General features: G+C 71.6%; 44 protein-coding genes, 2 tRNA genes and 1 riboswitch (2 of these 47 only partly in view). Of the genes, 19 read left to right on the forward strand and 27 right to left on the reverse strand.

The genetic code is table 11. The annotated features are described in order from the left end of the window. The 3 genes from ACFYXC_RS11490 to ACFYXC_RS11500 form a co-directional block, all read left to right on the forward strand. Window positions 1–1,005, forward strand: partial view of an SGNH/GDSL hydrolase family protein gene (locus ACFYXC_RS11490; RefSeq protein WP_388918742.1) — the 3' portion only. The gene continues 12 nt to the left of window position 1, outside the view; 1,005 of the gene's 1,017 nt are visible here — the last part of the coding sequence; the start codon falls outside the window, past its left edge; the stop codon is at window positions 1,003–1,005. A 312-nt stretch (window positions 1,006–1,317) separates the two neighbouring features. Then, window positions 1,318–2,538: an acetyl-CoA C-acetyltransferase gene (locus tag ACFYXC_RS11495; protein ID WP_389549618.1), complete on the forward strand. Its 1,221-nt coding sequence runs from the start codon at window positions 1,318–1,320 to the stop codon at window positions 2,536–2,538. A 311-nt stretch (window positions 2,539–2,849) separates the two neighbouring features. Continuing rightward, on the forward strand, window positions 2,850–3,641 hold the full coding sequence (locus ACFYXC_RS11500) for a hypothetical protein (protein ID WP_388918749.1): 792 nt from the start codon (window positions 2,850–2,852) through the stop codon (window positions 3,639–3,641). Window positions 3,642–3,669: 28 nt separating this feature from the next. On the opposite strand, the gene ACFYXC_RS11505 is transcribed toward ACFYXC_RS11500, so the two are convergent. Continuing rightward, window positions 3,670–3,981, reverse strand: coding sequence for a hypothetical protein (locus ACFYXC_RS11505; RefSeq protein WP_388918752.1), 312 nt, complete (start codon window positions 3,979–3,981; stop codon window positions 3,670–3,672). 104 nt (window positions 3,982–4,085) lie between these two features. Between ACFYXC_RS11505 and ACFYXC_RS11510 the strand changes: the two genes are divergently transcribed. Next, window positions 4,086–4,316 (forward strand): DUF4287 domain-containing protein, encoded by a 231-nt coding sequence (locus ACFYXC_RS11510; protein ID WP_107015651.1) that lies wholly within the window; start codon window positions 4,086–4,088, stop codon window positions 4,314–4,316. Between the two features lie 108 nt (window positions 4,317–4,424). On the opposite strand, the gene ACFYXC_RS11515 is transcribed toward ACFYXC_RS11510, so the two are convergent. The 3 genes from ACFYXC_RS11515 to ACFYXC_RS11525 form a co-directional block, all read right to left on the reverse strand. Beyond that, window positions 4,425–5,339, reverse strand: coding sequence for a Bax inhibitor-1/YccA family protein (locus ACFYXC_RS11515; RefSeq protein ID WP_388918756.1), 915 nt, complete (start codon window positions 5,337–5,339; stop codon window positions 4,425–4,427). Window positions 5,340–5,524: 185 nt separating this feature from the next. Further along, window positions 5,525–6,700 carry a 4-hydroxybenzoate 3-monooxygenase gene (locus ACFYXC_RS11520; protein ID WP_389549623.1) on the reverse strand — a complete coding sequence of 392 codons (1,176 nt, stop codon included), beginning with the start codon at window positions 6,698–6,700 and terminating at the stop codon, window positions 5,525–5,527. A 158-nt stretch (window positions 6,701–6,858) separates the two neighbouring features. Next, window positions 6,859–6,942: transfer RNA gene (locus ACFYXC_RS11525), tRNA-Leu, on the reverse strand. A 408-nt stretch (window positions 6,943–7,350) separates the two neighbouring features. Between ACFYXC_RS11525 and ACFYXC_RS11530 the strand changes: the two genes are divergently transcribed. Next, window positions 7,351–8,121, forward strand: a complete 771-nt coding sequence (locus ACFYXC_RS11530; protein ID WP_388918762.1) for an ABC transporter ATP-binding protein — start codon at window positions 7,351–7,353, stop codon at window positions 8,119–8,121. A gap of 327 nt (window positions 8,122–8,448) precedes the next feature. Beyond that, entirely contained in the window at window positions 8,449–10,977 is a 2,529-nt protein-coding gene (locus tag ACFYXC_RS11535; RefSeq protein WP_388918765.1) for an ABC transporter permease, read from the forward strand. Between the two features lie 79 nt (window positions 10,978–11,056). On the opposite strand, the gene ACFYXC_RS11540 is transcribed toward ACFYXC_RS11535, so the two are convergent. The 9 genes from ACFYXC_RS11540 to ACFYXC_RS11580 form a co-directional block, all read right to left on the reverse strand. After that, window positions 11,057–12,355 carry a class I SAM-dependent methyltransferase gene (locus tag ACFYXC_RS11540; RefSeq protein ID WP_389549626.1) on the reverse strand — a complete coding sequence of 433 codons (1,299 nt, stop codon included), beginning with the start codon at window positions 12,353–12,355 and terminating at the stop codon, window positions 11,057–11,059. 419 nt (window positions 12,356–12,774) lie between these two features. Next, on the reverse strand, window positions 12,775–14,160 hold the full coding sequence (locus ACFYXC_RS11545; RefSeq protein WP_388918770.1) for an NAD(P)/FAD-dependent oxidoreductase: 1,386 nt from the start codon (window positions 14,158–14,160) through the stop codon (window positions 12,775–12,777). Between the two features lie 460 nt (window positions 14,161–14,620). Beyond that, window positions 14,621–15,565 (reverse strand): exopolyphosphatase, encoded by a 945-nt coding sequence (locus tag ACFYXC_RS11550; protein ID WP_389550028.1) that lies wholly within the window; start codon window positions 15,563–15,565, stop codon window positions 14,621–14,623. A gap of 228 nt (window positions 15,566–15,793) precedes the next feature. Beyond that, entirely contained in the window at window positions 15,794–16,315 is a 522-nt protein-coding gene (locus tag ACFYXC_RS11555; RefSeq protein WP_388918773.1) for a DUF501 domain-containing protein, read from the reverse strand. A 116-nt stretch (window positions 16,316–16,431) separates the two neighbouring features. Beyond that, on the reverse strand, window positions 16,432–16,908 hold the full coding sequence (locus ACFYXC_RS11560) for a septum formation initiator family protein (RefSeq protein ID WP_388918776.1): 477 nt from the start codon (window positions 16,906–16,908) through the stop codon (window positions 16,432–16,434). 90 nt (window positions 16,909–16,998) lie between these two features. Further along, window positions 16,999–18,279, reverse strand: a complete 1,281-nt coding sequence (eno, locus tag ACFYXC_RS11565; RefSeq protein ID WP_388918779.1) for a phosphopyruvate hydratase — start codon at window positions 18,277–18,279, stop codon at window positions 16,999–17,001. Window positions 18,280–18,686: 407 nt separating this feature from the next. Then, complete coding sequence (locus tag ACFYXC_RS11570; protein ID WP_388918782.1) at window positions 18,687–19,400, reverse strand: transglycosylase family protein; 714 nt, start codon at window positions 19,398–19,400, stop codon at window positions 18,687–18,689. Between the two features lie 4 nt (window positions 19,401–19,404). Then, window positions 19,405–19,579: riboswitch (cyclic di-AMP (ydaO/yuaA leader) on the reverse strand. A 200-nt stretch (window positions 19,580–19,779) separates the two neighbouring features. After that, complete coding sequence (locus tag ACFYXC_RS11575; RefSeq protein WP_389549632.1) at window positions 19,780–20,700, reverse strand: transglycosylase family protein; 921 nt, start codon at window positions 20,698–20,700, stop codon at window positions 19,780–19,782. A 199-nt stretch (window positions 20,701–20,899) separates the two neighbouring features. Continuing rightward, on the reverse strand, window positions 20,900–22,195 hold the full coding sequence (locus ACFYXC_RS11580; RefSeq protein WP_388918788.1) for a cytochrome P450: 1,296 nt from the start codon (window positions 22,193–22,195) through the stop codon (window positions 20,900–20,902). A 182-nt stretch (window positions 22,196–22,377) separates the two neighbouring features. On the opposite strand from ACFYXC_RS11580, the gene ACFYXC_RS11585 reads away from it, so the two are divergent. Beyond that, the gene (locus ACFYXC_RS11585; protein ID WP_389549635.1) at window positions 22,378–23,592 is read left to right on the forward strand and encodes a globin domain-containing protein; all 1,215 of its coding nucleotides are present in this window, start codon (window positions 22,378–22,380) and stop codon (window positions 23,590–23,592) included. 244 nt (window positions 23,593–23,836) lie between these two features. Here the strand turns inward: ACFYXC_RS11585 and ACFYXC_RS11590 are convergent, their stop codons facing one another. The 5 genes from ACFYXC_RS11590 to ACFYXC_RS11610 form a co-directional block, all read right to left on the reverse strand. After that, a complete protein-coding gene (locus tag ACFYXC_RS11590) occupies window positions 23,837–24,823 on the reverse strand; it encodes a nucleoside triphosphate pyrophosphohydrolase (protein WP_389549638.1) in 987 nt (328 codons plus the stop codon). A gap of 49 nt (window positions 24,824–24,872) precedes the next feature. Further along, window positions 24,873–25,517: a SurA N-terminal domain-containing protein gene (locus ACFYXC_RS11595; protein ID WP_389549641.1), complete on the reverse strand. Its 645-nt coding sequence runs from the start codon at window positions 25,515–25,517 to the stop codon at window positions 24,873–24,875. A 139-nt stretch (window positions 25,518–25,656) separates the two neighbouring features. After that, window positions 25,657–27,138: a protein kinase gene (locus ACFYXC_RS11600; RefSeq protein WP_388919061.1), complete on the reverse strand. Its 1,482-nt coding sequence runs from the start codon at window positions 27,136–27,138 to the stop codon at window positions 25,657–25,659. A 38-nt stretch (window positions 27,139–27,176) separates the two neighbouring features. Then, entirely contained in the window at window positions 27,177–27,773 is a 597-nt protein-coding gene (locus ACFYXC_RS11605; protein WP_388918800.1) for a hypothetical protein, read from the reverse strand. A 153-nt stretch (window positions 27,774–27,926) separates the two neighbouring features. Continuing rightward, the gene (locus ACFYXC_RS11610) at window positions 27,927–30,080 is read right to left on the reverse strand and encodes an N-6 DNA methylase (protein ID WP_389550031.1); all 2,154 of its coding nucleotides are present in this window, start codon (window positions 30,078–30,080) and stop codon (window positions 27,927–27,929) included. 233 nt (window positions 30,081–30,313) lie between these two features. Here ACFYXC_RS11610 and ACFYXC_RS11615 point away from each other — a divergent pair, with 233 nt between their 5' ends. Continuing rightward, a complete protein-coding gene (locus ACFYXC_RS11615; protein ID WP_389549644.1) occupies window positions 30,314–31,060 on the forward strand; it encodes a hypothetical protein in 747 nt (248 codons plus the stop codon). 117 nt (window positions 31,061–31,177) lie between these two features. Here the strand turns inward: ACFYXC_RS11615 and ACFYXC_RS11620 are convergent, their stop codons facing one another. From ACFYXC_RS11620 to ACFYXC_RS11635, 4 genes are all read right to left on the reverse strand, one after another. Continuing rightward, window positions 31,178–31,894 (reverse strand): HNH endonuclease family protein, encoded by a 717-nt coding sequence (locus ACFYXC_RS11620; protein ID WP_389549647.1) that lies wholly within the window; start codon window positions 31,892–31,894, stop codon window positions 31,178–31,180. A gap of 256 nt (window positions 31,895–32,150) precedes the next feature. Beyond that, window positions 32,151–35,705 carry a transcription-repair coupling factor gene (gene mfd, locus ACFYXC_RS11625; RefSeq protein ID WP_389549649.1) on the reverse strand — a complete coding sequence of 1,185 codons (3,555 nt, stop codon included), beginning with the start codon at window positions 35,703–35,705 and terminating at the stop codon, window positions 32,151–32,153. Window positions 35,706–36,030: 325 nt separating this feature from the next. Then, complete coding sequence (locus ACFYXC_RS11630; protein ID WP_389549653.1) at window positions 36,031–38,604, reverse strand: ABC transporter permease; 2,574 nt, start codon at window positions 38,602–38,604, stop codon at window positions 36,031–36,033. After that, window positions 38,601–39,389 carry an ABC transporter ATP-binding protein gene (locus tag ACFYXC_RS11635; protein ID WP_388918813.1) on the reverse strand — a complete coding sequence of 263 codons (789 nt, stop codon included), beginning with the start codon at window positions 39,387–39,389 and terminating at the stop codon, window positions 38,601–38,603. Before ACFYXC_RS11635 ends, ACFYXC_RS11630 begins: the two co-directional genes overlap by 4 nt. 436 nt (window positions 39,390–39,825) lie before the next feature. Between ACFYXC_RS11635 and ACFYXC_RS11640 the strand changes: the two genes are divergently transcribed. The 3 genes from ACFYXC_RS11640 (at window position 39,826) to ACFYXC_RS11650 (ending at window position 43,661) form a co-directional block, all read left to right on the forward strand. Next, window positions 39,826–41,349, forward strand: a complete 1,524-nt coding sequence (locus ACFYXC_RS11640) for an MFS transporter (RefSeq protein WP_389549656.1) — start codon at window positions 39,826–39,828, stop codon at window positions 41,347–41,349. 255 nt (window positions 41,350–41,604) lie between these two features. Then, window positions 41,605–42,057 (forward strand): DUF485 domain-containing protein, encoded by a 453-nt coding sequence (locus ACFYXC_RS11645; RefSeq protein WP_388918819.1) that lies wholly within the window; start codon window positions 41,605–41,607, stop codon window positions 42,055–42,057. Between the two features lie 26 nt (window positions 42,058–42,083). Further along, window positions 42,084–43,661, forward strand: coding sequence for a cation acetate symporter (locus ACFYXC_RS11650; RefSeq protein ID WP_389550034.1), 1,578 nt, complete (start codon window positions 42,084–42,086; stop codon window positions 43,659–43,661). A gap of 84 nt (window positions 43,662–43,745) precedes the next feature. On the opposite strand, the gene ACFYXC_RS11655 is transcribed toward ACFYXC_RS11650, so the two are convergent. The 3 genes from ACFYXC_RS11655 to ACFYXC_RS11665 form a co-directional block, all read right to left on the reverse strand. Next, on the reverse strand, window positions 43,746–44,633 hold the full coding sequence (locus tag ACFYXC_RS11655; RefSeq protein WP_388918821.1) for a cellulose-binding protein: 888 nt from the start codon (window positions 44,631–44,633) through the stop codon (window positions 43,746–43,748). 220 nt (window positions 44,634–44,853) lie between these two features. Next, window positions 44,854–47,799, reverse strand: coding sequence for an SUKH-4 family immunity protein (locus ACFYXC_RS11660; RefSeq protein ID WP_389549659.1), 2,946 nt, complete (start codon window positions 47,797–47,799; stop codon window positions 44,854–44,856). A gap of 7 nt (window positions 47,800–47,806) precedes the next feature. Beyond that, window positions 47,807–48,829, reverse strand: coding sequence for an SMI1/KNR4 family protein (locus ACFYXC_RS11665; protein ID WP_388918827.1), 1,023 nt, complete (start codon window positions 48,827–48,829; stop codon window positions 47,807–47,809). A gap of 248 nt (window positions 48,830–49,077) precedes the next feature. Here ACFYXC_RS11665 and ACFYXC_RS11670 point away from each other — a divergent pair, with 248 nt between their 5' ends. Further along, window positions 49,078–49,581, forward strand: coding sequence for a YwqJ-related putative deaminase (locus ACFYXC_RS11670; RefSeq protein ID WP_388918829.1), 504 nt, complete (start codon window positions 49,078–49,080; stop codon window positions 49,579–49,581). A 90-nt stretch (window positions 49,582–49,671) separates the two neighbouring features. Then, window positions 49,672–50,175, forward strand: coding sequence for an SUKH-3 domain-containing protein (locus ACFYXC_RS11675; protein WP_389549664.1), 504 nt, complete (start codon window positions 49,672–49,674; stop codon window positions 50,173–50,175). A 54-nt stretch (window positions 50,176–50,229) separates the two neighbouring features. Here the strand turns inward: ACFYXC_RS11675 and ACFYXC_RS11680 are convergent, their stop codons facing one another. After that, a complete protein-coding gene (locus ACFYXC_RS11680; protein ID WP_389549666.1) occupies window positions 50,230–51,573 on the reverse strand; it encodes a sensor histidine kinase in 1,344 nt (447 codons plus the stop codon). Window positions 51,574–51,763: 190 nt separating this feature from the next. Between ACFYXC_RS11680 and ACFYXC_RS11685 the strand changes: the two genes are divergently transcribed. The 6 genes from ACFYXC_RS11685 to ACFYXC_RS11710 all read left to right on the forward strand — a co-directional run bounded on the left by ACFYXC_RS11685 (window position 51,764) and on the right by ACFYXC_RS11710 (window position 56,610). Then, window positions 51,764–51,836 (forward strand) — tRNA-Gln (locus ACFYXC_RS11685). 111 nt (window positions 51,837–51,947) lie between these two features. Further along, window positions 51,948–53,441 (forward strand): bifunctional UDP-N-acetylglucosamine diphosphorylase/glucosamine-1-phosphate N-acetyltransferase GlmU, encoded by a 1,494-nt coding sequence (glmU, locus tag ACFYXC_RS11690; RefSeq protein ID WP_388918838.1) that lies wholly within the window; start codon window positions 51,948–51,950, stop codon window positions 53,439–53,441. Window positions 53,442–53,561: 120 nt separating this feature from the next. Then, window positions 53,562–54,533, forward strand: a complete 972-nt coding sequence (locus ACFYXC_RS11695; RefSeq protein ID WP_388918841.1) for a ribose-phosphate diphosphokinase — start codon at window positions 53,562–53,564, stop codon at window positions 54,531–54,533. Between the two features lie 194 nt (window positions 54,534–54,727). After that, complete coding sequence (locus ACFYXC_RS11700; protein WP_388918844.1) at window positions 54,728–55,315, forward strand: 50S ribosomal protein L25/general stress protein Ctc; 588 nt, start codon at window positions 54,728–54,730, stop codon at window positions 55,313–55,315. 139 nt (window positions 55,316–55,454) lie between these two features. Beyond that, a complete protein-coding gene (gene pth, locus ACFYXC_RS11705) occupies window positions 55,455–56,051 on the forward strand; it encodes an aminoacyl-tRNA hydrolase (RefSeq protein WP_388918847.1) in 597 nt (198 codons plus the stop codon). Between the two features lie 55 nt (window positions 56,052–56,106). Continuing rightward, on the forward strand, window positions 56,107–56,610 hold the full coding sequence (locus ACFYXC_RS11710) for a hypothetical protein (RefSeq protein WP_389549670.1): 504 nt from the start codon (window positions 56,107–56,109) through the stop codon (window positions 56,608–56,610). A 130-nt stretch (window positions 56,611–56,740) separates the two neighbouring features. Here ACFYXC_RS11710 and ppc read toward each other — a convergent pair whose 3' ends face one another. Next, window positions 56,741–57,671, reverse strand: the end of a protein-coding gene (gene ppc, locus ACFYXC_RS11715) for a phosphoenolpyruvate carboxylase (protein ID WP_388918852.1). The gene runs 1,799 nt beyond the window's last position; 931 of the gene's 2,730 nt are visible here — the last part of the coding sequence; its start codon lies beyond the right edge, outside the window; the stop codon is at window positions 56,741–56,743.

The following is a 57,671-nucleotide window of genomic DNA, read 5'->3' on the forward strand; positions in this document are numbered from 1 at the left end:
TCGAAGGTGAGGGTGGCCCGGCGGATCGCCGCGGGCGCGGCATACGGCGGCGGCGGGATCGGGCTGCTGGGCGCGGCGACGGCCGGGGTGGTGCTGGCCGAGCTGCACCTGGCGAAACGGCAGGTGGGCAACGGGCGCAGTCCCCATCCGCCGAGCGCGGACGGACTGTACGGGTACACGTACGCCGACGGTGAGGAACCGTTGCGCCTGACGATGCTCGGCGACTCGACGGCGGCGGGGCAGGGCGTGCACCGGGCCCGCCAGACACCGGGCGCGCTGCTCGCGTCGGGCCTCGCGGCGGTGGCGGAGCGGCCGGTGCGGTTGCGGAACGTGGCGCTGACGGGCGCCCAGTCGGACGATCTGGACCGCCAGGTCGTGCTGGCGCTCTCGGATCCCGACGGGGCGCCCGAGGTGTGCGTGATCATGATCGGCGCGAACGACGTGACGCACCGGATGCCGGCGACACGATCGGTCCGGCACCTCTCGGCCGCGGTACGCCGGCTGCGTACGGCCGGTGCCGAGGTGGTCGTCGGCACCTGTCCCGACCTCGGCACCATCGAACCGGTCCAGCAGCCGCTGCGGTGGATCGCGAAGCGGACCTCCCGTCAGCTGGCGGCCGCGCAGACGATCGGCGTGGTCGAGCAGGGCGGGCGGACGGTGTCGCTGGGCGACCTGCTGGGACCCGAGTTCGCGGCGAACCCGCGGGAGCTGTTCGGGCCGGACAGCTACCACCCCTCGGCGGAGGGGTACGCGACCGCGGCGATGGCCGTGCTGCCCACGGTGTGCGCCGCGCTCGGGTTGTGGCCGGCGGAGGAGGAGCGGCCGGACGTGTCGCGCCGCGAGGGGTTCCTGCCGGTGGCGCAGGCGGCCGTGGAGGCGGCCGCGGAGCCGGGTACGGAGGTCGCCGCCGCGATGCCCACGGGGCCGCGGGGGCCGTGGGCCCTCCTCAAGCGGCGTCGGCGTCGGCGGGTCCCGGCGTCGGACCCGGCCCCGACGTCCGCCTGACCGTCGCCGCGCCTCGGCAGTTCCCCGCGCCCCCGGACACCCGGGGGCGCGGGGGCGCGGGGGCGCGGGGGCGCGGGGGCGCGGGGGCGCGGGGGCGCGGGGAACTGCGCGAGCAAGCCCCACCGGACCCGCAGCCGCTCCACGACCTGCGAAACACAGAGCAAGGCGCATCACAAACCAGGGCGGAGCACAAAGCAAGCGCTTGGAAAGTGCGGTCCGTGTCACACGCCCATACCCGTGACCCGCCCCGTACGGGCGGGTAGCTTCCCCCACAGGTCCGCCCACACCCCCGCAACGCCCATGGAGCCGCAGATGCCCGAAGCCGTGATCGTCTCGACCGCTCGCTCGCCCATCGGCCGCGCAGGCAAGGGCTCCCTCAAGGACCTGCGCCCCGACGACCTCACCGCCACCATCATCCAGGCGGCCCTCGCCAAGGTCCCGGAGCTCGATCCGAAGGACATCGAGGACCTGATGCTCGGCTGCGGCCTCCCCGGCGGCGAGCAGGGCAACAACCTCGGCCGCATCGTCGCCGTGCAGATGGGGATGGACCACCTCCCCGGCTGCACGATCACCCGCTACTGCTCCTCCTCGCTCCAGACGACCCGCATGGCCCTGCACGCCATCAAGGCGGGCGAGGGCGACGTCTTCATCTCGGCGGGCGTCGAGCTGGTGTCGCGGTTCACGAAGGGCAACTCCGACAGCCTCCCGGACACCCGCAACCCGTTCTTCGCGGAGGCGGAGGCCCGCACCGCGGAGGTCGCCGCGAGCGAGGGCGCGTCCTGGCACGACCCGCGCGAGGACGGCCTGGTCCCGGACGCGTACATCTCGATGGGCCAGACCGCGGAGAACCTCGCCCGCGTCAAGGGCGTCACCCGCCAGGACATGGACGAGTTCGGCGTCCGCTCGCAGAACCTCGCCGAGGAAGCCATCAAGAACGGCTTCTGGGAGCGCGAGATCACCCCGGTGACCACCCCGGACGGCACGGTCGTCAGCAAGGACGACGGCCCCCGCGCCGGCGTCACGCTCGACGGCGTGCAGGGCCTCAAGCCCGTCTTCCGCCCCGACGGCATGGTCACGGCCGGCAACTGCTGCCCGCTGAACGACGGCGCCGCCGCCCTGGTGATCATGTCCGACACCAAGGCCCGCGAGCTCGGCCTGACCCCGCTGGCCCGGATCGTCTCGACCGGTGTCACCGGCCTCTCCCCCGAGATCATGGGCCTCGGCCCGGTGGAGGCGTCGAAGCAGGCCCTCTCCCGCGCCGGTCTGACCGTCGGCGACATCGACCTGTTCGAGATCAACGAGGCGTTCGCGGCCCAGGTGATCCCCTCCTACCGCGACCTGGAGATCCCGCTGGAGAAGCTGAACGTGAACGGCGGCGCCATCGCGGTCGGCCACCCCTTCGGCATGACCGGCGCCCGCATCACCGGCACGCTCATCAACTCCCTCCAGTTCCACGACAAGCAGTTCGGCCTGGAGACCATGTGCGTGGGCGGCGGCCAGGGCATGGCGATGGTCATCGAGCGCCTGAGCTAGGCCGTGCAGGCACCCAGCAGGGCGCCGACGCCGAAGCACGGCCGCCGTAACCGCAGTTGAACGCAGCATGAACGAAGCGACCCGGATCCCCGTACCCCCTGGGGCTCTGGGTCGTTTTGTGATCGAATCTCCCCCAGGATGTGACCTAACTCCCTTCGGAAAGGGATTCACGCAGGTCAGCGCTACCGAGCAGATGAACGCCAGGGCTAAAGTCCTGTCCCTTTCGTGACGTTACGCACTGACAGCTGGTTAGTCCGCCCTTCAAGCTGATGTAGGAAGTCGGGGGTCGACTTTGAACCGGGAGTACGTCAGTGAGCACCACGTTTCTCGCTCTGCTGCTCGCCACAGCCACCACCACGGCCGTGGGCGTCGCCGTTCTGCGCACCCTGCTGGCGCTGCGCCGCCAGGTGGCGGCCCTGCACGCCGAACTCACCGGGAGCCGCGCCGCAGCCGCCCGCGGGCGCGTGCCGGCCGCCCGCCGGTCCACGGACGCCGACGAGATACGCGCCGCCGTGGCCGAGGCACTCGCCGAGGAGCGGGAGCGGGAGCTCGCCGAGGCCCGCGCGTTCTGGGCCGCCCAGGAGGCGCGCGACGCCGGTGACGCGCCGACCCTGCTCGGTCTGCCCGACAGCGAGCTGTTCCTGCCCCGGCAGTCGGACTTCGCCGGTCTCGAACACCTGGAGCCGGTGACCGAGCCGCCCGTCGACGCCGACGAGTTCGCCGGGGACTCCCCCGAGCTGGCCGCGGCCCGCCGGCGCCACCCCTCGCACCCGGACTTCGTACCGGTCCAGTCGCCGATGGTGAACGACCACGAACGCACGGTCGCCTGTCTCGAGGAACTGGCCGACGCGCGCACGGAGCTGGCGGACGTCCGCCCCGGGCCGCTGGGCACCCTCGACGTCTACGTCTTCGCCGACGGCACCACCCTCTGCATGACCCCGGGGCACCGCGAGACCGCCGAGCGCCTCGCCGAGTCCCTGCGCGCCGGTCATCCGCCGTTCCTGCTCGGCGGCTCGGGAGTCTCGGGCGCCTACGCCCTCACCTTCGCGTGCGGCCAGGAGAACGTCTACGTCCTGGCGGACAGGGTCATCGCCTCGCTGTAGGCGCCGGTTCGCGGCTGTCCGTGCACGGTCAGACGCCTGCCCGCCGCTGCGCCTCCTCCACAAGCACCAGCGCCTCCGCCAGTTCCGCCTCGGTCCTCAGTACGAGTGCCAGGTCGTGGACGGCCACCGTGATCTGGTCCGCCGACGCGAACATGCCCGCGTCCGGCATCTCCCGCGGAGTACCCTCGGGGTCCTCCAGCCGCTGGGCACGCAGTGCCAACTCCCTGGCCAGACCCAGTGCCTCGGCGGCGGCCCCGCGTTGCAGCCGGCTCTGCGGAGCGGCCCGCAGCCGGTCGGCGAAATGGTCCACGGCACGCGTCAACGGCGTCGTATCAAGCACGTCGCGAGACTACGCGTCGTACCTGGACTGTTGCCAACGACCGAACGCTCAGGCACGGTGGCGTGAAGGACCGGCTTACATCCCCTTTGCGTCCGGAGGCGCCGATGTCCCAAGTCTTCTCCGCGGAGACCCATCGCAACCTGCTCGCCCGCATCCCCCACTGCACCGGTCGTGAGATCTCCGACTGGCTGCGCACCGTCGACGAAGGCCCCGCTCTCCACCGCTTCGAGGAAAAGGTCAGCTGGCTCCGCGCCGAGCACGACCTCGCGTACGGCCACGCCAAGGCGATCATCCACGAGTACGACCTGAGGAGGGCGGCGCGCAACCTGCGCTGAGCGCGCCCTCACCGCCCCGGCGCCGAAAAAGAATGAAGGGCCCCGCGAACCGAGGTTCGCGGGGCCCTTCGTCGTGCGCCTTGCCGTGCCCCCTCAGGGGCGCGGGAGCTAGTCGTTGCCGCTGAAGATGGCGACCAGCCGGAGCATCTCCAGGTAGATCCAGACGAGGCTCATGGTCAGGCCGAACGCGGCCAGCCAGGCTTCGTCACGCGGCGCGCCGTAGGCGATACCGTCCTCGATCTGCTTGAAGTCGAGCGTCAGGAAGAAGGCGCCCAGGACGATCGCCAGGATGCCGACGATCGCGCCCAGCGGGCCCATGCTGCGCAGTCCGCCGTCGTCGGCGACGCCGAAGACGACCAGCAGCAGGTTGACCGCCATGACCAGCACGAAGGCGATCGCGATGGCCATACCGATGCGCGCGTACCTGGCGGTGACGCGGATCCAGCCCGCCTTGTAGACCAGCAGCGTGGCGCCGGAGACGGCCATGGTGCCGAGCACGGCCTGGAAGGGCGCGCCGGACCACCTGCTGTTGAACATCTCGCTGATCACGCCGAGGAAGACGCCCTCGAAGGCGGCGTACGCCAGGATCAGCGCGGGCGACGCCTTGCGCTTGAACGCCTGGACCAGCGCGAAGACCATCGCGATGAGAGCCGAGCCGATGGCCAGGCCGAAGCTGCTCGACGTGACCGGCAGCAGGACCCAGGCGAGGACGGCACCGACGGTGACGGTGCCGAGGGTCATGGCCGTACGCGTGACGACATCGTCCATCGTCATGCGGCCGGCGGCGGGCGGGGCCTGCGGCGGTGCGCCGTGCTGCAGGTCCTGCGGGGCGTACGGGTTCTGAGCGTAAGGATTCTGCGCGTACGGGTTACCGCCCTGCGGGGCGCCCGGGGCACCCTGTGCGTACGGGTTCCCCTGCGTTCCGACAGCGGGGCCCCCGGCCTGAGGCGCCGCGTTGAAGCCCGCGTAGCCGTTGTCGCGGCTGAACCCCCGTCGCGAGAAGACCGGGTTGCTGCTCCTCATTTCACTCCTCCATGGCCACCCTGCGTGGCCTTGGCTCAAGAGTAATGGGTAGGCAAAAGAATGCCTCTAGTGCCTGGGGAGGATCTTTCCCCTCTTGTGACCGGGAACACCAGGTCTCACCCGGGCATTCCCCGCACCGTAAGAACGCCGGTACGTACCCCTCCGGTTCCCCCACCCGTGGCCCGTTACTCCAGGGCGAAGCCCGTGTACCCCTCGGCGAGGTCCTGCTCGGCGGCGCGCGCGGAGGCCAGCCGTTCGAGCCTGGCCAGCTGGATCCGGTCCTCGAAGGGCGTCGCGCCGGGCGAGCGGTGCAGCATCGTCGTCATCTCGTACGAGAACCGCTCGGCCTGCCACACCCGCCGCAGGCAGGTCTCGGAGTAGGCGTCGAGCAGGTCGTCCGATCCGGTCTCCCGGCGGTGGACCAGCGCCCGCGCGAAGGTCACCACGTCCCCCACCGCCAGGTTCAGCCCCTTGGCGCCGGTCGGCGGCACGATGTGGGCGGCGTCCCCGGCCAGGAAGAGCCGCCCGTGCCGCATCGGCTCGCGCACGTGGCTGCGCATCGGGGTGACGGACTTGGCGGTGACGGGCCCCCGCCGGAGCCGCCAGTCGTCGGCCGTCTCGAACCTGCGCTCCAGCTCGTCCCAGATCTCCTCGTCGCTCCACGTCCCGGCGTCCGTGCCCGCGGGCACCTGGAGGTAGAGCCGCGAGACGACCGGCGACCGCATGGACAGCAGGGCGAAACCGCGGTCGTGCCGGGCGTAGACGAGCTCGTCGTGCGACGGGGGCACGTCGGCGAGGATCCCCAGCCACCCGAAGGGGTACGTCCGCTCGAAGACCCGGGTGAGTTCCTCGGGGATCGCCCGGCCGGCCACCCCGTGGGAGCCGTCGCACCCGACGACGTACGCGCACTCCAGGACGTCCTCACGGCCCTCGCGGCGAAAGCGCACCCGGGGGCTGTCGGTGGCGGCCCCCTCGACGGCCAGCGCCTCGGCACCGAAGAGCAGCGGACCGCCCTCCTTGAGCTGCAGCGCGATGAGGTCCTTGCACACCTCGGTCTGGGCGTAGACCATCACGGACCGCCCGCCGGTGAGGGCCGGGAAGTCGACGCGGTGGCGCCGGCGCGCGAACCGCAGTTCGATGCCGTCGTGACGCAGCCCCTCGCGGTCCATGCGCTCCCCGGCGCCGGCGGCCCGCAGCACGTCCACGGTCCCCTGCTCCAGGATCCCGGCGCGCTGCCGCTGCTCGACGTACGCCCTGTCCCGGCTCTCCAGCACGACGGAGTCGATCCCCGCGTTGTGCAGCAGCCTCGCCAGCAGCAGGCCGGCCGGTCCTGCCCCGATGATCCCGACGGTGGTACGCATCGACACACCCTTTGTTCTCCTGGTGAAATTTTATTCACCATCTCGCCCACGTGAGTCTCGGACCCACGGAACCCGCTGTCAACGGTCACGTGGTCAAGTATTCAATGAAGGGTGCACCCTTCACGGGGATACGCCGGGAAGAGCTGAAGTGTCGGAGGTGCCCGGAACCGGACTTGAACCGGTACGCCCCGTGAGGGGCAGCGAGGTTTAAGCTCGCCGTGTCTGCATTCCACCATCCGGGCAGGCCATGGGCTCCGCTTCGAGTGCTCCGAGCCTATCGGGACAGATCCCCCGAACAGCGGTGGGGCGACCCGATGTTGTCTTATTTTATTGGCGTCTGAGGGAGCATCAGCCCACGGTATGCGCCATCCGCACATGCCACATGCCCTCGGAAGGACGCTGGACGGCGCACGGGGAATGACGTGATTTCACCGCCCGAACGAGCGGAACCCGAACGAGCGGAACCTGACGGACCGTCGCCGATTCCCGCTCCCGGGGGCCGGAGTCATCCCCAGGTATGACGTGGGGCCGCGTGGTCCGCCCCGAGTCTGCCTCCGATACCGGAACAGCGGGTGACTACACGGCGGGGATCGGCGTCGACGATGGAACTGTCGTCCACTCGTCGTCGTACCGACAAGGAGCACCCTTCCGTGACCACCACGCCCCTCGCCGAACGGACCACCACGGTGGCCGCCCGCGCCACGGAACTGTCGAAGGTCTACGGACAGGGGGAGACCCAGGTGGTCGCTCTGGACCGGGTCTCCGTCGACTTCCGGCAGGCGGAGTTCACCGCGATCATGGGACCCTCCGGCTCCGGCAAGTCCACGCTGATGCACTGCGTCGCGGGTCTCGACAGCTTCTCGTCCGGTTCGGTCCGCATCGGGGAGACCGAACTCGGCTCGCTCAAGGACAAGCAGCTCACCAAGTTGCGCCGGGACAAGATCGGTTTCATCTTCCAGGCGTTCAATCTCCTGCCCACCCTCACCGGGCTGGAGAACATCACCCTCCCGATGGACATCGCGGGCCGCAAGCCCGACAAGGAGTGGCTGAACACGGTGATCGAGATGGTGGGGCTCGCCGACCGGCTCTCGCACCGGCCCTCGCAGCTCTCCGGCGGACAGCAGCAGCGCGTCGCCGTGGCGCGGGCGCTGGCGTCCCGCCCGGACATCATCTTCGGCGACGAGCCCACCGGGAACCTGGACTCGCGGTCGGGGTCGGAGGTGCTGGGCTTTCTGCGCAACTCCGTACGGGAGTTGGGGCAGACCGTCGTCATGGTGACCCATGACCCGGTCGCGGCGGCGTACGCGGACCGGGTGATCTTCCTGGCGGACGGGCGGGTGGTGGACGAGGTGCTGGATCCGACGGCTGACGCGGTCCTGGACCGCATGAAGCGCTTCGACGCAAAGGGTCGCACCAGTTAGTGGGGCGGGCCCCTCTTCCGGCCCCGACCGCGCCTCGGCCCCTTACCTGCGGGCCGGCGGTGGCTGGTCGCGCAGTTCCCCGCGCCCCCAAAGGGGCGCAGCCCCGCTTTCAAGGGGCGCGGGGAACGGCGCGATCAACCCCCACCGACCCGCACACCACCCGCAACCCGCCACCCCCAGCCCTTCAGGGGCGCGGGGAACGGCGCGACCAGCCACCGCGGGCCGGCACGGGACCCCCAACCCCAGCCGGCAGCTCCCCAGGGGCGCGGGGAACTGCGCGTTCAACCCCCACCGGCCCGCACACAACCCACCTGGACTGAGAAGACAATGCTCCGTACCGCTCTGCGCAACGTGCTCGCGCACAAGGCCAGGCTCTTGATGACCGTGCTCGCCGTGATGCTGGGCGTCGCGTTCGTCTCCGGCACCCTGGTCTTCACCAACACCATCTCCGACGCCTACCAGAAGAGTTCGGCGAAGGGCTTCGACCAGGTCGACGTGGCCGTCCAGCCGGAGTACACCGAGGACAAGGGCGACAAGCTCGGCAAGGACCCGGAGCTGACCCAGGCACTCCTGGAGAAGGCCGAGAAGGCCCCCGGCGCCGAGAACGCCATCGGCGTCGTCAGCGGCTTCACCGCGATCGCCGGCAAGGACGGCAAACTGATCGGCGGCGGCTTCCAGTCGCAGGGCGGCAACTACTGGAGCGACAAGGACCCCCGCTACCCGCTCAGCAGCGGCAGGGCCCCGTCCGGCAAGGACCAGGTAGCCATCGACGCCGAGACGGCGAAGCGCGCCGGCTACCAGGTCGGCGACAAGGTACGGCTCTCGATCGACGGCCCGGTCCTCACCCCCACCATCAGCGCGATCTTCACCACGGACGACGGCAACGTCGCCGCCGGCGGCAGCCTCGCCCTCTTCGACACGGCCACCGCGCAGCAGCTCTTCCACAAGACCGGCACGTACGACGAGATCGACGTGAAGGCCGCCCCGGGCACCAGCCAGACCGCACTGCAGGCCAGCCTCGACAAGGTCCTCCCGAAGGACATCGCGTCCACGATCACGGGCCAGGAACTCGCCGACGACCAGGCCGTCCAGATCGAGGCGTCGATGAGCGGCCTCAAGACCGGCCTGCTGGTCTTCGCCGGCATCGCCCTGTTCGTCGGCACGTTCATCATCGCCAACACCTTCACGATGCTGGTCGCCCAGCGCACCAAGGAACTGGCGCTGCTGCGCGCGGTCGGCGCCTCCCGCAGGCAGGTCACCCGCTCGGTGCTCCTGGAAGCCTTCCTGGTCGGCACGGTCGCCGCCGTCACGGGCCTGCTCGCCGGCATCGGCATCGGCGCGGGCCTGCGCGCCCTCATGGGCACGCTGGACGCCGCCGTCCCGGCCGGACCGCTGGTCGTCACCCCGGGCACGGTCGGCACGTCGTTCGCCGTCGGCATCCTGATCACCATGCTGGCCGCCTGGCTCCCGGGCCGCCGCGCCGCGAAGATCCCCCCGGTCGCGGCCATGAGCAGCGTGCACGCCGCGGCGACCACCAAGTCGCTGGTGCTGCGCAACACCCTCGGCGCCCTGTTCGCCGCGGCGGGCGTCACCGTCGTCCTCTACGCCACGACGATGGACGGCTCGGACGGCCAGGCCCCGATGGGCTTCGGCGCGGTCCTGCTGATCATCGGCGTGTTCATCCTCACCCCTCTCCTCTCCCGCCCGCTGATCGCGAGCGCCGCCCCGGTCCTGCGCGTCTTCGGCGTCTCGGGCAAGCTCGCCCGCCAGAACTCCGTACGCAACCCGCGCCGCACCGCCGCGACCGCCTCCGCCCTGATGATCGGTCTGACCCTCATCACCGGCATGACGGTGATGGCGGGCAGCCTGCAGAAGTCGATCGACAAGATGGCCACGTCCGCGCTGAAGGCCGACTACGTGGTCTCCATGGCGAACTACAACTCCCTCTCGCCGGACGTCGAGAAGAAGCTCGCCGGGACCGACGGCGTCACCTCCATCACCTCGCTGCGCAACGCGCCCGCCCGCATCGACGGCGAGACCGAGTACCTCACCGGGGTCAAGGGGTCCGCGATCGGCGACCTGACCGACCTCCCGGTCGACGACGGTGCCTTCGAGGTCGGCGGCACCCGGGTGGTCGTGGACGACGGGACCGCCGAGGACCACGGCTGGAAGGCCGGCTCGACGTTCTCGGTCTCGTACGAGGACGACAAGAAGCAGCAGCTGACGGTCGCCGGTGTCTACCAGGGCAACGAGATGATCAGCGGCATCATGCTCGACACCGCGACCCTGGCCCCGCACCAGACGGACCCGGGCGACATGCAGGTCATGCTGAAGACCTCCGGCGGCCCGTCCGACGCGACGAAGGACCGGCTAGAGAAGGCGCTCGGCGACAACCCGGCCGTCAAGGTCCAGGACAAGCAGGACGTCTCCAACGACATCGCGCAGATGTTCACGCTGATGCTGAACATGCTGTACGGCCTGCTGGCGATGGCCGTCATCGTCGCCGTCCTCGGCGTCATCAACACCCTCGCCATGTCCGTCTTCGAGCGGTCGCAGGAGATCGGGATGCTCCGCGCGATCGGCCTCGACCGCAAGGGGATCAAGCGGATGGTCCGCCTGGAGTCCCTGGTCATCTCCCTCTTCGGCGGTGTGCTCGGCGTGGGTCTCGGCGTGTTCTTCGGCTGGGCCGCGGGTGAGCTCCTGGCCGGCAGGATGGCGACGTACGAGCTGGTGCTGCCCTGGGAGCGGATGGGGGTCTTCCTCCTCCTTGCGGCGGCGGTCGGCGTCCTGGCCGCCCTCTGGCCGGCCCGTCGGGCGGCCCGCCTGAACATGCTGACGGCGATCAAGTCCGAGTAGCGGCGGCCGCGCCCATACGCCGGAGGGGCCCCGTTCCATCAGGAACGGGGCCCCTCCGTCAAATCGCCCGCCCCGCCTCTCAGTTCCAGGTGCGGGCCCGCAGCGGCATGCCCGAGGCACCCGTGCCGGGCGTCCGTACCGCCAGGACCTGGTTGACGCCGATGCGGTTGCGTTCGAAGGCGAGCGCCGAGGCGGCCATGTAGAGGCGCCACACCCGCGCCCGGCCGGGACTCGTGAGGCGCACGGCGTGCGGCCAGTCCGCCTCCAGGTTCGCCACCCACCGCCGCAGGGTGAGCGCGTAGTGCTCGCGGATCGACTCGACGTCACGGACCTCGAACCCGGCGCCCTCCAGCTGGGTCACGGTCTCGCCGATCGGCGCGAGCTCCCCGTCCGGGAAGACGTACGCGTCGATGAACCCGTTGATCTGGTAATTCGATTCGTTGCGCCACGGCCGGCGCCCGATCTGGTGGTTCAGGAGCCGTCCGCCCGGCTTCAGGAGGGCGTACAGGTTCCGGGCGTACTCCAGATAGCGTTCGCTGCCGACGTGTTCGGCCATCCCGATGGAGGAGATGGCGTCGTACGGCCCGTCGATGACGTCGCGGTAGTCCTGCACCCGGATCTCGACCCGGTCGGTGAGCCCCTCCTCCGCGACGCGCTTACGGGCGTACGCGGCCTGCTCCTGCGACAGCGTCACGCCGACGACGCTCACGCCGTGCTCACGGGCGGCGTGGATGGCCATCGAGCCCCAGCCGCAGCCGACGTCGAGCAGCCGCATGCCGGGGCGGAGGTCCAGCTTGCGGGCGACGAGGGAGAGCTTGTCGCGCTGGGCGTCCTCCAGGGTGCCGTCCGGGGACTCCCAGTAGGCGCACGAGTAGACCATGGACGGTCCGAGGACGGTCTCGTAGAAGTCGTTGCCGACGTCGTAGTGGTGGCTGATCGCCCGCCGGTCGCTGTGCTTGGTGTGCAGATGGGACAGGCGGGAGTGTCTGCGTACCTCCTCGTCGGGCGGGGCGGGCGGCAGCGGCGACCCCGCCATCCGTACGAGTCCGCGGACGGCGGCCCGTACGTCGGGGTTCCGCAGGGCCTGTCGCGCTCCCCCGCCGTTCTCGCCGTGCTCCCACACCATCTCGGCCATCGCGTCCAGGGCGGCGTAGAGGTCGCCGTCCACCGTCAGGTCGCCCGCGACCCAGGCCCGTGCCCAGCCCAACTCCCCTGGCTTCCAGAGGAGTCGGCGCAGGGCCCGCCGGTTCCGTACGACGAGCACCGGGGTGCCCGGCGGTCCGGCCTCCGAACCGTCCCAGGCACGAATCCGTACCGGGACCGGGGCTCCCAGCAGCTGTTCCATCAGCGCCTTGAGCCGAAGCGCCGCGTCCTGCATGACGCACACCTCCGTGACGAGGAATTCCCACAAACTCGGACACCACGTAAACACCGATGGGGCCGCGGCGCAGTCCTGCCAAAGGGTTATGTCTGAGCAAAATACATGCAGGCGCCACGTAGTTCGCCGGGTTTTTCGCCCCCGCCGCCCCTACCCTTCCCGTCACTACTCGGGGGCTCCGCCCCCGAACCCCTGGTCCTCAAACGCCGGACGGGCTGAAAGATCACGCCCGGCCGCGGAATCTTCAGCCCGTCCGGCGTTTGAGGACGAGCGCGCAGCGCGATCGCGGGGGTCTGGGGGCGCAGCACCCAGGGACGGGACGGGTAGGGGCGGCGGGGGCGGAAAACGCCGAAGGGACCCCCCGCACCACGGATGGCGGAAGGCCCCTTAGGACAGATGAAACAGTGGAGCGGAACGGGTCAGGAAGCCTTGGCCTTCTCCTCGGTCTTGGCGACCACAGCCGGCGCCGGCGCCGGCTTCGCCGCCTCGTAGAACTCCTCACGAGGAGTCTCGATCGCCCCGAGCGAGACGACCTCACGCTTCAGGAACACGGCCAGCGTCCAGTCCGCGAACACCCGGATCTTCCGGTTCCAGGTCGGCATGGCCAGCCCGTGGTAGCCACGGTGCATGTACCACGCCAGCCGCCCCTTGAGCTTGATCTTCATCTTGCCCATGACGATCATCGCAACGCCCTTGTGCAGCCCGAGCCCGGCGACCGCACCCTTGTTGGCGTGGCTGTACTCCTTCTGCGGGAAACCCCGCATACCGGAGATCACGTTGTCACCGAGGACCCGCGCCTGCCGCAGCGCGTGCTGCGCGTTCGGCGGGCACCAGGCGTTCTCGTTGCCGGCCTTGCGGCCGACGAGGTCCGGCACCTGCGCGTTGTCGCCGGCGGCCCAGACGTAGTCCGTGCCCTGCACCTGGAGGGTCGTCTGCGTGTCCACGTGCCCCCGCGGACCGAGCGGCAGGCCGAAACGGGAGAGCACCGGGTTCGGCTTGACGCCCGCCGTCCACACGATCGTGCTGGAGTCGACCTCCAGGCCGTTCTTCAGGACCACGTGGCCGTCGACGCAGGAGTCCATGGAGGTGGAGAGGTAGACCTCGACCCCACGCGCCTCCAGGTGCTCCTTGCCGTACTGGCCGAGCTTGGGGCCGACCTCGGGGAGGATCTTGTCCGCGGCGTCGACGAGGATGAAGCGCATGTCCTCGCGCGACACGCTGGAGTAGTACTTGGCCGCGTCCCGGGCCATGTCCTCGACCTCACCGATGGTCTCCGCACCGGCGAAGCCACCGCCGACGAAGACGAAGGTCAGCGCCTTGCGGCGGACGTCCTCGTCGGTCGTCGAGTCGGCCTTGTCGAGCTGCTCAAGCACGTGGTTGCGCAGGCCGATGGCCTCCTCGATGCCCTTCATGCCGATGCCCTGCTCGGCGAGGCCGGGGATCGGGAAGGTACGGGAGACCGCGCCCATCGCGATGACGAGGTAGTCGAAGGGCAGCTCGTACGCCTCGCCCACCAGGGGGGCGATCGTGGCGACCTTGCGGTCCTGGTCGATGGTGGTGACCCGGCCGGTGAGGACTTCCGCCTTGGGCAGCACGCGTCGCAGCGGGACGACGACGTGCCGAGGCGAGATGCTGCCGGCCGCGGCTTCGGGGAGGAAGGGCTGGTAGGTCATGTACGACCGGGGGTCGACGACCGTGACGGTCGCCTCGCCGTAGCGCATCTTCTTGAGGATGCGCCGAGCTGCGTACAGTCCTACGTACCCACCGCCTACTACGAGGATCCTGGGACGCTCCGTGGTGCTCATGCCATCGAGTATCCACCCGGCTCAGGGGGGTCGCTCGTGCGCCCCTTCACAAGCTCCTACACCTCCTCTGCTACACTGCGCGGCCCGCGTGACGTACGTCATGGTCGAACAGGGGAACCAGTGCATGCGGCGAGCCGTTGTCAATGGCGCCTGAGCTGCCACTCCTGACCTTCCGGCACCCTGGACCAGTGCCTGTCACCGGCCGGTCGCAGCACCCGCGAAACACCCCGTTGATCATGCCGTGACCCCCTCCGGACCCCCGGAAGGACCCGGAGGGAGGGAATCCTCCCCCGACAGGGCCCATTCTCTTGTGAAGAACTTCACGAAGTTTTCCGACGGGGCACTTCCAAGGTCGTTTCACACGCTCCGCACAGCCCGCCCACACCGCTCATACGTCGCCCCACCTGCTCAGCTGTCCATGCTGCGGACCGCGACCACTGTCCATGCCACGGAGCGCTGTCTAGGCCACGGACCACGCGATGCCGTCGAGGATGTCGTGTTCGCTCACCACGACCTCCTCGGCGCCGGACCTCTCCATGACCGCGAGGAGGACGAGCGCGCCGGCGCCGATCACGTCCACGCGGCCCGGGTGCATCGAGGGGATCGCCGCCCGCTCGGCGTGGGTGGAGGCGAGCAGCCGCTCCGTGATCTCACGGACGCGGTCGCGGGAGACCCGGGAGTGGTGGATGGCCTCGGGGTCGTACTCCCGGAGGTCCTGGGCGATCGCCGAGACGGTCGTGACGGACCCGGCGAGCCCGACGAGCGTGCGGGCCGCACGCAGCGGCACGGCCTCCTCGGCGAGGTCGAGGGCCGCCTCGATGTCGGCGCGGATCGCCCGGATCTGCTCCCCGGTCGGCGGGTCGGTGACCACGCCGTCCCGTACGAGGTGCCGTTCCGTCATCCGCACGCAGCCGATGTCCACCGAGCGGGCGCCGCGGACGTGGTCGTCGCCGACGACGAACTCGGTGGAGCCGCCGCCGATGTCCACCACGAGGTAGGGCTTCGCCAGGTCGTCACGGCCCGTCAGCTCCTTCGTGGCGCCCGTGAACGAGAACTCGGCCTCCTGGTCGCCGGAGATGACCTCGGGCTCGACGCCCAGGATGTCGAGGACTCCGCGGACGAAGTCGGCGCGGTTCTCGGCGTCCCGGGAGGCCGAGGTCGCCACGAAGCGCAGGCGCCGCGCGCCGTGTTCCTTGATGACCTCGGCGTACTCACGGCAGGCCGCGAAGGTACGGTCCAGGGCCTCGGGGGCGAGGCGGCCGGTCCGGTCGACGCCCTGCCCGAGCCGGACGATCGTCATCCGGCGGTCCAGATCGGTGAGTTCACCGGTCGTCGGGTCCGCGTCGGCGACGAGCAGGCGGATGGAGTTGGTGCCGCAGTCGACGGCGGCGACGCGAGTCTTGATGGTGATCTCCTGTACCAGTCGTTCGTCCCGCTCAGGGGCTCCGCCCCCGAACCCCCGTTTGCGCAGTTCCCCGCGTCCCTCAAAAGACTGCGCCGTTCCCCGCGCCCCTGGATGTCCGGGATCCGCCGCGATGAAAGGCCGGGGCGCAGCCCGTCCTTCAGGGGCGCGGGGAACTGCGCGGCCCGCCCCCACCGGGCCCGCAGCCGACGACGCCCCGGGCCGCCCGGTTCACCCCGCCGTCGGCACGACACACGCCCCCTTGCGCCACCACTGCGGCAGCATCGCGATCGCCTCGTCGCCCAGGGGGTTCACTCCCGGCCCCGCGGCCAGCGAGTGGGCGACCAGGACGTGCAGGCACTTCACCCGGTCCGGCATCCCGCCCGCGCTGGGAAACCCTGCGAGCACCTCGATGGAGTCACGGCGCGCGAGGTAGTCCTCGTGCGCGGCCCGGTACGCCGCGGCCAGCTCGGGATCCGTGGCGAGACGGTCCGTCATCTCCTTCATGACGCCGTTCGCCTCCAGCGTGCCGATCGCGGAGGCCGCACGCGGGCACGTCAGGTAGTACGTCGTCGGGAACGGCGTCCCGTCGGGCAGCCGGGGAGCCGTCTCGACGACGTCCGGCTGCCCGCACGGGCAGCGGTGCGCGATCGCGCGCAGCCCGCGCGGCGGCCGCCCGAGCTGCTGCTTGAACGCCTCGACGTCGTCGTCGGTGGGCTCGGTACGCGGAGTGGACGGCGGGGGCGTCTGCATGCCTTGGGTCTGTGTCTTTCTGGTCAGTCGGTGATCGGTCGGTGAGAAGGGAGCAGGGAGCAGGAATCGGTGGGTGCGCGGGCGACGTCCCGGTTCACGGGTGAACGCGTCGGCGTTCACCGGGTGGACGCGTCGGCCTTGTCGACGCCGTCCCAGACGTTCGCGTACCAGGCCCGGTCGGCCGCCGTGCGGTTCGTGCGCGTCTTCTTCGCCGCGTCGGGATCGATCACGATGTAACCGGTCTCGCCCGGCATCACATAGTGCAGCCGCTCCCGGATGCGCTGCTCGGCGTACGCGTCGTCCTGCCACCGCGCCTTCAGGTCGCGCAGCTGTTCCACCCGCTCGCGGGCCTGCTCGCGTTCGCGCTGCAGTTCGGCGACCTCGGCGCGCTGAGAGACGTACTGCCTTATGGGATAGGCGAGCGCCACGACGAGCGAGCACAGGACGAGGGCGAGGAGCGCCGCCCGGCCGGTCAGGCGCGAGCGGCGCGCCTGGCGCTTGGTCTGGGAGCGGTAGACACGGGCGGCGGTCTGCTCACCGAGCGCCCGCAGCCTGGTCGCGGTGGAGAACCGGTCACGGTCCTTCACAGCCATCTGTCCCGCCTCCCCGATACGTGCGTACGTCCCCGCACACGGTACGGGACCGGGTACGGGGACGTACGTACGACGCTTCCTGCAAGAGGGTCAGCCCTTGAAGCGGGGGAACGCCGAGCGGCCCGCGTACACCGCCGCGTCGTCGAGGATCTCCTCGATGCGCAGCAGCTGGTTGTACTTGGCGACGCGGTCAGAGCGGGCCGGGGCGCCGGTCTTGATCTGGCCGCAGTTCACCGCGACCGCGAGGTCGGCGATGGTGACGTCCTCGGTCTCGCCGGAGCGGTGGGACATCATGCACTTGAAGCCGCTGCGCTGGGCCATCTCGACGGCGTCCAGGGTCTCGGTCAGCGAGCCGATCTGGTTGACCTTGACGAGCAGGGCGTTGGCGGAGCCCTCCTCGATGCCGCGGGCGAGGCGCTCGGGGTTGGTGACGAAGAGGTCGTCGCCGACGATCTGCACCTTGTCGCCCAGCTTCTCGGTGATGACGTTCCAGCCGGCCCAGTCGTCCTCGTACAGCGGGTCCTCGATGGAGACCAGCGGGTACGCGGAGACGAGCTCCTCGTAGTACTCGGTCATCTCGGCGGCCGAGCGGGACTTGCCCTCGAACTCGTACGAGCCGTCCTTGTAGAACTCGGACGCGGCGACGTCCAGCGCGAGGGCGACCTGCTCGCCGGGGGTGTAGCCGGCTTCCTTGATGGCCTCGATGATGAGGTCGAGGGCCTCGCGGTTGGAGCCGAGGTTCGGGGCGAAGCCACCCTCGTCGCCGAGTCCGGTGGACAGGCCGCGCTTCTTCAGGACCTTCTTGAGGGTGTGGTAGACCTCGGCGCCCCAGCGCACGGCCTCGGAGAAGGACTCCGCGCCGATCGGGGCGATCATGAACTCCTGGATGTCGACGTTCGAGTCGGCGTGCGACCCGCCGTTCAGGATGTTCATCATCGGGACCGGCAGCAGGTGCGCGTTCGGGCCGCCCAGGTAGCGGAAGAGCGGCAGGTCGCTGGCCTCGGAGGCGGCGTGGGCGACGGCGAGGGAGACACCGAGGATCGCGTTGGCGCCGAGCGAGCCCTTGTTGTCGGTGGCGTCCAGGTCGATCATCGCCTGGTCGATGAGGCGCTGCTCGGTGGCGTCGTAACCGACGAGCTCCGGGCCGAGCTGCTCGATGACGGCGAGGACGGCCTTCTCGACACCCTTGCCGAGGTAGCGGTTGGGGTCCCCGTCGCGGAGCTCGACGGCTTCGAAGGCACCGGTGGAGGCGCCGGACGGAACGGCGGCACGACCCGTGCTGCCGTCGTCGAGGCCGACCTCGACCTCGACCGTGGGGTTGCCTCGGGAGTCCAGGATTTCCCGGGCTACGACGACGTCGATGGACGGCACGAGCATCTCCTTCTGGGATGTGACGCAAGCTGTGCCGGGCCGGAGGCCCGGTTGGGTGCAGGCCGTGGTGGCCCCGCGGGATGAGCCTAACCGGCTGCCGGGCGTCACCGGGCCCCCGGCCGCCTCGTGGACGGAACCGAGAGGAAATTGTTTCCGAACGGAACAAAGACGGGGACAGAAAAAGCCCCGCCCCGGTGCGTACGGGGGAACACGCACCGGAGCGGGGAGCCCGTGGGGGACGGGGGTGGCCCTCACGCGGCCTCCACCATGGAGGACACGGATGTGAGAGCGCTGTGGTTCAGTCGCGACGCGGCTGTGGACGCGATCGCCGGCCGGGCCGGGGCCGAGCGGCCAGAACCCCGACCCGGGACGACGTCCGGCCCGCCGAGGGGGCGCGACCGCCGGGGTCAGCTGAGGTGCAGCTGCTGGCCCGGGAAGATGAAGTCGGCGTCGTCGACGATGTCGTCGTTCAGCTTGTAGAGCTTCGCCCAGCCGCCCTTGACGTTCTTCTTGTCGGCGATCTCGCTGAGGGTGTCACCCTTGACGACCTTGTACTCGCCGTCACCCTTCTTGACCTTCTTGCCGGTCGGGGTCTCGACGGTCTTCTTCGCGGCCGGCCGCTCCTGCGAACGCGAGGCACGCTCCTCGGCGGGCTGCGTGTTCTGCCGCTGCTGCGGCTGCGAGGTGCTCTGGCCGGAGCCGTTCGAGTTCGACGAGCCGGAGTCCGAGGGAGCGGTGTTGCCGGTCGAGGCGCCGGACAGGCCCACGCCACAGCTCGGCCAGGCACCCTTGCCCTGGCTCGCCAGCACCTTCTCGGCGACGGCGATCTGCTGGGACTTGGACGCCTGGTCGGCGGTGGAGGCGTACGCGTTGCCGCCGTACGCGGCCCAGGTGGAGGCCGAGAACTGCAGGCCGCCGTAGTAGCCGTTGCCGGTGTTGATCGACCAGTTGCCGCCGGACTCGCACTGGGCGACGGTGTCCCATTCGGAGGCGGTCGCGGCGGACGCGTTGCCGGCCGCCATCAGCGGGGCGGCGATGGCGGCACCGGTGACGCCGGCCAGTGTGGCGATGCGGGTGGCCTTGGACGGACGGCGGTGCTTGCCCTTGTTCGAAAGCAGCATGAAGCGATCCCCTCACCGACGCCTGCGAGGTGAGCTGTCGGGTTCGGGCCGAGTGAGTTGCCCGGCCGCGCGACACTGCTGTCACGCGGCTTAACCCCAAGCCGTGCCCGGTCTCGTCCCGACGACCGGGTCCGGCACTTACCTGGGTCCCCCGCTCCTGCCTACGGCGCTTTACGCGACGACTGTTCCCGTACGGCCGTTGGCAGGATTCGGCGTGCGACCGTCGGGGCCCACCAATGGCGAGCGGTCACGACCGTAGACATGCGGTCCGCCGAATTTCAAAGACGATCAGGGTGGTTGAGATCCATCTCTCACTTCACCAAATCGGACATTCACCGCGAACTACCGCTGGTTTTGGCCCGATTCGGCGCCTTGGTCACTACTTGCTCGCGGCCGCCGTGTCGTCGACGACGATGCTCTGACCGGGGATGATGAGGTTCGGGTCGGCGCCGATGGTGTCCTTGTTCGCGGCGTACAGCTCGCTCCATCCGCCCTTGACGTCCTGGGAGTCGGCGATGGCCGAGAGACTGTCCCCGTTGCGGACCACGTACGAGCCCTCGGGGGCGAGGACGCGCGAGTCGCTGTCCCCGCGCGAGGCGTGCCGGCCGGCGTAGTCGTCCGCGCGGGGAGCGGTGTCGGCCGCCTCGGCGCTGCCACCGCGGTGGCGGCCGGAGCCCTCGGTGTCCACCTCGGTCGAAGCGTCGTCGTTCTGGGCGGACTTGTCCGAGTCGTCGGTCTTCTTCGTACCGCCCGTGGAGCCGCTGTCCGTTCTCTGCGCGCCCGAGCCGGAGTCGCCCACGGAGGCCGGACCGCTGTCCAGGGACGCGTCGGACTTCGTGCCGCCGCTCTCCTCCGTACCGTCCGTGTCGGACGGCGCGTCGGCGGAGTCCTTGGCGAGGCCGGTGTCGACGTTCGCGGAGTCGGAGTCCTCGGTCAGGCCGGCGAGCAGGCCGCAGGTCGCCCAGGCGGTCGTCCCCTGGTCCGCGAGGACCTTCTCGGCGACGGCTATCTGCTGCGAGCGGCTGGCCTGGTCGGCGCTCGGCGCGTAGTCGAGGCCGCCGTACCCCTCCCACGTCTCCTGGGTCATCTGGAGCCCGCCGTAGAGGCCGTTGCCGGTGTCGGCGCTCCACGAGCTGCCGCTCTCGCACTCGGCGACCGCGTCCCAGGTCGTGCCGCTGGCGGCGCTCGCGCCGGTCGCGCCGAGCAGGGGGATCGCGATGGCCGATCCGGTCACGCCCGCGGCGACGAGGAGCGCCGGAGCCTGGCGGGGGCGACGATGACGGCCGTTCCCGGAGAGCATGCGATTGCCTTTCGCGTGACAGCAAGGAATACGCACAGGACACAGCGATGAGCTGCGCTCGTGACTGCTGCGACCGGCGAGACCTGCCGCATTGATGGGTGAACGTATAGGCACTCGAACTCTTGTCACAAGTCGATGCAGCGTAGATAACGTGAAGATCACAAAGTTGACGGAGACTCACCTTCAGGTGCCCCGACTGCTACCGCCTGCCAGACTTCGCGACCGGGGTGAACTCCACCGGAAGCGTGCGCAATCCCCGCATGATGAGCCCTCCCCGCCACCTCAAATCGGCGGAATCCGCCGCGAGTCGCAGGTCGGGCAGGCGGGTCAGCAGCGTGGTCAGCGCGGTCCGGCCCTCCAGCCGGGCGAGGGGCGCGCCGAGGCAGTAGTGGATGCCGTGGCCGTAACCGAGGTGCGGGTTGTCACGCCGGGAGAGGTCGAGGGTGTCGGGGTCCCCGAACCGGTCGGGGTCACGGTCGGCCGCCGCGAGCACGACGAGTACGGGATCTCCGGGGGCGATGTCCTGCCCGCCGACGCTGAGGTGTTCGGTCGCGAACCGCCAGGTGGCCAGCTCCACGGGCCCGTCGTAGCGGAGCAGTTCCTCCAGGCCGGTCTCCAGCAGGTCCGGCCGGCCGGCCGCGAGGGAGTCCTGCAGCCGCTGCCGCTGCCCCGGGTGGGTGAGCAGGGCGTAGGTGCCGTTCCCGATCAGGTTCACCGTGGTCTCGAAACCGGCGAACAGCAGGATGAAGGCCATCGCCGCGGCCTCGTTCTCGGTGAGGTGTTCGCCGTGGTCGGAGGACCGGATGAGACCGGAGATGAGGTCCTCGCCCGGGGCGGGCACATCCGTGAGCTCTTCGCGTTTGCGATGGATGAGCTCGGCGAGGTAGCCGCGCATCTTCTTGACCGACCGGGCGACACCGCCCCTCGGCCCGCCCCCGTGCCGGATCATCATCCCGGCCCAGTCGCGGAAGTCGTCCTGGTCCTCGCGCGGGACGCCCAGGAGGTCGCAGATCGCGTAGATGGGGAGCGGGAAGGCGAACTCGTGGATGAGGTCGGCCTCGCCCTTCTCGGCGAAGGCGTCGAGCAACCCGTCCGCCAGCTCCTGGACCCGCGGCGCGAACTCGGCCACCCGCCGCGGGGTGAACGCCTTGCTGACGAGCCGCCGCAGACGGGTGTGGTCCGGCGGGTCGATGTTGAGCAGGTGCGTCATCAACTCGGCCTTCCGCTCCCCCGGAATGCCCGTTTTGCCCTTCGCGTGCGCGGGCTCGTCGTGGTGTGCCGGGTTCTTGCTCAGCCGGGTGTCCGCGAGGGCCTGCCTGGCGTCCGCGTACCGGGTCACCAGCCACGCCTCCACCCCGCTGGGCAGCGTCGCCCGATGCACGGGAGCGTGTTCACGGAGCCAGGCGTACGCCGGGTAGGGATCGGTTGCGAACTCCCAGGTGAAGAGTTCGGGGGCGGGGTGCCCCGCAGGCGGCTGTGCAGGTGTTTCGGTCACTCCTCGACGGTATCGGGAGGGGCGGCGGGAGCCTGTCCGGCGTCCTGCCGCGGGGCTCACCGCCCGTGGTTCCGCACCGGACCCGCCGCCGATTCGGCCCCTTTTCGGGATTTCACCCGAGGCTGTCCCGGAATGGACTGTCCCTTGACCGTGCGGCGTCCGGGCTCTCTACTGTCGCGCCCGTGGACCCCGAAATTCTCCGGACCAGTTTCGCGGTCGTCGAAAGGCGGGCCGAGTTCGCGCTCAAGTACTTCTACTCGCACCTCTTCTGGCACCACCCCGATGTGCGCGCCCTGTTCCCGCTGGACTCCCCCGAGGACAAGGAACGCCAGCGGGACCGTCTCTTCACCGCCCTGGCACTCGTCATCGCGCGCCTGGAGGGGCCGGGGCTGCACGAGTACCTGCGGGACCTGGGGCGCGACCACAGGAAGTACCTGGCGCGGCCGGAGCACTACACGGCCGTGGGGGCCAGTCTGATCGCCGCGTTCGCCGCCGTGTCGGGGTCGGCGTGGAGCTCGGAGGTGGAGAAGGCCTGGGACGAGGCGTACGAGGTGATCGCGGACGCCATGCTGGACGGCGCGGGGCAGGCGGAGAGCCAGGGGGAGCCGTCCTGGTGGGACGCGGAGGTCGTCGGGCGCACCGGGCACGGGGACGACCTCACCGTCCTCACCCTCCGCCCGCAGCGGCCGCTCCCCCATGTCCCGGGCCAGTACGTGAGTGTCAGCGACCCCCGATTACCGGGCGTCTGGCGTCCCTACTCCGTCGGCAACGCGCCCCGCTCCGACGACACCCTGGACCTGCACGTCAGCCTCGTCGAGGACGGCGTCCTGTCCCCCGAGCTCGTCCGGCGCACCCGCACGGGCGATGTGCTGCGGCTCGGTCCGGCGTGCGGCCGGCTCACCCTCCGTACGCCCGTGGAGCGACCTCTCACGTTCATCGCGGCCGGCACCGGCTGGGCACCGGTGAAGGCGCTTCTCGAACAGCTGGCGTCCGAGCCCGGGCCGTACGACGAGGCCCGGCTGTTCGTCGTGGCGCGCGACACCGCGTACCTCTACGACCGGGCCGCGCTCGGGGCGTTGCGCACGCGGCTGCCGCGGCTGGACGTCACCGTGATCACGCCTGCGCCGGGGCGTCCCAAGCTGCAGGCGACCGAGCGGTTGCTGACCGCTCTGGGCAACCGTGCCAAGTGGGCGCGCCACGATGTCTACTTGGCGGGTCCGCCCGGGCTGGTGGAGGAGATCACCGAGGTGCTGCCGGGTCTGGGGGCCGTCCCGGACCGGGTGTTCCGCGACGATCTGCCGCCCACGGGGCGGGGGCGGTCGCTGGGCACGGGGGAGTGGCTCCTGCGGCGGCCCCGGCCGCGCTGGCATCATTCGCCGGGCCGGGGCGGAGCGTGACGCTCCGCCCCGGCCCGCCGGGGGTCGTGCATCACCTGCGGGCCGGTGGGGGCTCGTCGCGCCGTTCCCCGCGCCCCTTCAGGGCGCCTCGCCGACCCCCCGTTCAGACCTGCGGATCCGCGAGGGCTGAGCACGCCGTTCCCCGCGCCCCTTCAGGGCGCCTCGGCGGCCCCCCGTTCAGACCTGCGGATCCGCGAGGGCTGAGCACGCCGTTCCCCGCGGGCCTTTGGGGTGGTCGGGGGCGTCAGGGTTCGGTTGTTCTTATGGCTTCTCGGTAGGTGCGGGCCGCTGCGCGCAGGGCCGCTTCCGGGTCCACGCCGTCCGCCTCGGCCTGGACGGCCAGCGCCAGCAGGGCGTAACCGACGCCCTCACCCCGCGGGAGGGGCGTCTCCAGTCCCGCCGTGCGCGCGCGGGACGCCAGCTTGGCGGCGAGCGCGAGGCCGGGCTGGCCGAGCGGGACGCCGTCCGTGACCGACGTGCGCCGCTTCTCCTCGGCCTTGGTGCGCAGCCAGTGCTCCTTGACCTCCTCGGGTGTGGAGGCGGTCTCGTCGCCGAACACGTGCGGGTGGCGGTGGATCAGCTTGGTGACGATGCCCGCCGCCACGTCGTCGATGGAGAAGGGCTCCGACCCGTCCTCCGGGTCGCCCTCCTCGGCGATCCGGGAGTGGAAGACGACCTGGAGCAGCACATCGCCGAGTTCCTCCCGCAGCTCGTCCCGGTCGCCCTCCTCGATCGCCTCGACGAGTTCGTACGCCTCCTCCAGGCCGTACTTGGCGAGGCCCTTGTGGGTCTGCTGGGACGACCAGGGGCATTCGAGGCGGATGCGGTCCATGACCTGGACGAGGTCGAGGAGGCGGGCGCCCGGGAGGTCGTACGAGGCGGGGAGCAGTTCGAGGTCGGGCATCGGGACGCGCCCGGTGCCCGCCAGCCGGGCCAGGCCGTCGGTCAGGCGCGGTTCGCCCTCGCCGGTGGCGACGACGGTCACCGTGCGCCCGCCGGCGCAGGCGTCGACCAGCTCCTGGGCGTCGGGCGCGGCCTCGTCGACCCGGACGCCGGCCTCGCGCAGATACGGCAGCTGGGGGTGGGCGCCGTCCGCGCACAGGACGCGGTCGGCGCCGTGCAGCGCCTGCCAGGCGGGCCAGGACAGGAGTCCGGGGGCGACGCGGTGGCTGGTGGTGAGCAGGACGATGCGCCCCGGACTGGATGCGTTCACACCCCGAACGTAACCCACGCCACCGACATCATGGTCACGGCCTGTGGACGGGGTGCGTGGGCGACGGTCACGCCGGCTGCCGGCCGGCCGCCGTGACGTCACGCACCCACGGCAGCTTGGCGTCGACGCGGCTGCTCTTCTCCACGTCCCAGGTGCCGTAACGGGGGTTCAGGTCGACGTCCAGCTTCTTGGACGCCTCGGACAGCGACTTCCAGAAGGCCGGCTGGCTGGTGTCCGTGCCGAGGGCGGCGGCGAGCTTCTGGGCCTCGATCTGGACACGGAGGTTGCTGTCGAGCCGCTGGGGCGGCACCCCGTACTGCTGGAGCCAGCTCACCTCCAGCGCCTTCGCGTCACCCGCCTGCTGTTCCAGCCCCGCGCGGGCCTCCTGGACCTCCTTGCGGGTGACGGTCACGCCCGCGTCCCGGGCGGCCCGGTGCAGTACACGGTCCAGGACCATGCCGTGCAGGGTGTCCCGGGTGAGGCCGCCGGACTTGGCGATGGCCTGCTCGTACTGCGCCTCGCCGGTGGTGGCGGCCCGCTGCGCGGTCCGTACCTCGTTCACCCGGTTCTCCAGCTGGGAGACCGTGATGCGGTCGTCGCCGACGACGGCCGCGGCACCGGGATGCGCGTCGTTGCCGCAGGCGGTCAGGAGGGGGGCCGCGGTGAGGAGCGCGGCGGAGAGGAGGAGCGCGGTGCGACGGCGGCGGTGCAAGGAGGACCTCCTGTAGGAGCTTGTGCGACGGTGCACAAAGTCTTGCGGTGATCGATGGTAGGCAGGGGACCGGCTCTCGGCCACCCATTCGACCCAACGATTCGCCCGGACTTCGGGCACCGCCTCCCGCGTACGCGGTTCAGCCGCGGACCTGGCCCAGCCACTGGAGGGTCCGGCCGATCTCGGCGACCAGCGGATGGCCGGGGCCCCGCAGCCGTTCGGCGTCGTACCGGAGCCGGGCCAGCGTGTCGTGGGCGGCGGCCCGGTCGCCGAGGGCGAGGAGCAGGTGGCCGATGCGGCGGCGTACCTCGAAGGAGAGTTCGGCGTCCTGCGCCACGTACTGGTTCTCGTAGTACGGCAGCAGGGCGCGGTACTCGGCGAGCGCGGCGGCCGGTTCGCCGAGCTGTTCGAGGCACTGGGCGGCCTCGTAGCGGAAGCGCAGCGACTGCGGGTCGGCCTGCCCGGCCTCGGTGGCCCGCTCGTCGGCGAGGCGGCGCAGTTCGGGCAGGGCGCGCCGGTACTGGCCGTCGTCCATCAGCGTGGCCGCGTACTGCTTGCGCAGCGTGCGGACGACCGGCGAGTGCTCGCCGTGCTGGGCGGCGGCGGCCGGGAGTATCTGGCCGAGGATGTCGACGGCCTGCGTGATGCGGCCCTCTCCGAGGAGGCGTTTGACCTCGTCGACCGCTCCCGCGACGTCCGGCCTGTCGACGGCGGGCGCGGCCTGCGGCTGCGCCGCGGGGGTGCGGGCTCGGTCCGGCCAGGGGGCGTGCGGGCGCAGGAACGGGCGCGTGGGGTCGAGCGGTCCGCCGGACGGGATCCCGCGCGCGGGCAGCAGCGGCAGCAACTGCTCGTACGTCTCCTGGGCTGAGTCCGGGCGGTGCTGCGGGTCCTTGGACAGCAGCCGCAGCACGAGGGCCTCCAGCGCCTCGGGCACCTCGGGGCGCAGCCGGCGGACCGGCAGGGGCGGCTCGTAGAGGTGCCGGTGCAGCACGCCCAGGGCGGTGGAGCCCGAGAACGGCACGTCCCCGCTGAGCAGTTCGTGCAGCAGCACCCCGAGCGCGTACAGGTCGGTGTACGGGCCGACCGCTCCGCCCATCGCCTGCTCGGGTGCCATGTAGGCGGGCGATCCGATGGGGGAGCCGGTGTGCGTGAGGCGGGTGGTGTCGGTGTCCATGACGGACGCGACGCCGAGGTCGAGGACGGTGACCGTGCCGTCCTGTTTGATCATCACGTTCCGCGGTTTGAGGTCGCGGTGGACGATCGGCACGGCGTGCACCGCGGAGAGCACGGCGCACAGTTGCGCGGCGACCGAGACGGCCCACTGCCAGGGGTAGGGGTCGTGCTCGGCGAGGTGGTCGGAGAGGTCGGCCCCGTCGACGTACTGCATGACGAGGAACAGCTCCTCGCCCTCGCTGCCCGCGTCGTGCACCGTGACCAGGCCGGGGTGGTCGACCTGGGCGGTGACGCGGCACTCGCGCACGAAGCGGCGGCGCAGCTCGTCGGCCTCCTGGCCCGCGACCTTGTCCGGCCGCAGCAGCTTCACCGCGACGCGCCGGTCCAGGCGCTGGTCGTACGCCGTCCAGACCTGGCCCATGCCGCCCTGCCCGATGAGCGTGGACAGTTCGTAGCGGCCGGTGATCACTCGCCCCGGCGCCACCGTCACCTGCCGTCCTCCTGCTTGCGGAGATAGTCGCTCAACTCGTCGAGCTCGGCGCGCACCTGGTCGATACGGGCGGGCGCGGGACGCTGCGGCGGCGGGGTCGGCGCGGCGGGCCGGGACTGGGGCTGCGGTACGGCGGGCATCGGCGGCACCGGGGTGTGCGGGCCGGCGGTGGCGGCGTACGGCGGCTGCGGGTAGCCGTACGCGGTGGCCGGGGGCTGCCGGCGCGGGGCGTACGCCGCGTACGCGTGACTCTGCTCGTGGAAGTGGCGGATCTCCGCCGCGAGGTAGTACGAGATCACGGGGACGAGCGAGCCGAAGAGCAGCGCGAGACCCGTCCAGCCGCCCGGGGTGTGGATCTCGTCGCCGGGCTCGGTGCCGATCAGGACCAGTCCGAGGGCCTCGGCCGCGAACGTGGCCACGAGCAGGCCCCAGTCGAGCGACTTGCGGGTCACGAGCGCCAGCCGCAGCATCATCGTCCAGCCGAGGAGACCGAAGCTGCACACGGAGACGACCACGAATGACACACGCAGGAAGACCAGCAGCCCGGTCGAGGGGGGCGGCTTCACCGGCTGCGCCTGGCCGTGGCCTTGCATGGTTGCTCCTGGAGACCTGATGGGGACGGAGGGCGGTACGGACGTACGAGTGCGGAGTCCGAGCGTATAGGCCGACAAGGACAACCGGTCCAGGGTTGTACCGAACCGTTGTCGTGCTGGTCACCGCCTCCGCCCCAGCAGCTCCCGGGAGCATCAGTCCGGCTCGACCGTGCCGTCCGCCAGGCCGTCGTACATGCCGCGGACCAGTTGCTCGCCGAGGCGCCCCGCGAGCCGTAGCGCCTCCTCGAACTCGGCCAGCGCGCGGAACCGTTCGCCGTACGTGCGCTGCTGTTCCAGCGGCAGCCGCGGCAGTTGGAGGCGGCGCACGTCGAGCCGGGTCGCGGTGGACGCGTAACTGCTGGCCCGGCGGTTGTTGGCGGTGCCGCGCAGGAAGCCGGCGAGGAACCACGGGTCGAGCGCGGCCGGGTCCGGCCGCAGCAGCGCGAGATTGCGGCCGAGGGCGGCGCCCGCGGTCGCCTCGTCGACCACGCGCGCGATGGAGCCGCCGCCGAGCACGGGGACGACGACGTCACCCGGCTCGGTGAGCACGGGCTCCTCGTCGCTCGCGGACGGTGTTCCGTAGAAGGCCGATCCCGCTCCGGAAGGGACTGTTCCGGGTCCGTGGGCGGCCGTTCCCGATCCGTGGGCGGCCGTTCCGGACGGTCCGGTGCCGGCGAGGACGTCGTGGTCGGTGAGGACGGGCACGCGCGCGTGCCCGTCGCCGCCGCCCGCCCGCGGCTCGTTCCCTCCGGTACGCAGCCGGAGTGCGCCCCCGCGCGCGAGTTCACCGATCGTGGTGAGCGGCCAGCGGGCGGGCCCGCGCGCACCGGCGGGGGGCGGGGTGAGGCGGGCGGTCAACCGGAGGGTCTCGCCCAGCCGGTCGCGCACGTCCGCGAGGTGCTCGGCGCCGCCGCCGGCCTCGGGGGGCGGCAGATGCCGGGCCGGGGCCAGGTCCACGTCGTCGTCGAGGAGGTCGATGACCGGCACGGAGCGGCTGAGGCCCGGCTGCTCGGGCGCGGTACCGGTGCGGTCGAAGGGGTGCCAGGCGTCGAGGACGGCGGTGCGCACGGCCTGCCAGTCGAGGCCGCCGCGGCTGTCCGCGGCGAACACCCCGGTGTCGGCGAGCAGCACCTCCGGCTGCGCGGGCTGGGCGGTGACGGCGGGCCTGCGCAGCACCCACAGGTGCAGCGGGAGATTGTGCGGAGGTGCCGCGCCCGGCGGCAGGGCGATCACGGCACGCAGGGCCCCGCGGCGCAGCAGGTCGGCGCGGACCCGGCGGCCCGAGCGCCGGGAGGCGGCGGCCGGCGGCATCAGGAGGACGGCGATCCCGCCTTCCTTCAAGCGGGCCAGGGCGTGCTGCACCCAGGCCAGTTCGGACTCCGTGCGGGCCGGGAAGCCGTACTCCCAGCGGGGGTCGTAGGCGAGTTCGTCGTGGCCCCAGTTGCGCTCGTTGAACGGCGGGTGGCACAGGACGGCGTCCGCCCTGAGGCTGCCGTACGCGTCCTCGCGCAGGGTGTCGGCCGCGGCGGTGCGCACGGTGGCCCGGGTGTGGAGGGCCAGGCGCAGTGCCGTCAGGGCCGCCAGCTCGGGCGCGCTGTCCTGCCCGTAGAGGCGCTGGTCCTCGGTGGCCGACTCCCCCTGTGCGGCGGCCACCGCGCGCAGCAGGGCGCCGGTGCCGCACGCCGGGTCGAGGACCGCTGCGGCGGGTCCGGCGAGGTCGGCCATCAGGGCGGCGAGGCCGGCCGGTGTGAGCGTGTACTGGCGCGGGTTGGCGTCGAGGTGCCGGCCGAGCAGGAACTCGTACGCCTTGCGCGCGCCCAGTTCGGCGGCGAGGTCCGCGGCTGCGCGCAACAGCGGTGCGGAGGGCAGCAGCTGGGCGGCGGTCGGCGTGTCGACGGCCCGTCTGCGGAGCACCCCGAAACGGGGGTCGAGGACCTGGTCGAGGGGTGTGGGCAGCAGCTCGGCGAGGCGTCCGTCCGAACCGGCGCTCACCTCCAGCCAGACCGTGGGGCGGTCGTGGACGAGCAGCAGGGCGCAGCCGACGTGGACCAGGGCGGTGACGGGGCCCCGCGGATGTCCGGCGATCCGCTGCCAGACGCGTTCGCGCAGCGGGACCTCGGCCAGTTTGCCCTGGGCGCGCAGCCAGTCCTCGACCTCGGCCAGCGCGAAGGAGGGGCTGGTCTCGCTGCCGCCGACAGGTCTGGGGAAGTCGGCGTGGCGGCGGCGCCAGTTGCTGACGGCGGCGCGGCCGACTCCGGCGAGCCTCGCGATCCCGGCCGCGGTGACCTCTGTCCCGTTCTCCTGCACCCGCTGGGCTCCCGTCGTCCGGTGTGTGGCGTCGAGCATAACGGCGTACGCAAGAGCCATCCATTCACGACCGTGTATGGCTGCCCCTTCGTGAACCGTGTTGACTCGGTTCACAAGCTCTGTTCTGATTGACCCATCGGATGAGCGGCCGTCGAAGAACGCTTCTCACCTGTCGCGTCTGACCTGTCGCGTCTCACCTGTCGCGTCTCACCTCTCACTTCCAAGGAACCCGTATGCGTCGCACCGCACTTCCCGCCCTCTGCCTCGCCGCCGCGGCCACCGCCTCGCTCACCGGCTGTCTGCCGGGCGAGGACAAGGCGGACAGCGCGCCCAAGGGCCCGTTCGCCGGGCTGACCGGCGGCGAGATAGCCGACCAGGCCGTGGAGGCCACCTCGAACGCCTCGTCGCTGCGCATGAAGGGCGGCATGAAGGACGACGACGGCAGCCTGGTCGACCTGGACATGGCCCTCGACGAGAAGGGCCGGTGCGCCGGCACGATGAGCGCGAACGGCCAGGGCGAGGCCGAGCTCAGGATGACCGGCGACACCCTCTACATGAAGTACGACGAGAAGTTCCTGCGCGCCCAGGACGAGGGCGCCTCCAAGGAGGAGACCGACTCGGTGGTGGCGATGCTGGCCGGCAAGTGGACCAAGATGTCCGCGACCGGCTCGGACGCCAAGGACATCGCGGGCTTCTGCGACCTCGACACCGTCCTGGCGGACTTCGAGGACGTCAACTCCGACGCCACCCGCGGCAGGACGACCACGGTCGACGGCAGCCCGGCGATCGTCCTGCACGAGAAGGACGGCAAGGACGCGTACACGCTGTACGTCGCCACGGAGGGCGAGCCCTACCTGCTGAAGGTGGTCAGCAGGTCGGCCGAGGACCCGGGCACGGTCACCTTCAGCGACTTCGACACGCCGGTCCCGGCCGAGAAGCCGAAGGGCGAGGTCATCGACCTGGACGCGATGAACGGCTGACGCCTCGAAGGGGACGCCTCGGACGGGACGCCTCCAAAAGGGGCACCTCAAACCTGACGCCCCGCCAGAAGACCACGTCGGGACGGCCCACCGGCGCGGCCCGTCGGGACGGCCCGCTCAGTCCGCGTGGAACCGGCTCGGTGCCCGCGTCGAGGTGCCGCCCGAGGGGAGCCGCTCACCGGGGCAGCCGGACAGCACCTTCTTCATCGCGGTCTTCTCCGCCTGCGTGACCCACAGCCCGTACTTCTTCTTCACGGCCACCTGCCGGGCCACATACGTGCACCGGTACGCCTTGTGGGGCGGTAGCCAGGTCGCGGTGTCCCCGTCGCCCTTGCTGCGGTTGCGTCCGGCGTCGACGGCGAGCAGGTTCAGCGGATCGTTGGCCAGCGCTATCCGCTTGCTCGCGTCCCACTTCTGGGCGCCCTTCTGCCAGGCGTCCGACAGAGCGACGAGGTGGTCTATGTCGACCTCGCTGCGCCCGCCGCGTACGAAGGTGACGTCCTTGTTCGTGTACGGGTCGGGATCGAGCGTCCCCGACCGCACACTGCACTCACCACCGCTGAACCGAACCTCCTTCAGGTCCCGTTTGAGGATGTCGTCGCGGGTGTCGCAGCCGTTCGCGTCGGTGTCGGCCCAGGGGGTGCCGAACTTGTCGCGGTCGTAGCCCGTTCTGGGCGCCCTGCCCTTGACGGTCAGCGAGTCGACGGCGGTGAGGGCGGCCCCGCCCGTGCCCGCCGTCTCCTGCGGCCCGGCGGCGCCGGTGGGTTCCACGGTGCAGCCGGCCGCGGCGAGCAGCAGGGCCGCGACGCCGGCGGTCCTGGTCCAGAACGTCACGGGCGCTCTCCCTCTCTTCGCCGGCCCCTGTCCGCCCCGGCCGGGGGGTCCAGTTGGACCTCACCGTACTGGCCCGGGGCCGGGGCGAGAACGGCGGGAGAGCGGACGCGTGCGGCTTCGGCGGCCGAGTGGCGCACCACCGGCGTGACCGAGGTGGTGCACACCCCCGTCCCCCGGGACCTGTTGTCCCGCATCGCGCCCCTCACACCTTCCGGCCCCTCACCCCGGCCCCGGCGTCAGGAGCCCCGGACCGGCGTCAGGACCCCAGGATCGAGGTCAGGAACTCGCCCGTCCATCCCAGCAACTCGCGGCCGACCAGCGGCTTCCCGCCGACCTTCGCCGTCTTGGGGCGCGGGACCAGGACCTGGTGGGCGGACGGCTTGATGACCGTGCCCGGGTACAGGCGCTGGAGCCGCAGCTCCTGCGACTCCCGCAACTCCACCGGCGCGAAGCGGATGTTGTTGCCCTGGAGGACGACCTCGCCGACCCCGCACGCCCGTGCGAGCATCCGCAGCCCGGCCACCAGGAGGAGGTTCTCCACCGGCTCGGGCAGCTTCCCGTAGCGGTCGACGAGTTCCTCGCGTACCGCCTTGACGTCCTCCTCGGAGTTGACCGAGGCGATCGCGCGGTATGCCTGCAGACGCAGCCGCTCGCCGGGCGCGTAGTCGTGCGGGACGTGCGCGTCGACCGGCAGCTCGATCTTGACCTCCAGCGGCGGCTCTTCCTCGACCCCGCCGTCCATCTGGGCGCGGTAGTCGGCCACCGCCTCGCCCACCATGCGTACGTACAGGTCGAAGCCGACCCCGGCGATGTGCCCCGACTGCTCGCCGCCCAGCAGGTTTCCGGCGCCGCGGATCTCCAGGTCCTTCATGGCCACGTACATGCCCGCGCCCATCTCGGTGTGCTGGGCGATGGTCGCGAGGCGTTCGTGGGCCGTCTCCGTGAGCGGCTTCTCCGGGGGGTAGAGGAAGTACGCGTAACCGCGCTCGCGGCCACGGCCCACCCTGCCGCGCAGCTGGTGCAGCTGGGAGAGGCCGAAGTTGTCGCCGCGCTCCACGATCAGCGTGTTCGCGTTCGAGATGTCGATGCCCGACTCCACGATGGTCGTCGAGACGAGGACGTCGAACTTCTTCTCCCAGAAGTCGACGACCACCTGTTCGAGGGCCTGTTCGGACATCTGGCCGTGGGCCGTCGCGATCCGCGCCTCCGGCACGATCTCACGCAGCTTGGCCGCGGCCCGGTCGATCGACTCGACCCGGTTGTGGATGTAGAAGACCTGGCCCTCGCGCAGCAGCTCCCTGCGCACCGCGGCGCCGATCTGCCTCTGCTCGTACGGGCCGACGAAGGTCAGTACCGGGTGCCGTTCCTCCGGCGGCGTGGTGATCGTCGACATCTCGCGGATGCCCGTCACCGCCATCTCCAGGGTGCGCGGGATCGGGGTGGCGGACATGGTCAGGACGTCCACGTTCGCGCGCAGCTTCTTCAGCTGCTCCTTGTGCTCGACGCCGAACCGCTGCTCCTCGTCGACGATGACAAGGCCCAGGTCCTTGAACCTGGTCTCCGAGGAGAACAGGCGGTGGGTGCCGATGACCACGTCCACCGAGCCCTCCCGCAGTCCCTCCAGGACGGCCTTCGCCTCGGTGTCGGACTGGAAGCGCGACAGGGCCCTGACCTTGACGGGGAACTGCGAGTAGCGCTCGCTGAACGTCCCGAAGTGCTGCTGGACGAGCAGGGTGGTGGGGACGAGGACGGCGACCTGCTTGCCGTCCTGGACCGCCTTGAAGGCCGCGCGGACCGCGATCTCCGTCTTGCCGTAGCCGACGTCGCCGCAGATCAGCCGGTCCATCGGGACCGTCTTCTCCATGTCGTCCTTGACCTCGGCGATGGTGGTGAGCTGGTCGGGCGTCTCGGTGTACGGGAACGCGTCCTCCAGCTCGCGCTGCCACGGCGTGTCGGCGCCGAAGGCGTGCCCGGGGGCCGCCATCCGGGCCGAGTACAGCCTGATGAGGTCCGCCGCGATCTCCTTGACGGCCTTCTTGGCGCGCGCCTTGGTCTTCGTCCAGTCGGCGCCGCCGAGCCGGTGCAGAGTCGGGGCCTCGCCGCCCACGTACTTGGTGATCTGCTCCAGCTGGTCCGTGGGGATGTAGAGGCGGTCGCCGGGCTGGCCGCGCTTGGCGGGCGCGTACTCGACGACGAGGTACTCGCGGGTCGCGCCCTGCACGGTCCGCTGCACCATCTCGATGTAGCGGCCGACGCCGTGCTGCTCGTGGACGATGTAGTCGCCCGCCTCCAGCGTCAGCGGGTCGATGGTCTTCCTGCGGCGGGCCGGCATCCGGGCGCCGTCCTTGCCTGCGGCCTTCTGCCCGGTCAGGTCGGTCTCGGTGAGGACGGCGAGCCGGAGCGCCGGGTCGACGAACCCGTAGTCGATCGAGCCGCAGGACACCTGCACGACCGAGGGGACGAGCCGGTCGAGGGGCGACTCCAGACGGGCCGCGATGCCCTCGCCGCCGAGCACCTCGACGGTACGGGCCGCCGGTCCGTGCGCCTCGGTGACGAACACCGTGCGCCAGCCGTCCGCGAGCCAGCCCTTCGTGTCGGCGAGGGCCTTCGCGGTGTCACCCCGGTAGGTCTCGGGCGCGTGCATCCCGAGCTTCAGTGTGTCCGCGTCCCCCGCCGCGTCGGCGGCGGAGGCGAACGTCTCGTCGGCCGCGAACTGCGACACCGACCACCACATCATGTCCAGCTCGCGGGCCCGTTCCCGGACGTCCGCGATGGACCACAGGGACGCCGCGCCGACGTCGATCGGGGCGTCGCCTCCCCCGGCGGTGGCCGCCCAGGACGCCTGCAGGAACTCCTGCGAGGTCGCCACCAGGTCCGCCGCGCGCGTGCGCACCCGCTCCGGGTCGCACACCACGGCCATGGAGCCCTTGGGCAGGACGTCGACGAGCAGTTCCATGGCGTCGACGAGGACCGGCGCGAGGGACTCCATGCCCTCGACCGCGATGCCCTCGGCGATCTTGCCGAGCAGTTCGCCGAGCTCGGGGTGCTCCTCGGCGAGCCGGGCGGCCCTCGCCCGTACGTCGTCCGTGAGCAGCAGTTCCCGGCAGGGCGGCGCCCACAGTCCGTGCTCGGCGACCTCCAGGGACCGCTGGTCGGCGACCTTGAAGTAGCGGATCTCCTCGACGTCGTCGCCCCAGAACTCCACGCGCAGCGGGTGTTCCTCGGTGGGCGGGAAGACGTCCAGGATCCCGCCGCGCACGGCGAACTCGCCGCGCTTCTCGACCAGCTCGACGCGCGCGTACGCGGCGGCCGCGAGGGCCTTCACGATGTCGCCGAGGTCGGCGCTCTGCCCCGTCCGCAGGGCTACGGGCTCCAGGTCGCCGAGGCCCTTGACCTGGGGCTGGAGGACCGAGCGGACGGGGGCGACCACGACGGAGACCGGGCCGGTCTCCGGGTCGTCGGGGCGGGGGTGGGTGAGCCTGCGCAGGACCGCCAGCCTGCGGCCCACGGTGTCGCTGCGGGGGGACAGCCGCTCGTGCGGGAGCGTCTCCCAGGAGGGGTACTCCGCGACCGTGTCGGCCGGCAGCAGTGAGCGCAGCGCCGCCGCCAGGTCCTCGGCCTCGCGGCCGGTGGCCGTGACCGCCAGCACCGTGCGTCCCGCCTCCCGGGCCAGGGCCGCCACCGCGAAGGGCCTGGCGGCGGGGGGGCCGACCAGGTCGACGTGCATGCGGTTGCCGTCGCCGGCGGCCTTCACCGCTTCGGTGAGGGCGGCGTCCTTGACGACGGCGTCGAGCAGACCGTGCAGGCTCATGGAGGGGTTTCCGTCCGGGGGTCGTGAGGGGTACGGGTGGGGGTCGTGGGCAACACGGACCGCCCGACACGTCTGACGGGCCGGGGGTGTCCAGGGTACGACGCCCCGGCCCGCCCCGCCCGCGCCTGTGCACACCGCCCCCGGGGCTGCGCCCCCGGACCCCCATTGCGCAGTTCCCCGCGCCCGCAGATACCTGGGGGCGCGGGGAACTGCGCGATCAGCCCCCACCGACCCGCACCCGACGAACAACGGACAAGCGGCCCGGTGCCGGACGAGTCCGAAGACTCGCCGGCACCGGGCCGCTTGTCCGTACAGCCGGCGGCAGCTACTCCGTCGCGATGGCGTTCAGGACGTTCATCCGGCCCGCCCGGAACGCCGGCACCAGCGCCGCGAACAGTCCCACGAAGGCCGAGCCGACGAAGACTCCGATGATCGTCGGCCAGGGGATGTCGAGGACCTTCAGCCCCTCCAGGGCGAGGAGCTGCTGGGCGGTGGCGCCCCAGCCCATGCCCAGGCCGAGACCGAGCAGCGCTCCGAAGAGGGCGATGACGACCGACTCCAGCCGGATCATGCGGCGCAGCTGCCGGCGGGAGAGGCCGATGGCGCGCATCAGGCCGATCTCGCGGGTCCGCTCGACGACCGAGAGGGCGAGGGTGTTCACGACGCCCAGGACCGCCACGATGATCGCGAGGGCCAGCAGGCCGTAGACCATGTTCAGGAGCTGGCCGATCTGGTCCTTGAGCTCCTGCTTGTAGTCGGTCTGGTCACGCACCTGGTACTGCGGGTACGGGTCCAGGGCCTTCTTGAGGGCCGTGTACGCCGCCTTCTCCTCGCCGTCCTCGGCGGTGGCGAACATGATGTCGTTCGGCGGGACGGCGTCGGCCGGGACGTACTGCCGCATCGTGGTGATGCTCATGTAGCGCGAGCCCTTGTCGATGGCCACGTCGTCGTCGGTGATCGCCGCGACCTTCAGCTTCGCGGTCCGTCCGCCCTTGAAGGCGACGGTCAGCGTGTCGCCGACCTCCACCCCGTGCTTCTCGGCGTACAGGGAGCCGACCGACATCGCGTTCTTCCCGTACGCCGCCGACAGCTCGCCGGCGATCGTCTCGCGGCGCAGATCGTCCGCGTACGTCGGGTCCGCGGCCGTGACGTCGCTGTCCTCGGTCTTCCCGTCGGGCGAGGTCAGCTTGGCGTCGATCATCTTGTAGCTGGTGACGTGCTCCAGGCCGGGCGTGTCCTCGATGGCCTTCTGGGCCTGCGGCACGATCCGCTGGTTGCCCTGGACGATGAAGTCCGTGCCGACCGACTTGTCGAGCTCCTCCGTCGCGGAGGCCACCATCGAGGAGCCGACCACGGAGAGGCAGGCGACCAGCGCGAGCCCGATCATCAGGGCCGCTCCGGTGGCCCCCGTGCGCCGCGGGTTGCGCAGCGCGTTCCGCTCGGCGAGGCGCCCGACGGGGCCGAAGCCGCGCAGCAGGACCGCGCTGATGGCGCGGACCACACCGCCGGCGAGCAGCGGGCCGATGATGACGAACCCGATCAGGGAGAGCACCACACCGGCGCCCAGCATGAGCGAGCCGTCGCTCGCCTTGTCCGCGCCGGCCGCCGTGAAGAGGGCGGCACCGCCGGCGGCGGTGAGGACGAGGCCGATCCCGCCGCGGATCCAGCCGGCCCTGCCGTCGGCCGGTGTACCGGCGTCGCGCAGTGCGGCCATCGGGGAGACCTTGCCGGCGCGGCGGGCCGGCAGGTAGGCGGCGAGGACGGTGACGACGATGCCGAGGATCAGGCCGACCACAGGGGTCGCCGTCTTCACCGTCAGGTCGGACGTGGAGAGGTTCATGCCCATGCCCGACATGAGCTTCATCAGGCCGACCGCGATGCCGACGCCCGCGGCGACGCCCAGGACGGAGCCGACGACGCCGAGGAACAGTGCCTCGACGAGCACGGAGCGGTTGACCTGCTTGCGGGACGAGCCGATGGCCCGCATCAGGCCGATCTCGCGGGTGCGCTGGGCGACCAGCATCGAGAAGGTGTTGATGATCAGGAAGATGCCGACGAGGAAGGCGATGCCGGCGAAACCGAGCATGGCGTACTTGATGACGTTCATGAACTCGCCGACGCCCTCGCGGTTCTCGTCCGAGAGCTCCTTCTGCGTCTGGACCTTGAGCGCCTCGGCGGAACCCGTGAGCGCCGCGGAGACGTCCTTCTTGAGCCGGGTGTGGGTCACCCCGGCGTCGGCCGTGACGTTGACCTGGGTGAACCGGCCGGTGGCGCCGAGCAGTTCGCGCTGGGCGGTGGCGGTGTCGTAGTAGACGACGGCGGCGCCGGGGTTGGTCACCTTGAAGGTGGCGATGCCGACGATCTTCGCCGTGAAGTCACCGGTGACGGCGATGGTGCGCAGCTCGTCACCCATCTTCAGGTGGTGCTTGTCCGCGGTGTCGGCGTCGACCATCACCTCGGTGGGCCCGCGCGGGGCGTGCCCGGAGGTGATCTCCATCGAACGCAGGTCGTTCTTCGTCCAGTTGCCCGCGATCGTCGGGGCGCCGGTGCTCGACCCCATGTTCTTGTTGTCGCTGTTCACGACGGTCACGTTCAGCGAACTGACCGCACCCTCGGCCGACTTGACGCCGTCCACCTGCTCTGTCCGCTCGACGAGCGAGGCGGGCAGCGACTCGGGCCTGCCGTTCTGCGAGTCCTCGTTGTTGTTGGCGGCTCTGGGCGTGACCGTGACGTCGGACGAGGTCGTCGAGAAGAGCTTGTCGAAGGTCGTGTTCATGGTGTCGGTGAAGACGAGCGTGCCGCACACGAACGCCACCGACAGCATGACGGCGACGGCCGACAGGGCCATGCGTCCCTTGTGCGCGAAGAAGTTGCGTCTCGATGTCTTGAAGACGGTCATGACGTGCGCCCCCGGGCGTCGAAGTCCTTCATGCGGTCGAGGACGGCGTCGGCCGTCGGCCGGAGCATCTCGTCGACGATCCGCCCGTCGGCCAGGTACAGCACGCGGTCCGCGTAGGAGGCGGCGACCGGGTCGTGCGTCACCATGACGATGGTCTGGCCGAGTTCGTCGACCGAGCGGCGCAGGAAGCCCAGCACCTCGGCGCCGGCGCGGGAGTCGAGGTTCCCGGTCGGCTCGTCCCCGAAGATGATCTCGGGTCGCGCGGCCAGGGCGCGGGCCACGGCGACGCGCTGCTGCTGGCCGCCGGAGAGCTGGTTCGGCCGGTGCTTCAGCCGGGAGGCGAGTCCCACGGTCTCGACGACCTGGGCCAGCCACGCCTTGTCCGGCTTACGGCCGGCTATGTCCATCGGCAGGGTGATGTTCTCCAGGGCGTTCAGCGTCGGCAGCAGGTTGAACGCCTGGAAGATGAAGCCGATCCGGTCCCGGCGCAGCTGCGTGAGCTTCTTGTCCTTGAGTCCGGTGATCTCGGTCTCGTCCAGGTAGATCTTCCCGGCGGAGACGGTGTCGAGACCGGCGAGGCAGTGCATGAGCGTGGACTTGCCGGACCCGGAGGGACCCATGATCGCGGTGAAGCGGCCCCGTGCGATGTCCACGTCGACCTGGTCCAGGGCGACGACCCGGGTCTCCCCGGATCCGTACGCCTTCACGACCTGCCGGGCCCGCGCGGCAACGGCCGTACGCTCTCCAGTGCCCCCGTGCCTGGGAATGGTTACAGCCGATGTCACGGTATGTCTCCTAAGTCGGTCACCGCTGGGCAGTGACGATCTGCGGTTGTCCGCCTCTCGGCGGTGCGTCCCCGTCGTGCGGTCGTGGTGTGCTTACAGCGACAAGTCTGGTGGCGTCGGGCGGTCCCCCGCGCTGGTGCCCAGCGCAGTCTTCTGCTGGGGAAAACCCCACCCCCGAGGGTGCGGTTTTCATCGGTGGACCGCCCTCAGCGGCATAGAGCCAGGTTAAGGAGCGCGCGGGCCCGTCTCGTCCTCCGGCGGTACGAACCCTCCCCGACCCCTGGTACCGAGGTCCCCCTAGGGGGTGTACGCCCTTCGGCGGAGTCCTTCTCAGGGATGCCTCCACCTCGGAGCCGACCCGATGTCCGCCCTCCCGCGACACGAGGCTCAAGTGGGAGAGTGGCCCCGGCAGATAGGTGCAAGGGGAAGGAATCCTGTGGGCCAGGGGGACACCGAGATACCGGCCGTGACGGAGGAGGGGCCCGCCTCGGGGCGGGCCGTGGCCCGCAGGCGCCGGGCCGTCGTCGCCTCGCTCATGCTCTGCACGGGGCTGGCCGCACTCGACTCCACGATCGTGTCGACCGCCGTTCCGCAGATCGTCGGCGATCTCGGCGGATTCTCCGTCTTCTCGTGGCTGTTCTCCGGGTACCTGCTCGCCGTGACGGTCACGCTGCCCGTCTACGGCAAGCTCTCCGACACCTTCGGCCGCAAGCCGGTGCTGATCGCCGGCAGCGTCCTCTTCCTGCTGGGCTCCCTGCTCTGCGCGCTCGCCTGGAACATGGCCGCGCTGATCGCGTTCCGTGTCGTCCAGGGGCTCGGCGGCGGCGCCCTGCAGGGCACGGTCCAGACGCTCGCCGCCGATCTGTACCCACTCGCGCAGCGGCCGAAGATACAGGCCAGGCTGTCCACGGTGTGGGCGACCTCCGCGGTGGCGGGCCCGGCGCTGGGCGGGCTGCTCGCCGCGTACACGGACTGGCGCTGGATCTTCCTCATCAACCTGCCGCTCGGCGCGGTCGCCCTGTGGCTCCTCGTCCGCCACCTCCACGAGCCCCGGCGGGCCGCCCCCGCCCGTCCGCCGCGCATCGACTGGGCGGGCGCGCTCACCGTCTTCGCCTGCGGGGGTGTCCTCCTCACGGCCCTGGTGCAGGGCGGGGTGGCGTGGCCCTGGCTGTCGGCGCCCTCGATCACCCTGTTCTGCACGGGACTCGGGCTCGTGGCCGTCCTCGTCCTCGTCGAACGCCGGGCGGCCGAGCCGATCATCCCCGGCTGGGTCTGGCGCCGCCGCACCATCGTCGCGGTGAACCTCGCGCTCGGCGCCCTGGGTCTGATCATGGTCGCCCCGACGGTGTTCCTCCCCCTGTACGCGCAGTCGGTGCTCGGCCTCGCCCCCATCGCCGCCGGATTCGTGCTCTCCGTATGGACGTTGAGCTGGCCCGTCTCGGCGGCCCTCAGCCAGCACGTCTACCGGCGCATCGGCTTCCGCAGCACGGCGATGCTCGGCATCGGCACGGCCACGCTGCTCCTGTCCGCCTTCCCCTTCCTGCCCTACCCGGGCGAGGCATGGCAGCCCACTCTCCTGATGCTCCTCCTCGGCGCGGCGCTGGGACTCTTCCAACTGCCCCTGCTCATCGGCGTGCAGTCGACGGTCGACTGGGCGGAGCGGGGCACGACCACCGCCTCCGTCCTCTTCTGCCGCCAGAGCGGTCAGACGATCGGCGCCGCCCTGTTCGGCGCGGTCGCCAACGGGGTCCTCGCGTCCCGGCTGGGCGGCGCGAGCGACCTGGACTCGCTGACCGCGTCCCTGGAGTCGGGCGCGCCCGCGGAGCACGTGAGCCGGGCGGTCGCGGAGGCGGTCCACTCCGTCTACTTCGGCGCGGCCTGCGCGGCCGCGGTCGCCTTCCTGGTCCTGCTGTTCGTGGCCCCGCGCCGCTTCCCGATCCTGAAGGACCCGGGCGACTGACGGACCCGGCACGGGCTCCCTCGCGACCGTCGCCGCGGGCTCCGACCCCGGGCGGGCCGGGCCCGTTCGAGGTCGGCGCGACGATCAAGGAGGGTTATCGCGGGTAACACCCGAGGTCAGCGAAGTGGATGTCTACCGACCAGCCAGTTTGTCGAAACCCTCGCCTCACTCGCTACCTACGAGTAGCGTGCGTGCTCGCTCACCCCCCGCTCCCTGCGGTCCACACCGGGCCCGAGCCACGCAAGGAGAACCGGGATGTCCTACGACACGTCCCCGTCGTACCCCGTTCCACCGCACCATCCGCCGCACAACCCGTCCCCGTCCCCCTCCCACCACCCCTGGGCCCTCCCGCGGACGGAGCCCGAACCCGCAGGACCGCACCGCGCCCGGCACGCCGCACCCGGACAGCACAGCGACCTCCGCGTCCTGCGCACCGCGTACCGGTGGCAGCGCCGGGTGGCGACCCTGACCGCACTCGGCTACTTCACGCTGTTCCTCGTCCTGTCGGCGTCCGCGCCCGCACTGATGACGGATCAGGTGACGGAGGGCCTGACCGTGGGGCTGCTCCTCGGACTGCTGCAGGTCCCCGTCACCTGCGTGGCGATCGCGCTGTACGAGTACACCGCCCGCCGCGGCGTGGACCCGATCGCCGAGCGCATCAGGAAGCAGGCCGAGCTGGACACCAGGCGCGCGGAGGCCCACCGGTGACCGGCTTCAGCAGCTCCGCCCAGGCGATGTCCCTGGTGGCGTTCACCGTCGTGGCCACCATCACCCTGCTGCTCTGTGTGATGACCGGCCCCGACCGCGACGACCTCGACGAGTTCTACACCGGCTACGGCAGCCTCTCCCCCATGCGCAACGGGCTCGCCATCGCCGGTGACTACATCTCCGCCGCGACGGTCCTCGGCACCGGCGGCGTGATCGCGCTCTTCGGGTACGACGGAGTCGTACTCGCCCTGAGCACCGCCCTGTCCCTGATGCTCCTGATGTTCCTGCTGGCCGAACCTCTGCGGAACGCGGGCCGGTTCACCATGGGCGACGCCCTCGCCCGGCGGATGCCGGGCCGGACGGTACGGATCACGGCGTGCGCGGCGACGCTGACCGCACTGCTCCCGCTCATGCTCGTACAACTGGCCGGCACCGGCGACCTGCTCGCCTTCATCCTCGGCTTCTCCAGCGACGGGCTGAAGACCGGCTGCATCGTCGGCCTCGGCCTCCTGATGATCAGTTACGCGGCGATCGGCGGGATGAAGGGCACCGCGCTCATCCAGATCCTGAAGATCGTGATGCTGCTCGGCTCGGGAGCCGTCATCGCCGTCCTCGTCCTGAACAGGTTCGACTGGAACCTCGGCGGCCTGTTCGACCAGGCGGCACGGAACAGCGGGGCCGGGTCCGCGTTCCTCAGCTCCGGACTGCAGTTCTCGCACGGGCCGAGTCCGCGCCTGGACATGATCAGTTCGCAGCTGACGGTGGTGCTGGGCGGAGCCTGCCTGCCGCACATCACCATGCGCATGTACACCGCGGGCAGTGCCCGCCAGGTACGCCGGTCGATGTCCTGGGCGGTACCGGCCGTGGCCCTGTTCGTCCTCGTCATCACGGTCGTCGGCTTCGGGGCGACGGCGCTCGTCGGACGGGAGGCGATCGCGGGCGCGGACCCGCAGGGCAACACGGCGTACCTGCTGGGCTCGCGGGCCGCGTTCGGGACGGACCTCTCGACGGCGGAGACGTTCCTGTTCACCACCGTCACCGCCGCGCTCTTCCTGACGGTGCTCGCCTCCGTCGCCGGCATGATCCTCGCCTGCGCCAACTCCCTCGCCCACGACGTCTTCGCGCACGGCAGGCACCAGCTCTCGCCGCGCCGCGAGATGACGCTGGCCCGGGCGTCCGCGGCGGCGGTCGGCATACCGGCGATCGTGCTGGCCACACTCGTCCAGCACCACAGCCTGCAGCCGCTGGTCACGCTGTCGTTCTGCCTGGGCGCCTCGGCCATCGCCCCCGCGCTGGTCTACAGCCTCTTCTGGCGCCGCTACACCCGGACCGGTCTGCTGTGCACGCTCATCGGCGGCACGCTCGGCACGCTCGTCCTGATGACCGGCACGAACCTCGTCTCCGGCTCGCCCATCTCCGCGTTCCCCGGCCACGACTTCACGTGGTTCCCGTTCACCACGACCGGCCTCGTCTCCATCCCGCTGGGCTTCGCCCTCGGCTGGCTCGGCACGGTGGCCTCCGGCCGCGGGAAGGCCGAGCAACACCGCAGGCAGTACGAGGCGGTGGAGGGCCTGATCCTCGCGGGGGCGATGCGCAAGGACTGAACGCGCTGCCGGGCGCACCGCGGGCCGGTGAGGACTTGTCGCGCGGGGAACCGCGCGCTCGGCCCCACCGGCCCGCGGAGACCGCTACTCCGCCGCCGCCCGCCCCGTCAGCGCGGCGAGACTGCTGCGCACGTGGTCCATGTGGGCCCGTACGTGGTCCCACTCCTCGCCGTGCTCACGCAGCACCCGTTCCGTCTCGCGGGCGACGCGCTCCTCCTGGACCCGGGCCTCGGCGAGGAGTTCGGCCGCGCGGGCGTCCGCGTCCTCCTGGAGGTGACGGGTCGACTCCTCCGCCTCCGCCAGGGCCCGCCCCGCCTCGGCCAGGCCCTCCTCGGCGCGCGCGACGAGCTCCGCGTGGCGCGCGTCGAGCGCGGTCTCCCGTTCGACGGCCTCACACCCGGCCCTCTCCCAGCGCTCGGCGTGCTCCTTCTCCTGCTCGGCGAGCAGGGTCTCGCTGCGCAGCCGCGTCTCGCGCAGCGCCGCCAGCGACTCGCTGCGGCTCTCCTTCACCTCACGCCGCGCGGAGATCCGCATCTCGTCCGCCTCGGCCTGAGCCGTGAGCAACCGGTGCCTGGCCCACTCGTCGGCCGCACCCCGCACCTCGTCGGCATCCGCCCGCGCGGCCTGACGCACCCGGCCGGCCGCCGCCTCCGCCTCCTCCACGACCTGCCGCGCCTCCTGGAGCGCGCTCTCGCGGACCGCCGCCGCCTCCTCCTCGCCCAGCTCGAAGAGCCGCCGCGCCCGCTCGCCGAGCAGCTCGTACGTCTGCGGGGCGAGCTGCGTCACGACCTCGCGCAGCCGCAGGGCCTCGGTCTCCATCTCCCTGGCCAGCACGGTCAGCCGCGCGGCCCGTTCCCAGGCGGCGTCACGCCCCGCCGAGAGGGCCGCGGCGTACGCGTCGACCTGCTCGGGACGGTAACCACGCCCCCGTACGGACTCGAAGCCCTGGGACGACACCGATGAGCTGCTCATACCGCACATCCTGGTGGATCAGACGGAAGCACGCATAACGCGACACTCCGCGCGTCCCCCACGCATCCCACCCGGAAAGGGAGACGACAGGACGGAGAGGGCCGGGCCCGGCGGTCGTCCGACCGGGCCCGGCCCTCTCACTCGGCCACTCACTCCAGCACCTCACTGGGCCACTCGCTCGCGCACAGCCGCGTGCCGGTGGCGGGTCAGCGGCGCGCCGTCACAGCAGGCCGTCCCACATCTGTTCCAGCAGCACCGACCACCAGCTCTCCGGCGACCCGAGGGCCGCCGGATCGATCGCGGCCAGCTGCGCCTGGAAGTCGACCGTCCAGCGCCCGGCCTGCTCCTGGTTGAGACCGAAGCGCAGCCGCCACATCCGGCCCAGCAGCGCCAGGCTGCGCGCGAACTCCGGCAGACCCGTGTTCACGAACTGCGGCGGTACGGAAGCACCGCCGGGCCCCGCCTCCACCGGCACGGCCACGATGTTCGCGGTCCCGTACTGGACGCAGATCGCCTTGCCGAAGTCGCTGCCCATGACGAGGTACGAGCCGGCGTCCGCGGCGGGCTGCACCCCGCGCTCCTGGGCCAGTTCCGCGAGCGTCGGCACCGGACGGCCCGGCTGGGCCTGTGCCCAGAAGAACGGGTTCATGTCGACGGGCAGCCCGGCCACCACCAGGGTGTGCGCCACGATCGGCGGCACGCCCTGCCGCGACACCGCCGCCTGGTCGAACCGGAACAGGCCGGGCCCGAAGGCCGCCGCCAGCTCCTGCCCGATCGCCTCCGGCGGGATCGGCGGCGCGGGCTGCACCGGCGGCAGCGGAGCCCGTACGGGTCCGGGCCGCGCCGGGCCGTCCGCGACCTGGTGCAACTCGCCCTGATGCGCCAGCAGCTGGGCCATGCCCTGCTGACGGCTCCCGTGGTCGGTGCCGTACGAGGCGATGCTGGTGATCCGTGCCTGCGGCCAGCTCTCCCGGATCATCCGCGCGCAGTACGCGCCCGGCAGCTCGCAGGACTCCAGCTCCGTGTGCAGTTCCAGCACCTGCTGCGGCGGCACGTTCATCGCCCGCAGCTCGTGCAGGATCTGCCACTCCGGGTGCGGGGTGCCCGGCGCCGAACGCCGGATCACCTGCTGCTCGCTGCCGTCCTGCGCCCGGTAGCGCAGGACCGCCTGGTAGCCGGGCCCGACCGTGGGCTGCGCCTGCTGCGGATACCCGTAGGCCGGGGGCTGCTGACCCCCCATGGGCTGACCCGGCATGGGCTGACCGGGCATCGGCTGCCCGGGGAAAGGCCCCTGGGGCGGGAAGGGCTGCCGGCCGGGCAGGTGCGGGGCGGGCGGCGGCATGCCGGGCGCGCCGGGAGCGGGCGGCGGCGGGGGCGCGCCCGGACCACCGACCGCGGGACCGGCGAGCATGGTCGCCGCATGGTGCACCCCACCGGGCGGCGTACCCCCCGGAGCGCCGGATCCACCGGCGGGCCTGCCAGGCGCACCCGGGACTCCGGGCGCGCCTGGAGCGCCAGGGGCACCCGGCGGCTGCGGAGCACCGGGCCCGCCGACCGCGGGGCCGGCGAGCATGGTCGCCGCGTGGTGGACACCACCGGCGGGCGTACCGCCCGGGGAGTCGGGGACACCGGGAGCACCCGGGGCGCCCGGCGGTTGCGGGGCGCCGGGACCGCCGGGCCGGGCGCCGGCGCCGGGTGCGCCTGGGGCACCCGGGCCCGCGGGACCCTCCGGTCCGTCGGGGCCGAGCTGCGAGACGAGCTGCGTCGGCACGTACCCGCCGGCGGGCGCACCCGGCGTGCCCGGCCCGGACGCCGGAGCCGGACCACCCGGCCGGGCACCGGGGGTGCCCGGCGCACCGGGCGCCCCGGGAGGCGGCGGGGTACCCGGCGCACCCGCACCCCGCGCGCCCCGCGGCGGAGCCTGCGCCTTGCTGGTCGCGGCGTCGGCGATGTCACCGGCGTGGGACGGCAGCGGCCGGCCCGGCGCACTCGACGCGGGCGGCGTGTGCGAAGGGGCGGGCGGCGGCGGGGCACCCTGCGGATAGCCGTACGAGGGCGGCGCGCCCGGCGGCGGCGTACCGGGGCCGGCGCTCTGCGGATGGCCGTACGACGAAGGCGGGGGCGGCGTCGCACCGGGCGCCGGCGCTCCCTGGGGCGCGGTGCCCGGCGCACCCGGACCCGGCGCACCCGGACCCGGCGTGCCCGGACCCGGCGTGCCCGGACCCGGCGAAAACGCGGGCGGTTGCGGGTCGCCCAGGGCGGGCGCGACAGCCGTCCGCGGCAGCTGGCTGCCTCCCGAGATCAGCTTGGTGCTGGCCTCGGGCGCCGTCTCGGGCGGCGGGGGCGTGGCACCGTCCCCGACGTCCCGGATCTGCGGCGCGTACACCGTCACGGGCAACGGCACGGAACGGTCGTCCCCCGACTCGGCGTTGGTGTCGGTACCGGCCCACGGCGTCGCGTCGGCGGGCATCGCGGCAGCACCGGACGCGTCCCCGCCGGCGGCGGGCCATGCCGCGCCCCCGCTGGGAGCGGCGGGCGCGCCCGAACCGGCGACGGGCCCCGGCAGCGTCTGGGGCAGCGGATCCCTGGCCCCGCCCGGTCCTGCGGGAACGGCATCGGCGGGCGCGGCATCGGCCGGCGTGGCGTCGGCGGGCGCGGCGTCGGCGGGACGGACGGCGTCGGCCGGCGAGACGGCACCCGCGGCGGAAGGCACCGCGTCACCGGCCGGCGCGCCGGGACGGGACCCGGCCCCGTCCGAAGCGCCGCCCGACGTCCTGTCCCGACGGTCCGGAATCCCCATCCGGTCCGCCGCCTCCTGCAGCCATTCCGGCGGAGTGAGCAGGAACGACGTCTGGTTGAGGTCGACCCGCGCGGGAGGCGCGGGCGCCGGCTCGGACGCCGCGTCGACCAGCCCGTACTCCTCCTCGTACCGGCGGATCACCTCGCCCACCGGCAGCGAGGGCCACAGCGTGGCCTCCCCGCTGTCGCGCGCGATGACGAGCCGCTGGGCACCACCGTCCGACCGCGGACCGTCGGCCCGGTCCTCCGCCCACACCACGAACCCGAGGTCGAACTCCCGGACCCGCACCTCACGGTGCTGATAGCCGGGCACATCCCCGTTGATCCACTCTTCCGCGCGCTCCTGCGCCTGCGCGAAGGTCACCATCGGACGCTCACTCCCCCACCGAAGACACCGAAGACGCCGAGGACACCGCGGACGCCGACGACACCGGCACGGCCCGCGCGAAACCGCCGTCCACCATCAGGTTCGCCACCGTCTCCAGCTCGGGCGGATTGCCCGCCAGCCGGGACAGGAACGCGTCGAAGTCGTCACCGCAGGGCAGCAACAGCCGCTGTACGCGCTCCGCGGGCGGCCACGCGTCCTGGTCACGGGCGTCGTCGTACGCGCAGAACCACACCGAGCCGATCCGGTCGCCCTTCACCTTCACCGCGAGCAGTCCGCCCTGCACGAACCCGACACCCAGGTAGTCCTTGGTGAGATGGTCCCGCAGACACTTGTTCACATACACGAGATCGTTGACGGCGGCCTCGTCCCGCACCGTGAAGAACGGCTGGTCCACCAGCAGCCCCAGCTCGGCGTCCAGCGCCGCCCCGACGGGCGCGCAGCCGCCCGCGGCCTTCAGGAAGGAACGGTACGCCCCGGGCAGCCGGTACCCGAGGTCCTCCTCGACCCCCAGCACCTGCTGCTCGGTCACCGCCACCGCCGCCTTCGGCAGCCCGAAGTGCGCCGGCCGCGTCTCCTGCAACGGCCGCGTCCCCCGCTTGTCCTGGTCGACCGCCGCGGTGGCGAGACCGCCGTGATGCCGCAGCAACGCCTTCACCTCGACCGGCACCAGCTCCAGCCGGCGCGAACGCGGCACGTGGTGCCACGTCCAGCCGTGCGGAGTGGCGACCGCCGGAACGGTGTCCCACAGGTCGTGCCCGGAACCCGCCAGCGCGGCGTTCGCCGACACGTAGTCCGTCAGCCGCAGCTCGTCCACCCCGAACCCCTCGGGCGGCTCGGCGATCTCGGCGGCGGCACGCGCATAGAACGAGAAGTCGGGGTAACCCGCGTCGTCGACACGTACCCCTCTCGGGTGACGTGCCGCCCGGACCGGATCCGGGAAGTGCACGACCTGCCCGGTGTAGGCCGCGTTCGGCGGCGCGGCCTGTTGCCCGAGCCGACCTGTCGTCATGGCGGTTGCCCCCTGCGGCGTTCTGAAGGATCGCGGATGTCGACAGCCTATGCGGTGGAGCGACACCGGTCACCGGGCCTCCTGTCCCCTGCCGGCCAAGGGACCTCCGCTTCCGTGACCAGCCGTCATCGAGCCGTGACGGTGAGACGAAGCCCTCGCGTGTCGCACCGCCCCAGCTTCCGCACAGGGCACGGAGTTTGGCACTCTGTCGGAGCACCGGGGGATGCGGTAAGGGGAGGAACAGGACAATGAGCGCAACGCAGACGGGTACGTCCGGGGATCCACGGGTCGGCTGGAGCAGCACCGAGCTGCCCGCCGCCCCGGTCCTGCTGCACCGCCGCGACGGCATACTCCCCACCATCGCCGCCGCGCTCTCCGTACGCGGCGCCACCCTCACCGGCACCGCGGGCCGCGGCGACCAGCCGCCACCCCTGCACCCCCTCGTGCAGGACTTCCTCGACACCCTCACCAGCGGGCAGCGCGACCGCTTCACCGGCCGTTGCGCCGAGGCGATCCTCATCTCCCGCCACCTCGGCAACGCCGAGGCCGCCCGGTCGAAACGGGCCGCCCGCAAACCCATGACCAACGGCGAGGCCCGCAAGTCCCTCAAGCAGGCCAAACTGACCGCCCGCCGCATCCGCGAGGACGGCGACCCGCTGCACGGCAGCTTCGCGCCGCCCTGCCGCTCCTGCACCGCGCTCAGCGCCCACTTCGGGGTCCGCATCGTCGACCCGACCGCGCAGACGAACTGACCACGCCCGCCCGCGCCGGGGCGCCACCGACGTCACCCCAGGAAGCCGCCGGGAACCCCTACGGCAGCTCAGACCGAACGCGAAGGGCCGATGCACACCGACCGCGCCGCCGCCACCTCCACCACCCGCTTCTCCGTCCCCGTCGACGCGGCACTGCGCTCCGCCGGATGGCTGCCGGGCCGCTGGGACATAAAGCAGGCCGAGTTCTGGGCCGACGCCCTGCGCAGCCACGAGTCCCCCGCCGGACACCGCCACGCCGTGTTCCCGGCGGCGGTGGAGGCATGGGCGGAGTTCGGCGGCCTCCGCATCACCACGATCGAGGCGGGCCGGCAGATCGCCCCCTCACCCCTGCACCTCGACCCGCTGCACGGCCTGCACATGGCCCGCACCCTCGCCGACCTCGGCCGCGCCCTGGACACCGAGGTGGCCCCCCTCGGCGAGGAGACCGACAGCAGAGCCCTCCTGGCCGTCGACACGGAGGGCCGCGTCTACATGCTCGACCACACGGGCGACTGGTACCTCGGCAGGGACATCGACGAGGCCCTGACCACGCTCGTCGCGGGCCGCGAACCGGTGCGCCTCACCGCCGGCTGACCCCGCACCGGGGCGCGCCCGCACCAGGGCCGCCACCGCACCCCGCCCGGCCGCTCATCCCCCGGCGGGAATGACCGCCGACACCCGAAAGCCCCCCGCGTCCGTGGGCCCGGACACGAACACCCCGCCCAGACCGACGACCCGCTCCTTCATCCCCACCAGGCCGTTCCCCCCACTGGGCAGCCTGGCGTCGGACGCGGCCCCCGGCTCGGGCGGGGGCCCGTTCTCCACCTGCATCGCTATCTCCGCGCCCCGATGCGCCAACCGCACCCGGGTCTTGGCCCCCGCCGCGTGCTTGTGGACGTTCGTCAACGCCTCCTGCACCACGCGGTACGCCGTCTGCTCCACCGGCGCCGCATACACCCGCGCCTGTCCCTCGACCGACAGGTCGACGACCATCCCGGCGGCGGCCGACTGCCCCACCAGCTCCTCCAGGTCGTCCAGACAGGGCCCGTCCCCGGGCTCCTCCTCGGCGCCCCGCGACGCGGCCGCCGCTGCGGCGGCCGCCGCCCCCACCGCGGCCAGCGGCACGGCCTGCGCCGGCGCCGACGAATACGCCGGCACACCGGGCACCGCCCCGTCGTTCCTGCGCAGCACCCCGAGCATCTCCCGCAACTCGGTCAGCGCCTGCCGCCCCATGTCCCCCACCAACGAGGCGTTCCGCACGGCCTTCTCGGGATCCTTGCGGGCCACCGCCTGCAGCGCCGCCGCGTGCACCACCATCAGGCTCACCCGGTGCGCCACCACGTCGTGCATCTCGCGGGCGATCCGGGTCCGCTCCTCGTTACGCGCCCACTCCGCCCGCTCCTCGGCCCGCTCCGCCAGCAACTGCAGCTCACGCTCCAGGGAGTCGGCCCGCTCCCGCAGACTCTCCATCAACCGCCTGCGGGCCCCTATGTACAGCCCCAGCAGCACCGGCGGCGCCGTCATCCCGAGCGAGGTCGTGATCGACACGAACGGCACGAACCAGTCGCCCAGCGCCACGTCCCCGCGCACCATCCCCTGGTGCGCCCGTACATAGGTGACGATGAGCATCCCGATCATCGACATGCCCGCGAGCGCCCCGATGATCCGCCGCGGCAGCTCCGACGCCGCCAGTGTGTAGAGGCCGACGAGCCCCATCAGAAAGCCCATCTGGGCCGGCGTGATGGCGATCGACACCAGGACGACGGCGATCGGCCACCGCCTCCGGAACACCAGCACGGACCCGGCGACCGCCCCGAAGAGCATCCCCGCGGGCACCGGCACCCCGGCCGCCTCCGCGAACGGGAAGCCCTCCGCCGCACATTCCACCGCGGACACCAGTGCGAGGCTCCCGTCGAGCACCGCGCTGCGCCACCTCGCCCACCACCACGGCCCGGTCAAGGCCGAGGTGTGGTCTTCCCCCGTCGTGGTCATGCCTCCAGCCTACGGTCGCCCCCCGCCCCATTTCCGGCGAGTTTCCCGTACTGGCCTACACCACTCCCCGTAATCGAACAGATGCGAAACCGGCCGTTATCCGTACCGTCGCGTGGAGGGGGCTCGGTGCGGCATAGTATTGGGTGCCGACTCGGCGACCTGACGCAATGTCCGGTTCAGCCGCGTTCCATCCCCCATGGTGTAATCAGGCAGCACTGCGGTTTTTGGTACCGTCTGTTCAGGTTCAAATCCTGATGGGGGAGCTGCTCGCACCCGGGCCCTGACAGCACAGTCAGGGCCCGCTCCCATGTCACCCCCTAAACGCCCCGGTATCCTGCGGATGTCCCAGACACCAGTAGCCGAAGGGCAAATCCGTGAGCGCCAACCTTCCCCAAGCTCTCGGCTCCGGAGCAGGGGAGACCCCACTCGCAGCCGTCGTCGTCCTCGCAGCGGGTGAGGGCACCCGTATGAAGTCGGCCACACCCAAGGTCCTGCACGACCTCTGCGGCCGTTCCCTCGTCGGGCATGTACTCGCCGCCGCGGGCGAGTTGGAGCCCGGGCACCCCGAGAAGACCGTCGTCGTCGTGGGCCACGCCCGCGAACAGGTCGTCGCGCACCTCGCGGAGACCGCTCCGGGTGTACGGACGGCCGTGCAGGCCGAGCAGAACGGCACGGGGCACGCCGTTCGGATGGGCCTCGAAGAGCTGGGCGGCGTCGTGGACGGCACCGTCGTGGTCGTCTGCGGCGACACCCCTCTCCTGACCGGCGCGACTCTCCGGAAGCTCGCCGCGACGCACACCGGCGACGGCAACGCGGTCACCGTGCTGACCGCCGAGGTGCCGGACGCCACCGGTTACGGCCGGATCGTCCGGGACGGCGCCTCGGGGGCCGTGACGGCGATCGTCGAGCACAAGGACGCCTCGGACTCCCAGCGCGCGATCCGTGAGATCAACTCGGGTGTCTTCGCGTTCGACGGGCAGCTCCTCGCGGACGCGCTCGGCAAGGTCCGCACCGACAACAGCCAGGGCGAGGAGTACCTGACGGACGTCCTCGGCATCCTCCGGGAGGCCGGGCACCGGGTGGGGGCCGCCGTGGCGGACGACCATCGCGAGATCGCCGGCATCAACAACCGGGTGCAGCTGGCGGAGGCCCGCCGCACCCTGAACGACCGGCTGCTGCGGGACGCGATGCTCGCGGGTGTGACCGTCGTCGACCCGGCCTCGACCTGGGTCGACGTCACCGTCACCTTCGAGCGGGACGCGGTCGTGCACCCGGGCACCCAGCTCCAGGGCGCCACCCACCTGGGAGAGGGCGCCGAGGTGGGCCCCAACTCCCGTCTGCACGACACCACGGTGGGCGCGGGCGCCCGGGTGGACAACACCGTCGCGAACGGCGCCGAGATCGGTCCTCAGGCGAACGTGGGCCCCTTCGCGTATCTCCGTCCCGGTACCCGCCTCGGACTGAAGGCCAAGGTGGGTACGTACGTGGAGACGAAGAACGCCTCGATCGGTGAGGGCACGAAGATTCCGCACCTCTCGTACGTCGGGGACGCGACGATCGGCGAGTACTCGAACATCGGTGCCGCGAGCGTGTTCGTGAACTACGACGGTGAGGCCAAGCACCACACGACGGTGGGGTCGCACTGCAAGACGGGTTCGGACAACATGTTTGTGGCGCCTGTCACGATCGGGGACGGGGCGTACACCGCCGCGGGCTCCGTGATCACGAAGGACGTGCCGCCCGGTTCGCTGGCCGTGGCCCGTGGCCAGCAAAGGAATATCGAGGGCTGGGTGGCCCGCAAGCGTCCGGGGAGCGCGGCCGCGAAGGCCGCGGAGGCGGCGTCCCGGGAGGCGGGCGGCGAAAGCTGACCGGAAAGCGTCGGGTCGGACTCGGCGTACCGTGATAGATGCACACCCGCACATCCAGCCGGGACCGCATGTGAGAGCTCATCTCGACACCGGCTGAGACACCTCTGAGGAGACAGTGCTGTGACCGGGATCAAGACGACCGGCGAGAAGAAGATGATGTTCTTCTCCGGCCGCGCCCACCCCGAGCTTGCCGAGGAGGTCGCCCACCAGCTGGGTGTCGGGGTCGTCCCGACGAAGGCCTTCGATTTCGCCAACGGTGAGATCTACGTTCGCTACGAGGAGTCGGCCCGCGGCGCCGACTGCTTCCTGATCCAGAGCCACACGGCTCCGATCAACAAGTGGATCATGGAGCAGCTGATCATGATCGATGCTCTCAAGCGGGCTTCCGCCCGGAGCATCACCGTGATCATGCCGTTCTATGGTTACGCCCGGCAGGACAAGAAGCACCGTGGGCGTGAACCGATCTCGGCGCGTCTGATCGCCGACATGATGAAGACGGCCGGTGCGGACCGTCTGCTGACGGTGGACCTGCACACGGACCAGATCCAGGGGTTCTTCGACGGCCCGGTGGACCACCTCTTCGCGCTGCCCCTGCTCGCCGACTACGTCGGTCACAAGGTGGACCGTACGAAGCTGACGGTGGTGTCCCCGGACGCGGGCCGGGTGCGGGTGGCCGACCGCTGGTGCGATCGGCTGGGCGCGCCGCTGGCGATCGTGCACAAGCGCCGTGACAAGGACATCGCGAACCAGGTCACGGTGCACGAGGTGGTGGGTGATGTCGAGGGCCGGGTGTGTGTGCTGGTCGACGACATGATCGACACGGGTGGCACGATCTGCGCCGCGGCGGACGCGCTGTTCGCGCACGGCGCGGAGGACGTCATCGTGACGGCGACGCACGGTGTGCTGTCGGGTCCGGCGGCGGATCGTCTGAAGAACTCGAAGGTCAGCGAGTTCGTGTTCACGGACACGCTGCCGACTCCGGGTGAACTGGAGCTGGACAAGATCACGGTGCTGTCGATCGCGCCGACGATCGCGAACGCGGTGCGTGAGGTCTTCGAGGACGGTTCGGTGACGAGTCTCTTCGACGAGTAGTCGCGGAGCCCTCTAGATCGATTTCTTGTACGGCCTCCCCGCCGCGTAAGCTGTGACAGTTGCTCGGCGAGGGAGGCCGTACCGTTCGGTGCGGCGGTCCGTTATCGACGCGCTCTTCGTAGCAGGCCGATGGTTCGGCCGGGTGACTTCTTCCCTGGCCTTCCCAGGCTTTCCGTGTACTACGAGGAGTGATTATGTCCGAGGTCAAGCTCGCCGCCGAGACCCGTACCGAGTTCGGCAAGGGTGCCGCGCGCCGCATCCGCCGTGAGAGCAAGGTTCCCGCCGTGGTGTACGGCCACGGTGGCGACCCGGTCCACATCACGCTGCCGGGTCACGAGCTGCAGCTCGCCCTGCGTACCCCGAACGTCCTGCTGACGCTGGACATCGACGGCAAGTCGCAGCTGGCGATCCCGAAGGCCGTCCAGCGTGACGCCATCAAGGGCTTCCTCGAGCACGTCGACCTGCTCCTCGTGAAGAGCGGCGAGAAGGTCAACGTCGAGGTCTACGTGCACACCGAGGGCGACCTGGCGCCGGGCGCGTTCCTGCTCGAGCACGTGCTCAGCACGCTGACGGTCGAGGCCGAGGCGACGCACATCCCCGAGTCCGTCACGGTCTCGATCGAGGGCCTGGAGGCCGGTGCGGCCATCCTCGCGAAGGACATCCCGCTGCCCGAGGGCACCACGCTGGCCATCGACGAGGACGCGGTCGTGCTCCAGGTGCTGGCCGCCCAGGCGGAGGAGCCCTCGGACGACGCCGCGGGCGACGAGTCCGCCGACGCCTGATCCCGTACCGCTGTACCGTCCGCCGGCCGCCGCCCTTCAGGGGGCGGCGGCCGACGCGTATGCACCGCACCGCTACGTCAGTACGCCGGTACCCGGTTCGCCGGGTACGGCCGGTCTAGGACTCTTGGGAGTGACGGACGTGACCTCGGAACCAGGCGCGCCCTGGCTGATCGTGGGGCTCGGCAACCCCGGCCCCGACTACGCCATGAACCGCCACAACGTGGGCTTCATGGTGGCCGACCTCCTGGCCGCGCGGACGGGCTCGAAGTTCAAGCGGGCCGGGAAGGCGCAGGCCCAGGTGGTCGAGGGGCGGATCGGGCCGCCGGGGCCGCTGAACCGCCGGGTGATCCTGGCGAAGCCGATGTCGTACATGAACCTGTCGGGCGGTCCGGTGACGGCGCTGCGGGACTTCTACAAGGTGCCGACGGGGAACATCGTGGCGGTGCACGACGAGCTGGACATCGACCACGGGGTGCTGCGGCTGAAGCTGGGTGGCGGCGACAACGGTCACAACGGTCTGAAGTCGATGACGAAGGCGATGGGTCCGGACTATCACCGGGTGCGGTTCGGGATCGGCCGGCCGCCGGGGCGTATGCCGGTCGCCGATTTCGTGCTGAAGGATTTCTCCTCGGCGGAGCGCAAGGAGCTGGACTATTTCGTGGACCGGGCGGCGGACGCGGTGGAGTGTCTCGTCATCGAGGGTCTCGAACGGGCGCAGTCGACGTACAACTCGTGACGGCGGACCCGGTCGGAGTTGACCGGGTGCAGGGCCATGGCCAAGGATCGCCGCCATGCCTGCCCATGCTCACGCCCGTGCCCGTGCCTCTCGCCGGCGTGGGCTCGTGGCGCTGCGGCTGGGGCGGTTGGCGGTGATGGGTGCGGTCGCGGCGCTGATCCTGATCGCGGGTGTCTGGGCCTCCTGGGGGACGGCGCAGCACGTGATGCTCAGCAAGGGCCGTGAGCGCGGCACGATGACGGTCACGTCGTGCGGGGAGGACCGGTGCACGGGTCCGTACCGGCCGACGTCGGTGGGGTCCACCGCCCGGGACCTGGTCGTCGTCGACAGCGAGGTGGCCGTCGAGAGGGGCCGTACGTACGCGGTGGTGGTGAAGCCCGGCAGCGACGAGGTCGTGCGGACGGGTACCGGTGGTCTGCTCTACGCGTGGGTGCCGCTCGGGGGTGCGCTGCTGCTGGCCTCGGTGGTGGTGGCGGGCGGTCTGGGCAGGAGCCGGCTGGGCTGGGCGTTCGGCGGTGCGGGGCTGACGCTGGTCACGGCGGCGTTCCTGGCGCTCTGACACACCAGTGAGAGGGGGGGGGGGTGGTGGGGGGGGGGGGGGGCCCCCCCCCGCCGGGGGGGGGGGGGGGGGCGCCCGGGCCCGGGCCCCCCCCCCCCCCCCCCCCTCTCACTCTTGGGCTTCTGGGCTGTCAGCCGGTGTTGCGCAGGCCCGCCGCCACGCCGTTGACGGTGAGGAGCAGGGCGCGGGACAGCAGCGGGTCCGGCTCGGAGCCGGCCGCGGCCGCGTCGCGCTGGCGCTTGAGGAGGGCGACCTGGAGATACGAGATCGGGTCGAGGTAGGCGTCGCGGATGGTGAAGGTCTGCTTGAGCGCCGGGTGGGCGTCGAGGAGTTCCGCCTCACCGGTGATGCGCAGCACCTCGCGCACGGTCAGCTCGTGCTCGGCCTGGATGGTGGCGAACACGTGCTTGAGCTCGTCGGGGACGAGGGTGTCGACGTAGTGCCCGGCGATCCGCAGGTCCGTCTTGGCGAGGGTCATCTCGACGTTGGACAGGAAGTTGCGGAAGAAGTGCCACTGCTCGTGCATCTCCTCCAGCACGCTGTCGAGACCGGCCTCGCGCAGGGCCTTGAGGCCGGAGCCGACGCCGAACCAGCCGGGGACGATCTGCCGGGACTGGGTCCAGCCGAACACCCACGGGATGGCGCGCAGGCCGTCGAGCGAGACGCCCGAGCCGGGCCGGCGGGAGGGCCGCGAGCCCAGGTGCAGGTCGGCGAGCTGGTCCACGGGCGTCGACGCGAGGAAGTACGTCGGCAGGTCGGGGTCCTCGACGAGCTTGCGGTAGGCGTTGTGGGCGGCGTCCGAGACGACGTCCATCGCGGCGTCCCAGCGGGCCAGTGCCTCGTCGGACTGGCGCGGGGCGGTGTGCAGGGCGGACGCCTGAAGGGTGGCCGCGACGGTCAGTTCGAGGTTCTCACGGGCGAGCGACGGCACGAGGTACTTGTCGGAGATGACCTCGCCCTGTTCGGTGACCTTGATCTCGCCCTCCAGGGTGCCCCAGGGCTGGGCGAGGATGGCGTCGTGCGAGGGGCCGCCGCCGCGGCCGACGGTGCCGCCGCGGCCG

It is taken from the genome of Streptomyces sp. NPDC002701 (genome assembly GCF_042889045.1).
Lineage (GTDB): Bacteria > Actinomycetota > Actinomycetes > Streptomycetales > Streptomycetaceae > Streptomyces.

Bases quoted from the DNA above. Each gene is read 5' to 3' on its own strand.
- ACFYXC_RS11515 (WP_388918756.1), bottom strand. From the start codon at position 5,339: ATGAGGAGCAGCAACCCGGTCTTCTCGCGACGGGGGTTCAGCCGCGAC.
- ACFYXC_RS11670 (WP_388918829.1), top strand. From the start codon at position 49,078: ATGAGCGCAACGCAGACGGGTACGTCCGGGGATCCACGGGTCGGCTGG.
- ACFYXC_RS11680 (WP_389549666.1), bottom strand. From the start codon at position 51,573: ATGACCACGACGGGGGAAGACCACACCTCGGCCTTGACCGGGCCGTGG.
- ACFYXC_RS11560 (WP_388918776.1), bottom strand. From the start codon at position 16,908: ATGGCTGTGAAGGACCGTGACCGGTTCTCCACCGCGACCAGGCTGCGG.
- ACFYXC_RS11520 (WP_389549623.1), bottom strand. From the start codon at position 6,700: ATGCGTACCACCGTCGGGATCATCGGGGCAGGACCGGCCGGCCTGCTG.
- ACFYXC_RS11535 (WP_388918765.1), top strand. From the start codon at position 8,449: ATGCTCCGTACCGCTCTGCGCAACGTGCTCGCGCACAAGGCCAGGCTC.
- ACFYXC_RS11645 (WP_388918819.1), top strand. From the start codon at position 41,605: ATGTCCTACGACACGTCCCCGTCGTACCCCGTTCCACCGCACCATCCG.
- ACFYXC_RS11660 (WP_389549659.1), bottom strand. From the start codon at position 47,799: ATGGTGACCTTCGCGCAGGCGCAGGAGCGCGCGGAAGAGTGGATCAAC.
- ACFYXC_RS11655 (WP_388918821.1), bottom strand. From the start codon at position 44,633: ATGAGCAGCTCATCGGTGTCGTCCCAGGGCTTCGAGTCCGTACGGGGG.
- ACFYXC_RS11545 (WP_388918770.1), bottom strand. From the start codon at position 14,160: ATGAGCACCACGGAGCGTCCCAGGATCCTCGTAGTAGGCGGTGGGTAC.
- ACFYXC_RS11615 (WP_389549644.1), top strand. From the start codon at position 30,314: ATGCGTCGCACCGCACTTCCCGCCCTCTGCCTCGCCGCCGCGGCCACC.
- ACFYXC_RS11710 (WP_389549670.1), top strand. From the start codon at position 56,107: ATGCCTGCCCATGCTCACGCCCGTGCCCGTGCCTCTCGCCGGCGTGGG.
- ACFYXC_RS11630 (WP_389549653.1), bottom strand. From the start codon at position 38,604: ATGACCGTCTTCAAGACATCGAGACGCAACTTCTTCGCGCACAAGGGA.
- ACFYXC_RS11675 (WP_389549664.1), top strand. From the start codon at position 49,672: ATGCACACCGACCGCGCCGCCGCCACCTCCACCACCCGCTTCTCCGTC.
- ACFYXC_RS11570 (WP_388918782.1), bottom strand. From the start codon at position 19,400: ATGCTGCTTTCGAACAAGGGCAAGCACCGCCGTCCGTCCAAGGCCACC.
- ACFYXC_RS11605 (WP_388918800.1), bottom strand. From the start codon at position 27,773: ATGCAAGGCCACGGCCAGGCGCAGCCGGTGAAGCCGCCCCCCTCGACC.
- ACFYXC_RS11700 (WP_388918844.1), top strand. From the start codon at position 54,728: ATGTCCGAGGTCAAGCTCGCCGCCGAGACCCGTACCGAGTTCGGCAAG.
- ACFYXC_RS11540 (WP_389549626.1), bottom strand. From the start codon at position 12,355: ATGCAGGACGCGGCGCTTCGGCTCAAGGCGCTGATGGAACAGCTGCTG.
- ACFYXC_RS11555 (WP_388918773.1), bottom strand. From the start codon at position 16,315: ATGCAGACGCCCCCGCCGTCCACTCCGCGTACCGAGCCCACCGACGAC.
- mfd (WP_389549649.1), bottom strand. From the start codon at position 35,705: ATGAGCCTGCACGGTCTGCTCGACGCCGTCGTCAAGGACGCCGCCCTC.
- ACFYXC_RS11650 (WP_389550034.1), top strand. From the start codon at position 42,084: ATGTCCCTGGTGGCGTTCACCGTCGTGGCCACCATCACCCTGCTGCTC.
- ACFYXC_RS11575 (WP_389549632.1), bottom strand. From the start codon at position 20,700: ATGCTCTCCGGGAACGGCCGTCATCGTCGCCCCCGCCAGGCTCCGGCG.
- ACFYXC_RS11665 (WP_388918827.1), bottom strand. From the start codon at position 48,829: ATGACGACAGGTCGGCTCGGGCAACAGGCCGCGCCGCCGAACGCGGCC.
- ACFYXC_RS11510 (WP_107015651.1), top strand. From the start codon at position 4,086: ATGTCCCAAGTCTTCTCCGCGGAGACCCATCGCAACCTGCTCGCCCGC.
- ACFYXC_RS11495 (WP_389549618.1), top strand. From the start codon at position 1,318: ATGCCCGAAGCCGTGATCGTCTCGACCGCTCGCTCGCCCATCGGCCGC.